Annotated in this window: 50 protein-coding genes, 5 tRNA genes and 1 pseudogene (1 of these 56 only partly in view); 36 read left to right on the top strand and 20 right to left on the bottom strand. The window is 71.1% G+C overall.

Features of this window, described 5'->3' with window-relative positions; translation table 11 throughout:
• Positions 1-425, bottom strand: the beginning of a protein-coding gene (locus tag R2S09_RS13670) for a CdaR family transcriptional regulator (protein ID WP_306188232.1). Its footprint begins 766 nt before the window's first position; the window shows 425 of its 1,191 coding nt (coding positions 1-425); it begins with the start codon at positions 423-425; its stop codon lies beyond the left edge, outside the window.
• A gap of 161 nt (positions 426-586) precedes the next feature.
• Between R2S09_RS13670 and R2S09_RS13675 the strand changes: the two genes are divergently transcribed.
• The 5 genes from R2S09_RS13675 to R2S09_RS13695 all read left to right on the top strand — a co-directional run bounded on the left by R2S09_RS13675 (position 587) and on the right by R2S09_RS13695 (position 6,120).
• Positions 587-1,513 (top strand): proline dehydrogenase family protein, encoded by a 927-nt coding sequence (locus R2S09_RS13675; RefSeq protein ID WP_316741200.1) that lies wholly within the window; start codon positions 587-589, stop codon positions 1,511-1,513.
• Between the two features lie 51 nt (positions 1,514-1,564).
• The gene (gene pruA / locus R2S09_RS13680) at positions 1,565-3,196 is read left to right on the top strand and encodes an L-glutamate gamma-semialdehyde dehydrogenase (RefSeq protein ID WP_316741201.1); all 1,632 of its coding nucleotides are present in this window, start codon (positions 1,565-1,567) and stop codon (positions 3,194-3,196) included.
• Between the two features lie 328 nt (positions 3,197-3,524).
• On the top strand, positions 3,525-3,656 hold the full coding sequence (locus R2S09_RS13685) for a hypothetical protein (RefSeq protein WP_107473529.1): 132 nt from the start codon (positions 3,525-3,527) through the stop codon (positions 3,654-3,656).
• A 76-nt stretch (positions 3,657-3,732) separates the two neighbouring features.
• Complete coding sequence (locus R2S09_RS13690) at positions 3,733-4,776, top strand: 3-isopropylmalate dehydrogenase (RefSeq protein ID WP_316741203.1); 1,044 nt, start codon at positions 3,733-3,735, stop codon at positions 4,774-4,776.
• Positions 4,777-5,031: 255 nt separating this feature from the next.
• Positions 5,032-6,120, top strand: a complete 1,089-nt coding sequence (locus R2S09_RS13695) for a branched-chain amino acid aminotransferase (protein WP_306188242.1) — start codon at positions 5,032-5,034, stop codon at positions 6,118-6,120.
• A gap of 14 nt (positions 6,121-6,134) precedes the next feature.
• Here the strand turns inward: R2S09_RS13695 and R2S09_RS13700 are convergent, their stop codons facing one another.
• On the bottom strand, positions 6,135-7,577 hold the full coding sequence (locus tag R2S09_RS13700) for a cytosine permease (protein WP_316741205.1): 1,443 nt from the start codon (positions 7,575-7,577) through the stop codon (positions 6,135-6,137).
• Between the two features lie 153 nt (positions 7,578-7,730).
• On the opposite strand from R2S09_RS13700, the gene ureA reads away from it, so the two are divergent.
• The 8 genes and pseudogenes from ureA to R2S09_RS13740 all read left to right on the top strand — a co-directional run bounded on the left by ureA (position 7,731) and on the right by R2S09_RS13740 (position 16,152).
• Positions 7,731-8,528, top strand: a complete 798-nt coding sequence (ureA, locus tag R2S09_RS13705) for an urease subunit gamma (protein WP_316741207.1) — start codon at positions 7,731-7,733, stop codon at positions 8,526-8,528.
• A complete protein-coding gene (locus R2S09_RS13710; protein WP_316741209.1) occupies positions 8,525-10,246 on the top strand; it encodes an urease subunit alpha in 1,722 nt (573 codons plus the stop codon). The genes ureA and R2S09_RS13710 overlap by 4 nt, the downstream gene beginning before the upstream one ends.
• A gap of 9 nt (positions 10,247-10,255) precedes the next feature.
• The gene (locus R2S09_RS13715) at positions 10,256-11,299 is read left to right on the top strand and encodes an agmatine deiminase family protein (protein WP_316741211.1); all 1,044 of its coding nucleotides are present in this window, start codon (positions 10,256-10,258) and stop codon (positions 11,297-11,299) included.
• A gap of 26 nt (positions 11,300-11,325) precedes the next feature.
• A complete protein-coding gene (locus R2S09_RS13720; RefSeq protein WP_316741213.1) occupies positions 11,326-11,835 on the top strand; it encodes a hypothetical protein in 510 nt (169 codons plus the stop codon).
• Positions 11,832-12,431 (top strand): TetR/AcrR family transcriptional regulator, encoded by a 600-nt coding sequence (locus R2S09_RS13725; RefSeq protein WP_306188252.1) that lies wholly within the window; start codon positions 11,832-11,834, stop codon positions 12,429-12,431. The genes R2S09_RS13720 and R2S09_RS13725 overlap by 4 nt, the downstream gene beginning before the upstream one ends.
• A 66-nt stretch (positions 12,432-12,497) precedes the next feature.
• Positions 12,498-13,826 (top strand): annotated as a pseudogene (locus tag R2S09_RS13730) (MFS transporter).
• A 282-nt stretch (positions 13,827-14,108) separates the two neighbouring features.
• Positions 14,109-15,713: a citramalate synthase gene (gene cimA / locus R2S09_RS13735; protein WP_316741216.1), complete on the top strand. Its 1,605-nt coding sequence runs from the start codon at positions 14,109-14,111 to the stop codon at positions 15,711-15,713.
• Positions 15,714-15,726: 13 nt separating this feature from the next.
• A complete protein-coding gene (locus R2S09_RS13740; RefSeq protein WP_306188256.1) occupies positions 15,727-16,152 on the top strand; it encodes a VOC family protein in 426 nt (141 codons plus the stop codon).
• Positions 16,153-16,232: 80 nt separating this feature from the next.
• On the opposite strand, the gene R2S09_RS13745 is transcribed toward R2S09_RS13740, so the two are convergent.
• Positions 16,233-16,838 carry a GPP34 family phosphoprotein gene (locus tag R2S09_RS13745; RefSeq protein ID WP_316741218.1) on the bottom strand — a complete coding sequence of 202 codons (606 nt, stop codon included), beginning with the start codon at positions 16,836-16,838 and terminating at the stop codon, positions 16,233-16,235.
• Between the two features lie 97 nt (positions 16,839-16,935).
• Positions 16,936-18,813, bottom strand: a complete 1,878-nt coding sequence (locus tag R2S09_RS13750) for a ricin-type beta-trefoil lectin domain protein (RefSeq protein WP_316741220.1) — start codon at positions 18,811-18,813, stop codon at positions 16,936-16,938.
• A gap of 242 nt (positions 18,814-19,055) precedes the next feature.
• Between R2S09_RS13750 and R2S09_RS13755 the strand changes: the two genes are divergently transcribed.
• Positions 19,056-22,094 carry a glycoside hydrolase family 3 N-terminal domain-containing protein gene (locus R2S09_RS13755; protein WP_316741221.1) on the top strand — a complete coding sequence of 1,013 codons (3,039 nt, stop codon included), beginning with the start codon at positions 19,056-19,058 and terminating at the stop codon, positions 22,092-22,094.
• Between the two features lie 181 nt (positions 22,095-22,275).
• Positions 22,276-23,646, top strand: a complete 1,371-nt coding sequence (locus tag R2S09_RS13760) for a hypothetical protein (protein WP_306188263.1) — start codon at positions 22,276-22,278, stop codon at positions 23,644-23,646.
• Positions 23,647-23,797: 151 nt separating this feature from the next.
• On the opposite strand, the gene R2S09_RS13765 is transcribed toward R2S09_RS13760, so the two are convergent.
• The gene (locus tag R2S09_RS13765) at positions 23,798-24,409 is read right to left on the bottom strand and encodes a YceI family protein (protein WP_306188266.1); all 612 of its coding nucleotides are present in this window, start codon (positions 24,407-24,409) and stop codon (positions 23,798-23,800) included.
• 533 nt (positions 24,410-24,942) lie between these two features.
• Between R2S09_RS13765 and R2S09_RS13770 the strand changes: the two genes are divergently transcribed.
• Both R2S09_RS13770 and R2S09_RS13775 read left to right on the top strand, forming a co-directional pair.
• Positions 24,943-26,538, top strand: a complete 1,596-nt coding sequence (locus R2S09_RS13770; RefSeq protein ID WP_306188268.1) for an acyl-CoA carboxylase subunit beta — start codon at positions 24,943-24,945, stop codon at positions 26,536-26,538.
• Between the two features lie 73 nt (positions 26,539-26,611).
• Positions 26,612-26,806 carry an acyl-CoA carboxylase subunit epsilon gene (locus tag R2S09_RS13775; RefSeq protein WP_030168449.1) on the top strand — a complete coding sequence of 65 codons (195 nt, stop codon included), beginning with the start codon at positions 26,612-26,614 and terminating at the stop codon, positions 26,804-26,806.
• A gap of 125 nt (positions 26,807-26,931) precedes the next feature.
• On the opposite strand, the gene R2S09_RS13780 is transcribed toward R2S09_RS13775, so the two are convergent.
• From R2S09_RS13780 to R2S09_RS13815, 8 genes are all read right to left on the bottom strand, one after another.
• Positions 26,932-27,522: an ATP/GTP-binding protein gene (locus R2S09_RS13780; RefSeq protein ID WP_189900483.1), complete on the bottom strand. Its 591-nt coding sequence runs from the start codon at positions 27,520-27,522 to the stop codon at positions 26,932-26,934.
• Positions 27,503-28,075 carry a DUF742 domain-containing protein gene (locus R2S09_RS13785; RefSeq protein WP_030168440.1) on the bottom strand — a complete coding sequence of 191 codons (573 nt, stop codon included), beginning with the start codon at positions 28,073-28,075 and terminating at the stop codon, positions 27,503-27,505. Before R2S09_RS13785 ends, R2S09_RS13780 begins: the two co-directional genes overlap by 20 nt.
• A gap of 97 nt (positions 28,076-28,172) precedes the next feature.
• Positions 28,173-28,586, bottom strand: a complete 414-nt coding sequence (locus tag R2S09_RS13790; protein WP_004983065.1) for a roadblock/LC7 domain-containing protein — start codon at positions 28,584-28,586, stop codon at positions 28,173-28,175.
• A gap of 10 nt (positions 28,587-28,596) precedes the next feature.
• Positions 28,597-31,845, bottom strand: coding sequence for a nitrate- and nitrite sensing domain-containing protein (locus R2S09_RS13795; protein WP_316741227.1), 3,249 nt, complete (start codon positions 31,843-31,845; stop codon positions 28,597-28,599).
• A gap of 441 nt (positions 31,846-32,286) precedes the next feature.
• Positions 32,287-32,862 carry an ATP/GTP-binding protein gene (locus R2S09_RS13800; protein WP_067301226.1) on the bottom strand — a complete coding sequence of 192 codons (576 nt, stop codon included), beginning with the start codon at positions 32,860-32,862 and terminating at the stop codon, positions 32,287-32,289.
• Positions 32,843-33,241, bottom strand: coding sequence for a DUF742 domain-containing protein (locus tag R2S09_RS13805; protein ID WP_030168425.1), 399 nt, complete (start codon positions 33,239-33,241; stop codon positions 32,843-32,845). The genes R2S09_RS13800 and R2S09_RS13805 overlap by 20 nt, the downstream gene beginning before the upstream one ends.
• Before the next feature lie 111 nt (positions 33,242-33,352).
• Complete coding sequence (locus tag R2S09_RS13810; protein ID WP_003973453.1) at positions 33,353-33,766, bottom strand: roadblock/LC7 domain-containing protein; 414 nt, start codon at positions 33,764-33,766, stop codon at positions 33,353-33,355.
• Positions 33,767-33,775: 9 nt separating this feature from the next.
• Entirely contained in the window at positions 33,776-37,750 is a 3,975-nt protein-coding gene (locus R2S09_RS13815; RefSeq protein WP_316741231.1) for a nitrate- and nitrite sensing domain-containing protein, read from the bottom strand.
• 600 nt (positions 37,751-38,350) lie between these two features.
• Here R2S09_RS13815 and R2S09_RS13820 point away from each other — a divergent pair.
• The 9 genes from R2S09_RS13820 (at position 38,351) to R2S09_RS13860 (ending at position 42,721) form a co-directional block, all read left to right on the top strand.
• A complete protein-coding gene (locus R2S09_RS13820; RefSeq protein WP_306188293.1) occupies positions 38,351-38,539 on the top strand; it encodes a hypothetical protein in 189 nt (62 codons plus the stop codon).
• A gap of 433 nt (positions 38,540-38,972) precedes the next feature.
• A complete protein-coding gene (locus tag R2S09_RS13825; RefSeq protein ID WP_306188294.1) occupies positions 38,973-39,758 on the top strand; it encodes a fumarylacetoacetate hydrolase family protein in 786 nt (261 codons plus the stop codon).
• On the top strand, positions 39,751-41,244 hold the full coding sequence (gltX, locus tag R2S09_RS13830; RefSeq protein ID WP_316741232.1) for a glutamate--tRNA ligase: 1,494 nt from the start codon (positions 39,751-39,753) through the stop codon (positions 41,242-41,244). Before R2S09_RS13825 ends, gltX begins: the two co-directional genes overlap by 8 nt.
• 144 nt (positions 41,245-41,388) lie before the next feature.
• The gene (locus tag R2S09_RS13835; protein WP_316741234.1) at positions 41,389-42,150 is read left to right on the top strand and encodes an HAD family hydrolase; all 762 of its coding nucleotides are present in this window, start codon (positions 41,389-41,391) and stop codon (positions 42,148-42,150) included.
• Between the two features lie 92 nt (positions 42,151-42,242).
• Positions 42,243-42,314: transfer RNA gene (locus R2S09_RS13840), tRNA-Gln, on the top strand.
• 38 nt (positions 42,315-42,352) lie between these two features.
• Positions 42,353-42,425: transfer RNA gene (locus R2S09_RS13845), tRNA-Glu, on the top strand.
• Positions 42,426-42,444: 19 nt separating this feature from the next.
• A tRNA-Glu gene (locus R2S09_RS13850) sits at positions 42,445-42,517 on the top strand.
• 34 nt (positions 42,518-42,551) lie between these two features.
• Positions 42,552-42,623: transfer RNA gene (locus R2S09_RS13855), tRNA-Gln, on the top strand.
• Positions 42,624-42,648: 25 nt separating this feature from the next.
• Positions 42,649-42,721: transfer RNA gene (locus R2S09_RS13860), tRNA-Glu, on the top strand.
• Positions 42,722-42,825: 104 nt separating this feature from the next.
• Here the strand turns inward: R2S09_RS13860 and R2S09_RS13865 are convergent.
• Entirely contained in the window at positions 42,826-43,476 is a 651-nt protein-coding gene (locus R2S09_RS13865; protein ID WP_316741235.1) for a MerR family transcriptional regulator, read from the bottom strand.
• A 137-nt stretch (positions 43,477-43,613) separates the two neighbouring features.
• Between R2S09_RS13865 and R2S09_RS13870 the strand changes: the two genes are divergently transcribed.
• Positions 43,614-44,099, top strand: a complete 486-nt coding sequence (locus R2S09_RS13870; RefSeq protein ID WP_306188301.1) for a DUF4188 domain-containing protein — start codon at positions 43,614-43,616, stop codon at positions 44,097-44,099.
• Positions 44,100-44,530: 431 nt separating this feature from the next.
• Here the strand turns inward: R2S09_RS13870 and ndgR are convergent, their stop codons facing one another.
• A complete protein-coding gene (gene ndgR, locus R2S09_RS13875) occupies positions 44,531-45,247 on the bottom strand; it encodes an IclR family transcriptional regulator NdgR (protein ID WP_306188303.1) in 717 nt (238 codons plus the stop codon).
• A 197-nt stretch (positions 45,248-45,444) separates the two neighbouring features.
• On the opposite strand from ndgR, the gene leuC reads away from it, so the two are divergent.
• From leuC to R2S09_RS13895, 4 genes are all read left to right on the top strand, one after another.
• On the top strand, positions 45,445-46,875 hold the full coding sequence (leuC, locus tag R2S09_RS13880; protein WP_306188305.1) for a 3-isopropylmalate dehydratase large subunit: 1,431 nt from the start codon (positions 45,445-45,447) through the stop codon (positions 46,873-46,875).
• Positions 46,876-46,881: 6 nt separating this feature from the next.
• On the top strand, positions 46,882-47,475 hold the full coding sequence (gene leuD / locus R2S09_RS13885; protein ID WP_306188306.1) for a 3-isopropylmalate dehydratase small subunit: 594 nt from the start codon (positions 46,882-46,884) through the stop codon (positions 47,473-47,475).
• Between the two features lie 251 nt (positions 47,476-47,726).
• Positions 47,727-47,957: a hypothetical protein gene (locus R2S09_RS13890; protein ID WP_030168396.1), complete on the top strand. Its 231-nt coding sequence runs from the start codon at positions 47,727-47,729 to the stop codon at positions 47,955-47,957.
• 138 nt (positions 47,958-48,095) lie between these two features.
• Positions 48,096-48,722, top strand: coding sequence for an HU family DNA-binding protein (locus tag R2S09_RS13895; protein WP_316741238.1), 627 nt, complete (start codon positions 48,096-48,098; stop codon positions 48,720-48,722).
• Positions 48,723-48,789: 67 nt separating this feature from the next.
• Here R2S09_RS13895 and R2S09_RS13900 read toward each other — a convergent pair whose 3' ends face one another.
• A complete protein-coding gene (locus R2S09_RS13900; protein WP_316741239.1) occupies positions 48,790-48,993 on the bottom strand; it encodes a hypothetical protein in 204 nt (67 codons plus the stop codon).
• Positions 48,994-49,278: 285 nt separating this feature from the next.
• Positions 49,279-49,917: a 2-phospho-L-lactate guanylyltransferase gene (gene cofC / locus R2S09_RS13905; RefSeq protein WP_306188311.1), complete on the bottom strand. Its 639-nt coding sequence runs from the start codon at positions 49,915-49,917 to the stop codon at positions 49,279-49,281.
• A 199-nt stretch (positions 49,918-50,116) separates the two neighbouring features.
• Here cofC and R2S09_RS13910 point away from each other — a divergent pair, with 199 nt between their 5' ends.
• From R2S09_RS13910 to R2S09_RS13920, 3 genes are read left to right on the top strand one after another with little or no spacing between them, the layout of a single operon-like run.
• Positions 50,117-51,010: a 1-acyl-sn-glycerol-3-phosphate acyltransferase gene (locus R2S09_RS13910; protein WP_306188313.1), complete on the top strand. Its 894-nt coding sequence runs from the start codon at positions 50,117-50,119 to the stop codon at positions 51,008-51,010.
• Positions 51,007-52,026 (top strand): NAD(P)H-dependent glycerol-3-phosphate dehydrogenase, encoded by a 1,020-nt coding sequence (locus tag R2S09_RS13915; protein ID WP_306188315.1) that lies wholly within the window; start codon positions 51,007-51,009, stop codon positions 52,024-52,026. Before R2S09_RS13910 ends, R2S09_RS13915 begins: the two co-directional genes overlap by 4 nt.
• Positions 52,027-52,085: 59 nt before the next feature.
• On the top strand, positions 52,086-53,243 hold the full coding sequence (locus tag R2S09_RS13920) for a D-alanine--D-alanine ligase family protein (protein WP_306188317.1): 1,158 nt from the start codon (positions 52,086-52,088) through the stop codon (positions 53,241-53,243).
• A 32-nt stretch (positions 53,244-53,275) separates the two neighbouring features.
• On the opposite strand, the gene R2S09_RS13925 is transcribed toward R2S09_RS13920, so the two are convergent.
• Together R2S09_RS13925 and R2S09_RS13930 are read right to left on the bottom strand one after the other, a co-directional pair.
• Positions 53,276-53,776 carry a DUF3515 domain-containing protein gene (locus R2S09_RS13925; protein WP_306188318.1) on the bottom strand — a complete coding sequence of 167 codons (501 nt, stop codon included), beginning with the start codon at positions 53,774-53,776 and terminating at the stop codon, positions 53,276-53,278.
• A 21-nt stretch (positions 53,777-53,797) separates the two neighbouring features.
• Complete coding sequence (locus R2S09_RS13930; RefSeq protein WP_030168388.1) at positions 53,798-54,031, bottom strand: Lrp/AsnC family transcriptional regulator; 234 nt, start codon at positions 54,029-54,031, stop codon at positions 53,798-53,800.
• 206 nt (positions 54,032-54,237) lie between these two features.
• Here R2S09_RS13930 and R2S09_RS13935 point away from each other — a divergent pair, with 206 nt between their 5' ends.
• Together R2S09_RS13935 and thiD are read left to right on the top strand one after the other, a co-directional pair.
• Positions 54,238-55,203 carry a thiamine-phosphate kinase gene (locus tag R2S09_RS13935; RefSeq protein ID WP_030168387.1) on the top strand — a complete coding sequence of 322 codons (966 nt, stop codon included), beginning with the start codon at positions 54,238-54,240 and terminating at the stop codon, positions 55,201-55,203.
• Positions 55,200-56,009 carry a bifunctional hydroxymethylpyrimidine kinase/phosphomethylpyrimidine kinase gene (thiD, locus tag R2S09_RS13940; protein WP_316741244.1) on the top strand — a complete coding sequence of 270 codons (810 nt, stop codon included), beginning with the start codon at positions 55,200-55,202 and terminating at the stop codon, positions 56,007-56,009. Before R2S09_RS13935 ends, thiD begins: the two co-directional genes overlap by 4 nt.
• A 572-nt stretch (positions 56,010-56,581) precedes the next feature.
• On the opposite strand, the gene rpmB is transcribed toward thiD, so the two are convergent.
• Positions 56,582-56,767, bottom strand: a complete 186-nt coding sequence (gene rpmB, locus R2S09_RS13945; RefSeq protein ID WP_003993230.1) for a 50S ribosomal protein L28 — start codon at positions 56,765-56,767, stop codon at positions 56,582-56,584.
• Between the last annotated feature and the right edge of the window lie 153 nt (positions 56,768-56,920).

Below are 56,920 nucleotides of genomic sequence, written 5' to 3' on the forward strand. Positions count from 1 at the left end.
ATCCGCGCGGTCACCCGCATCGCCGCCGACAGCTGCTGCTCGGTCGGCCCCGGATCGTGGTCCAGGAGCCAGACATAGCCGAGGACGACACCCCGATGGCGTACCGGAAGGCAGATCCGCCCCCGGTACACGCCCGCCTCGGGGGTCGGCGGGATCCTGACCGGGCCCGTGGCCCGGGTGATGCCGAAGCCCTCGAACCAGTGGCGGACCGCGGCCGTGGAGCGGCGCGTGAGGATCGAACGGGTGCGCACCGGGTCCAGGGCCGAGGGATCCAGGTCCTCCTCGCTGGCGTAGGCGCCGAAGGCGATCAGCACGAAGTCCCGGTTCTCCAGCGTGGCCGGCGCGCCGAGCAGCTCCGAGATCTCGTCGACCAGCTCCTGGTAGTCACCTTTGTAATCGGCCGTCACTCGGGCATTCTCCCTCATTTGCGCAGGGCCTTCATACATCTGTCTGAGATCGGGTCCACGGATGCGTGACAGCTGTCGATGGCAGACGATCGGAGGGATCCTTAACTTTCACGGTGGTTCTCCGTGCCGTCCCCGAATGGTCGGGTTTCGGCCTTCTTTGAGTGTGGTGGAGGTGCCCCGTGCTGGGTCCCGTGATTCTTGCCGCGTCGCGCAGCGACCGGATGCGACGCCTGATCTCGGCGGCCCCGGTGACCAAGCAGGTCGTCGACCGCTTCATCCCCGGCGAGACCGTGGACGACGTCGTTCCCATCATCGCGGAGCTGACCGGCCGGGGCCTGGAGCTGACCATGGACGTGGTCGGCGAGGACATCACCACTCCCGAGCAGGCCACCGCCGCCCGCGACGCCTACCTGCTGCTGATCGACCGCCTCAAGGACCTTCAGCTCGGCCCGAAGGTCGAGATGTCCGTGAAGCTGTCCATGTTCGGCCAAGCGCTGCCCGACGGCCACGAGCTGGCGCTCGCGAACGTCCGCCCGGTCGTCGAGGCCGCGGCCGCGGTCGGCACCACGGTCACCCTGGACGCGGAGGACCACACCACCCTCGACTCGATGTTCGCCATCCACGAGGAGCTGCGGAAGGACTTCCCGCAGACCGGCTGCGTCATCCAGGCCTACCTCTTCCGCACCGAGGCCGACGCGCGCCGCCTCGCCGCTTGCGGCAGCCGCGTACGGTTGGTGAAGGGCGCCTACAAGGAGCCCGCCGAGGTCGCGTACCAGAACAAGCACGAGATCGACAAGGCGTACGTCCGGATCCTGCGCACCCTCATGGAGGGCGACGGCTACCCGATGGTCGGGTCCCACGACCCGCGTCTGATCTCCATCGCGCAGGAACTGGCCCGCGGCGCCGGCCGCAAGCTCGACGAGTACGAGTTCCAGATGCTGTACGGCATCCGCGGCGACGAGCACCTGCGGCTGGCCGCCGAGGGCCACCGGATGCGCGTCTACACCGCCTACGGCACCGACTGGTACGGCTACTTCATGCGGCGCCTGGCCGAGAAGCCGGCGAACCTGCGCTTCTTCGTCCGTTCGATGGTCAGCAAGGGCTGAGCCCGCACCCCACGCCCGACCCACCGCTCAAGTCAAGGAGTTACGGAAACCATGGACGCTGTGACCCAGGTCCCCACGCCCGTCAACGAGCCGGTGCACGGCTACGCCCCCGGTTCGCCCGAACGCGCCCGGCTGGAGGCCAAGCTCAAGGAGCTGGCCGAGAACCCGGTCGACCTGCCCTGCACCATCGGCGGCGAGAAGCGCATGGGCGGCGGTGAGGCCTTCGAGGTCGTCCAGCCGCACAACCACAAGGCCGTCCTCGGCACCTACCGCAACGCCGGCAAGCAGGACGCCCAGGACGCCATCGACGCGGCCCTGGCCGCGGCCCCGGCCTGGCGCGCGATGTCCTTCGACGACCGCGCCGCGATCATCCTGCGCGCCGCCGAGCTGCTGGCCGGCCCGTGGCGCGAGACAATCGCCGCCTCCACCATGCTCGGCCAGTCCAAGACCGCCCAGCAGGCCGAGATCGACAGCCCCTGCGAGCTGGTCGACTTCTGGCGCTTCAACGTCCACTACGCCCGCCAGATCCTGGCCGAGCAGCCCCCGGCCAACTCCCCGGGCGTGTGGAACCGCATGGACCACCGCCCGCTGGAGGGCTTCGTCTACGCGATCACGCCGTTCAACTTCTCGGCGATCGCGGCCAACCTGCCGACCGCGCCCGCGCTGATGGGCAACGTGGTGATCTGGAAGCCGTCCCCGACCCAGACCCACGCGGCCGTCCTGCTCATGAAGCTGCTGGAGGAGGCGGGCCTGCCCAACGGCGTCATCAACCTCCTCACCGGTGACGGCATCGAGGTCTCCGAGGTCGCCCTGAACCACCGCGACCTGGCCGGCATCCACTTCACCGGTTCGACCAGGACCTTCCAGTACCTGTGGAAGACGGTCGGCAACAACATCGAGAAGTACCGCTCCTACCCGCGTCTGGTCGGCGAGACCGGCGGCAAGGACTTCCTGGTGGCCCACCCGAGCGCCGACCGCGCGGTGCTGAAGACCGCCCTGACCCGCGGTGCCTTCGAGTACCAGGGCCAGAAGTGCTCGGCCACCTCCCGGGCGTACATCCCGGCCTCCGTCTGGAACTCCGGCTTCAAGGAGGAGTTCGCCGCCGAGGTCGACTACCTGACCATGGGTGACGTCACCGACCTGGCCAACTTCATGGGCGCGGTCATCGACGAGCGCTCCTTCGCGAAGAACAAGGCCGCGATCGACCGTGCCAAGGCGGACCCGTCCTGCACGATCGTCGCGGGCGGCACCTACGACGACTCGGTCGGCTACTTCGTCCGCCCGACCGTCATCGAGTGCACCGACCCGGAGAACGAGGTCTTCACGACCGAGTACTTCGGCCCGATCCTCGCGGTGCACGTCTACGAGGACGACCGTTACGACGAGATGCTGACCCAGATGGAGTCGGTGTCGGACTACGCCCTCACGGGTTCGGTCATCGCGAACGACCGCGCCGCGGCGGCGTACACGATGGAGAAGCTGCGCTACGCGGCCGGCAACTTCTACATCAACGACAAGTCGACCGGCGCCGTGGTCGGCCAGCAGCCGTTCGGCGGCGGCCGCGCCTCCGGCACCAACGACAAGGCCGGCGCCCCGCAGAACCTGATGCGCTGGACCCTGACCCGCGCCATCAAGGAGACCCTGGTCCCGCCGACCGACTACACCTACCCGCACATGGGCTGACCCCCGCGCGGAACCCGCGAACCCCGCCCCCGGTCCGGAAGCACCCCTCCGGCCGGGGGCGGTGCCATGTCCGGCGAAAACCCCAGGTCAGAGTCGGGGGGCCGAGCGGCTGTCTCAGATAGTAGGAAGTCCGAGTAATTGTGGAGACAGCCGGGCCGTCCTCGCATAGCTTTGTAGAAGCCGAACGTCACCGCTCGATCCAGCGAATGGCGGTCGTGAGCCGGGCCCTGTGCAGGACACCCCTGCGGCGCCGCTCCCCGCCCACTCCGGCGTCTCGTAAATCCCTCCGCCTGCGCACTCCGCGCTTTCCCGAAGGAGTCGATTCACCATGGCCGAGACGACCGTCCGCCGCCGCGTCCGTCACGTCACCCGCATGAGCGAGTCCGACCGCAAGAACGCCGCCGCAGCCCTCCAGCGTGCCCTCGACCGCCGCGACAACGGGGGCGAGACCGGCCACTGAGCCGGCCCACCCCGGCCGCCGGTCCATATGGCGGACGTCGTGTGTCATCTCTCGGGACGAGGAGTAGGGTGCCGGCATGTCTCGCAGCATCGATCTCGCAGTGATTCCCGGTGACGGCATCGGCCAGGAAGTCGTGGCCGAGGGTCTGAAGGTCCTGACCGCCGTCCTCCCGCAGGATGTGAAGCTGGAGACCAGGGAGTACGACTTCGGCGCCCGGCGCTACCACGCCACCGGTGAGACCCTCACCGACGCCGACCTCGAGGCCCTGAAGGCGCACGACGCCATCCTGCTCGGCGCGATCGGCGACCCGTCGGTGCCGTCCGGCGTCCTGGAGCGCGGCTTCCTGCTCAAGCTCCGCTTCGCCTTCGACCACCACGTCAACCTGCGCCCGAGCAAACTCCTGCCGGGTGTCGCCACCCCGCTCGCCGGCGACCCGAAGATCGACTTCGTCGTCGTCCGCGAGGGCACCGAGGGCCCGTACACGGGCAACGGCGGCACCATCCGCAAGGGCACCGAGCACGAGGTCGCCACCGAGGTCTCCGTGAACACGGCCTTCGGTGTCGAGCGCGTGGTCCGCGACGCCTTCGCCCGCGCCGAGGCCCGCCCCCGCAAGAAGCTCACGCTGGTCCACAAGAACAACGTCCTGACCTTCGCGGGACACCTGTGGACCGACATCTTCAACAAGGTGGCCGAGGAGTACCCCGAGGTCACCACCGAGTACATCCACGTCGACGCGGCCACCATCTACCTGGTCACCCAGCCCGAGCGCTTCGACGTCATCGTCACCGACAACCTCTTCGGCGACATCATCACCGACCTCGCCGCGGCCGTCTCCGGCGGCATCGGCGTCGCGGCCTCCGGCAACATCAACCCGAGCCGCGAGTTCCCGTCCATGTTCGAGCCGGTCCACGGCTCGGCCCCGGACATCGCAGGCCAGGGCAAGGCCGACCCGACCGCCACGGTCCTCTCCGTCGCCCTGCTGCTGCGCCACCTCGGCTACGACGCGGAGGCGACCCGGATCGAGGACGCCGTCTCCGCCGACCTCGCGGAGCGCGGTGGGCTGCCCGCGCGCAGCACCTCCGAGATCGGTGACGCGCTCGCCGTACGAGTAGCCGGCTGACCCCGCCGCGCCACTCGAAGAACCTTCGAAGCCGTCGGGTCGCATCCGGGCCCGGCGGCTTCCCCATGCCCGCCGCCGGGTGCCACCATCGAATCCTGGGTCGTATTCACCCCGTTTCCTTCCATCGCAGCCCCCGCGCGATAATCGAACGCGGAGCCGCGAGATGAGGGAATGCTCGGACGTCCTAGCACCAGCCACTGGCCGTGCGGGCGTGAGCGCGGCCCGTCACTACAACCCGGTGAAGGACACTCACTCATGACGACGCCCACGATCGAGCTCAAGCCCTCGGCCAACCCGCTCTCCGACGCGGAGCGCGAGGCGATTCTGACCAACCCCGGGTTCGGCCGCCACTTCACCGACCACATGGTGACGATCAGGTGGACCGAGGGCCGGGGCTGGCACGACGGCCAGCTCGTTCCGTACGCGCCGATCCCCCTCGACCCCGCCACCCACGTCCTGCACTACGCGCAGGAGATCTTCGAGGGCCTGAAGGCCTACCGCCAGCCCGACGGCTCGGTCGCCACCTTCCGCCCGGAGAAGAACGCCCTGCGCTTCCAGGCGTCCTCCCGCCGCCTGGCCATGCCCGAGCTGCCCGTCGAGACGTTCATCGAGGCCTGTGACGCCCTGGTCCAGCAGGACAAGGCGTGGGTGCCGGCGCACGGCGGCGAGGAGTCCCTCTACCTGCGCCCGTTCATGATCTCCACCGAGGTCGGCCTCGGCGTCAAGCCCGCCAACGAGTACCTGTTCATCGTGATCGCCTCCCCGGCCGGCGCCTACTTCCCCGGCGGCGTGAAGCCCGTCTCCATCTGGGCCTCCGAGGACCGCGTCCGCGCCGTCCCCGGCGGCGTGGGCGACGCCAAGACCGGCGGCAACTACGCGGCCTCCCTGCTCGCCCAGGCCGAGGCCGCCGCCCAGGGCTGCGACCAGGTCTGCTACCTCGACGCCGTGGAGCACAAGTGGGTCGAGGAACTCGGCGGCATGAACCTGTACTTCGTCTACGGCGACAAGATCGTCACCCCGTCGCTCAGCGGCTCGATCCTGGAGGGCGTCACCCGCGACTCCCTGCTCGCCGTCGCCCGTGACCTCGGCTACGAGGCCGAGGAGGCCCGGGTCTCCGTCGACCAGTGGCAGCGCGACTCCGAGAACGGCACGCTGACCGAGGTCTTCGCCTGTGGCACGGCGGCCGTGATCACCCCGGTCGGCATGGTCAAGCGCGCGGGCGCCGAGTGGCAGCAGTCGGGCGGAGAGCCCGGCGAGGTCACGATGCGCCTCCGCCAGGCTCTCCTGGACATCCAGCGCGGCGTCACCGAGGACAAGCACGGCTGGATGCACAAGCTGGGCTGAGCCCACCTGCCGGGTCAGGCCTCCTGACGGACTGCCGGGGCCGCCGCGGACTCCCCGTCCGCGGCGGCCCCCTCGTGTTCCCGGCCGTGCGTCAGCAGCAGGTAGACCGCGCCGCCGACCGCACCCGAGAGCAGGAAGCTGCAGTCCACACCGCCGGTCAGGCGCAGCAGCGGACCCTGGTACGACGGCAGGGACACCGCCAGCAGACCGACCACGGCGCCCACCGCCCAGGAGAGGGTCGCCCGCACGTTCCAGCCGGCCCGGTACCAGTAGATGCCGCCCCGCGAGCGCCGGTTGAAGACCTGAAGGGCGTCGGCGTCGTAGACACTGCGGCAGCGGGCGAAGCCGATGAGCGTGACGACCGCCCACGGGGTGCCGATCGCGGTCAGCAGCAGCACGAAGGACGTCATCGCCGACTGCGCGTTCCAGGCGTAGTGGCCGACGAAGACACACAGCGTGGCGACGACGGCGACCGTGTAGGTGGCCCGGGCGCGTGAGGCGCGCGGCAGGATCGCGTCCAGGTCCAGGCCCATCGAGTACAGCATCAGACCCGCGTTGCCGACCGAGCCGGCGGAGGCGGACAGCAGCAGCGGCAGCAGGTACCAGGTGGGGGAGGCGTCGACCAGGGGACCGGCGTAGTCCAGGGCGGCGCGGGCGCCGTAGGCCGTGAAGGTGCCGAACAGTTGCGGGACGAGCAGGCCCAGGATCAGGCCGAGCCAGGTGGCGTGCAGCACCCGGCGGGAGGAGTGGCGGCGCGGGGAGATGTAGCGGGTGTAGTCGCCCAGCAGGGTGATGAAGGCGACCGGGCCGGACAGGCCCGCGGCCACCGTGGCGAGGAACCACGTCGGCCAGAACCCGCCCAGCAGATAGCCGCCCGTCTCCGGCAGCGCGGCGGTGGTGAAGTGCGGCGCGTAGGCGATCACGCCGAGGGCCAGCAGCGCCGTCATGCCGATCGCGAGGACACGGGACATGGCGAGCAGCACCCGGTAGCCGTAGACGGCGCCCGCGACGGTCGCCGCGGCGAGCAGCGTGTAGACGGCGGCGTACGACACCCCGCTCGGCGTCAGCCCGAACAGCCGGTGCAGGACGCTCACCATCACGTCGCCGCCGATCCACACCGTCAGCGCGGTGTAGCCGAGGGCGAGGAGCAGCCCGACCACCGAGCCGACCAGCCGGCCCCGCACACCGAACTGGGCGCCGGAGGACGTGGACAGGTTGGTGGCGGTGCGCAGGGAGACCAGGGCCAGCGGGGCCGTGAACAGCGTGCCGACCACGGTGCCCACCACGATCGAGCTGAGCGAGCCCCACCAGCCCAGCCCGAAGGACGGCGGCAGCCAGCCGAAGATGATCACACCGAGGCACAGATTGGACCCGAGCAGGATCGACACCAGATCGCGCGGACCGCTGGTCCGCTCCTCCTCGGGGATGGTGTCTACTCCGCGCTGTTCTATCGGCATGGCTTGCGTCTCCTTCGACTGCCGCCTGAGAGTTTGAGCGACGTTCAATGTGACGCGGACGTCAGTGTGTCGTCAACCATCAATCTTTCGCAGCGTTGAATTCGACCTTTAGAGTGTTGCTCTAATCCATGAAAGGCAAGGAGGTGCCGCCGCGTGAGACTGACCCCCACGGAGCGTGACCGGCTGCTGCTCTTCGGAGCCGCCGAGCTGGCCCGCGCCCGCAAGGCCCGCGGCCTGCGGCTCAACGTGCCGGAGGCCACCGCCCTGATCGCCGACACCGTCTGCGAGGCCGCCCGCGACGGCGCCCGGCTCGCCGAGGCGATCGAGCGCGCCCGTGCGGTGCTCGGCCCGGACGACGTCCTTCCGGGCGTCGCGGACGTGGTGACCGAGGTCCACGTCGAGGCCGTCTTCGACGACGGCTCACGGCTCGCCGTGGTCTCCGACCCGATCGCCGGCGGCTCGCTGGGGGACCAGGGCCCCGGGGCGCTGCTGCCCGGACCGCAGCACGCCGACCCCGAGCCGGCCCTGTGCCTCACGGTCACCAACACCGCGTCCGTTCCGGTGTCGGTCACCTCCCACTTCCACTTCTTCGAGGCCAACCCGCGCCTGGACTTCGACCGCGCGGCCGCATACGGGACGCGGCTGGCCGTGCCCGCCGGTTCCTCGGTCCGGTTCGGGCCGGGGGAGAGCGCCGAGGTCGGTCTCGTGCCGGTCGGCGGGGAGCGGATCGCCATCGGCTTCGCGGGACTCGTCGACGGCCCACTGGACGCGCCGGGGGCGAAGCAGGAGGCCCTGCGCCGGGCCGCGGCCTGCGGATACCTCGGCGTACCGGACAACACCGAGCCGGAGAACACCGTGCCGGAGAGCACGGAGCCGGAGAGCACGGAGCGGGAGAACACGGAGCGGGAGAACACGAAGACGGAGAACACCGAGCAGGAGGTCGAGCGATGAGCCGCCCCGGAGGCCACCCGGCCGAAGCCCGCCGGCTCACGGCGTACGAGTACGCCGCCACCCACGGCCCGCGCGCCGGCGACCGCATCCGCCTCGGCGACTCCGGGCTGGTCGTACGCGTGGAGTCCGACTCCCAGAAGTACGGCGACGAGTTCCTCGCCGGATTCGGCAAGACCGCCCGCGACGGCCTGCACCTGAAGGCGGCGGCCGTCCGCGAGACCTGCGACGTCGTCATCAGCAACGTCGTCGTGATCGACGCGGTGCAGGGCATCCGCAAGGTGTCCATCGGCATCCGCGAGGGGCGCGTCCGCGCCATCGGGCGGGCCGGCAACCCCGACACGCTCGACGGCGTGGACGTGGTCGTCGGCACGGGTACGTCCATCGTCTCGGGCGAGGGGCTCATCGCCACGGCCGGTGCCGTGGACACCCATGTCCACCTGCTGTCGCCGCGCATCATGGAGGCCTCGCTCGCCTCCGGCGTGACCACGATCATCGGCCAGGAGTTCGGGCCGGTGTGGGGCGTGGGCGTCAACTCGCCGTGGGCCCTGAAGCACGCGTTCGGCGCCTTCGACGCCTGGCCGGTCAACATCGGCTTCCTGGGCCGTGGTTCGTCCTCCCACGAGGCGCCGCTCATCGAGGCCCTGGCCGAGGGCGGGGCGAGCGGCTTCAAGGTGCACGAGGACATGGGCGCCCACACCCGTGCCCTGGACACCGCCCTGCGCGTCGCCGAGGAGCACGACGTCCAGGTGGCCCTGCACAGCGACGGCCTGAACGAGTGCCTGTCGGTCGAGGACACCCTGCGCGTCCTTCAGGGCCGTACGATCCACGCCTTCCACATCGAGGGCTGCGGCGGCGGACACGTCCCCAACGTGCTGAAGATGGCCGGGGTGCCGAACGTCATCGGCTCCTCCACCAACCCCACCCTGCCGTTCGGCCGGGACGCGGTCGCCGAGCACTACGGCATGATCGTCTCCGTCCACGACCTCAAGCCCGACCTGCCGGGCGACGCCGCCATGGCCCGCGACCGCATCCGGGCCGGCACCATGGGCGCCGAGGACGTGCTGCACGACCTGGGCGCCATCGGCATCACCTCCTCCGACGCCCAGGGCATGGGCCGGGCCGGGGAGACCGTGCGCCGCACCTTCGCGATGGCCGGCAAGATGAAGGCCGAGCTGGGCCCGGTGGACGGGGACGGCCCGGACGACGACAACGCGCGCGTGCTGCGCTACCTGGCCAAGCTGACCATCAACCCGGCCATCGCGCACGGCCTGGCCCACGAAGTCGGCTCCATCGAGGTCGGCAAGCTCGCCGACATCGTGCTGTGGCGCCCGGAGTACTTCGGCGCCAAGCCGCAGCTCGTCCTCAAGGCGGGCTTCCCGGCCTACGGCGTGGTCGGCGACCCGGGCGCGGCCACCGACACCTGCGAACCCCTGGTGCTCGGCCCGCAGTTCGGCGCGCACGGCGCCACCCCAGCCGAGATCTCGGTGGCGTTCGTCGCGCAGGCCGCCGTGGACCAGGGCCACGACACGATGCCCACCCGGCGCCGCCGGGTCGCCGTCCGCGGCACCCGCGGCATCGGCCCGGCCGACCTGCGCCTGAACTCCCGCACCGGAGCGGTCGACGTCGACCGGCGCACCGGCCTGGTCACCCTCGACGGCGACCCGCTGCGCTCCGAGCCCGCCGACTCCGTCTCCCTCAACCGCCTCTACTTCCTCTGAGGATCCCTGATGAACACCCCCGCCGCCGACGGCTTCCGCATGCCCGCCGAGTGGACGACGCACGAGCGCACCTGGATGGCGTGGCCGGGCCCCAACCCGACCTTCGACACCCCCGAGGACCTGGCCGCCTCCCGTGCCGCCTGGGCGTCGGTCGCCCGCGCCGTCCGCCGTTTCGAACCGGTCACCGTGGTGTGCGGCCCCGGCCAGTCGGCCGAGGCCCGTGCCCTGCTCGGCGAGGACGTCGAGACCGTCGAACGCGACCTCGACGACGCCTGGATGCGCGACATCGGCCCCACCTTCCTCACCAATGGGCAGGGCGGACTGGCCGCCGTCGACTGGACGTTCAACGGCTGGGGCGCACAGGACTGGGCCCGCTGGGAGCACGACGCGAAGATCGGCGCATACGTCTCGGACCTCGCGGGTGCGAAGAGCTACAGCAGCGCTCTTGTCAACGAGGGCGGCGCGATCCACGTCGACGGCGAGGGCACGGTCCTGCTCACCGAGACGGTCCAGCTCGGCCCCGAGCGCAACCCGCACTGGACGAAGGAGCAGGTCGAGGCGGAGATCCACGCCCACCTCGGCACCCGTAGGGCCATCTGGCTCCCGCGCGGCCTGACCGGCGACTACCCGCCCCACGGCTACGGCACCCTCGGCCACGTCGACATCGTCGCCGCCTTCGCCCGCCCCGGCGTCGTCGTCGCCCATCACCAGCCGGACCCGGCCCACCCCGACCACGAGGTGACCCGGGAGGTCATCGGCATCCTGAAATCGGCCACCGACGCCCGCGGCCGCCGCCTGGAGGTCGTCGAGGTGCCCGCCCCGACCGTCCTGGAGGCCGACGGCCACTGGGCCGACTACTCCTACATCAACCACTACCTGTGCAACGGCGGAGTCGTCCTGTGCGGCTTCGACGACCCGCGCGACGAGATCGCGGCCGGCATCTTCCGCCGCCTCTTCCCCGAGCGGACGGTGACCCTGGTGAACGCGCGTACGATCTTCGCGGGTGGAGGCGGTATCCACTGCGTCACCCAGCAGCAGCCGAAGGTCCGGTGAAGCGGGCGCTCAGGTAGAACATACGGGTGGATGTACTGCTCTGCGCCGCGTGCGGCCGCCCGCTGACCCGGCCCGTCCGGCTTCTGCCGGGTCTTCCCGCTCCCCCGGCCTGGGACGGGCTGCCCGGCCCTGACGGACTGCGGCGGGCCCCGGCGCGCATGCCGCGCGGGACCTACGCCGTCGACCCGCTGCCGTACGGGGCGCCCTTCGTGCCCGCCCCGGACGACGAGGAGTACGACGGAGTGGTGCCCGGCGGGAAGTGGATGTCCGACGAGCGCGGACTCCTCGTCTCCGCCGGGCCGCGCGGCACCCGTGTGCTGCACCCGCTCGACGTCGCCGGACTCGACGCCCATCCCGACTGGCACCGGCACATCGGCTGCTGCGGCCCCTGCGGCGAGTACGGTGCCAACCGGCTGTGCCCGTGCGGCGCCGAGGTGGCGATCATGGCCGGCGACTGCACGACCGACTACGAGATCCGCTTCGTCCCGGAGAGCGTCCGGGTGACTACCGCGCCGGCCGCGGAGGGCACCGCATGACCCGCCGCCACACCCCCGCCCCGCCCCGCGAGGACGTCCTCGCCGCCGCGATGGACATGATCGCGAAGCGCGGTCTGGAGAAGCTCACCATGGCGGGGCTCGGCCGGGAGGTCGGCATGAGCAGCGGCCATCTGCTGTACTACTTCCACTCCAAGGACGAGCTGCTGCTGCGGACACTGGAGTGGAGCGAGGGAAGACTGGGCGCCGAGCGCGGCCGGCTGCTGGCCCGCCCCGGGACCGCGCGGGAACGTCTGTCCGCGTACGTCGACCTGTACGTCCCCGACGGCCACCGTGATCCGCACTGGACCCTGTGGATGGAGGTGTGGAACCGCTCGCAGAACGCGGACGACGACGCACGCGCCCGGCAGGCGGCCATCGAGGGGGCATGGCACCGCGACCTGGTCGCGCTGATCGCCGAGGGCGTCTCGCGCGGTGAGTTCCGCCCGGTCGACGCGGACCGCTTCGCGGCGCGGTTGCGGGCACTGCTGGACGGATTCTCCATCCACGTCGCCATCGGGTTGCGGGGCACCGACCGTGACCAAGTTCTCGCGCATGTACGGGAGTTCATCGAGGAAGGACTCGCCGCGACCTCCTAGGGGGTGTCTCGGGGCGGGCGCCGGCAAAAGGAATCCTTTCCTCCGCGGCCGGGCATGTACCGCCGCATGGGACGAGAGCACAGGAAGAAGATCTGGATCGGTTCGGCCGGCAACATGGTGGAGTGGTACGACTGGTTCGTCTACGCCAGTTTCGCCACCTACTTCGCCGGGGCGTTCTTCCCGCATGGGAACCCCACCGCCCAGATGATGAACACCGCCGGCATCTTCGCCGTCGGCTTCTTCATGCGGCCGGTGGGCGGCTGGCTGCTCGGCCGGGTGGGTGACCTCCCCCACGCCTGAACGGCGCGGGGGGACCCCCATGGCCGCAAGGCGGCGCTGACGCTGACCGTCACCCCATGTCGGCGTCCGCCGTCCTGATCGCGGCGGCGCCGACGTACGCGGTCGCCGGATACGGGGGCGCGCTGGTGCTGCTCCTCGCCCGGCTGCTCCAAGGGCTGTCGGTGGGCGGTGAGTACGCGGCCAGCGCTACCTATCTCACCGAGGCCTCCGACCCCGCCGGCGCGGCTTCGCCTCCAGCTTCCAGTACGTGTCCATGACCGCCGGCCAGATCGTCGGCCTCGGCCTGCAGATCGTGCTCCAGCGCACCATGTCCGACACCGCCCTGCACAGCTACGGCTGGCGCATCCCCTTCGTCGTCGGCGCGCTCGGCGCGGCCGTCGTCTTCTACCTGCGGCGCAGCATGCTGGAGAGCGAGGTGTACGAGGCGGACGCCACCGGGAGCGAGGAGCGCGGCACCCTGCGCGCGCTGTGGGCGCACAAGCGCGAGGCGCTGCTGGTGATGGCCCTGACCTGGGCGGCACGGTGGCCTACTACACGTACACCACCTATCCGACGAAGTACCTGTCCGACTCCGCCGGCCTGCCCAAGCGGACCGCGACCCTGGTCTCCTTCACCGCGCTGATCGTCTTCGCCTGCCTCCAGCCACTGGCCGGCCGGCTGTCCGACCGGATCGGCCGCCGTCCGCTGCTGATCACCTTCGCGCTCAGCTCGACCTTCCTGACCGTGCCGATCATGACACTGCTGGGGCACGCGGGCAGCTTCCGGCCCGCGCTCGGGCTGTCCCTGCTGGCGCTGGTCGTGGTCACCGACTGCACCTCGATCAACGCCTGCGTGAAGGCCGAACTGTTCCCCACCGGCGTGCGCGCCCTCGGCGTGGCCCTGTCCTACGCCGTCGCCAACGCCCTGTTCGGCGGCACGGCGGAGTACGTCGCCCTGTGGTTCAAGAACGCCGGCGCGGAGTCCGGATTCTTCTGGTACGTGGCGGCCTGCGCGGCCGTCTCCCTCGTGGTGTACGTCACCATGCGGGAGACGAAGGACCTGGATCCGACCCGGGTGAAGACCGCACCGGAGTCCAGGCTCACGCCCGCATCCTGAGACGGCGGTGAGTGCGGGGGCGCAACTGTGCCAAACTGCCCCCGTGCTCTCGTTCGCCATGATTATTGGCAGCAGGCGCGCCGGTCCGCAGTGACCGCCACGTACGACCAGGTACGGGCGGCCACCGTCGTCCTCGACCCGCGCGCAGACCTCTCGCACCCGCGAGGGGTTTTTCGTTTTCTGGCCCACCTTCAGCCGGGAGCGAAGCGCGAGGGGGTATTGGGGGGATGGTGGAGCCGGTCATTCCGGTACGACCGAGATCCCACACAGGAGCCTTGAGACATGTCCGAAACCAGCCGGCTGGACGATTCGTTCCACGTCTTCGACACCACCCTGCGCGACGGCGCCCAGCGCGAGGGCATCAACCTGACCGTCGCGGACAAGCTGGCCATCGCCCGGCACCTGGACGACTTCGGCGTGGGCTTCATCGAGGGCGGCTGGCCCGGCGCGAACCCGCGGGACACCGAGTTCTTCGCCCGCGCCCGGCAGGAGATCGACTTCCGCCACGCCCGGCTGGTCGCCTTCGGCGCCACCCGGCGGGCGGGCGCCAAGGCGGCGGACGACCCCCAGGTCAAGGCGCTCCTGGACTCGGGCGCCGAGGTGATCACCCTCGTGGCGAAGTCGCACGACCGGCATGTGGAGCTGGCGCTGCGCACCACTCTGGAGGAGAACCTGGAGATGGTCCGCGACACCGTCTCCCACCTGCGCGCCCAGGGCCGTCGTGTCTTCGTCGACTGCGAGCACTTCTTCGACGGCTACCGCGCCGACCCCGAGTACGCCAAGTCGGTGGTCCGGGCCGCCTCCGAGGCGGGTGCCGACGTGGTGATCCTGTGCGACACCAACGGCGGCATGCTGCCCGCCCAGATCCACGCCGTCGTCTCCACCGTCCTCGCCGACACCGGCGCCCGCCTCGGCATCCACGCCCAGGACGACACCGGCTGCGCCGTCGCCAACACCCTGGCCGCCGTAGACGCCGGCGCCACCCATGTGCAGTGCACGGCCAACGGCTACGGCGAGCGGGTCGGCAACGCCAACCTGTTCCCGGTCGTCGCCGCCCTGGAACTGAAGTACGGCAAGAAGGTGCTGCCCGAGGGGCGGCTGCGCGAGATGACCCGGATCTCGCACGCGATCGCCGAGGTCGTCAACCTGACCCCCTCCACCCATCAGCCCTACGTCGGCCTGTCCGCCTTCGCCCACAAGGCCGGCCTGCACGCCTCCGCGATCAAGGTCGACCCGGACCTGTACCAGCACATCGACCCCGAGCAGGTCGGCAACACCATGCGCATGCTGGTCTCCGACATGGCCGGCCGCGCCTCGATCGAGCTCAAGGGCAAGGAGCTCGGCATCGACCTCGGCGGCGACCGCGAACTGGTCGGCCGCGTCGTCGAACGCGTGAAGGAACGCGAGCTCAAGGGCTACACCTACGAGGCGGCCGACGCGAGCTTCGAACTGCTGCTCCGCGCGGAGGCCGAGGGCAGGCCCCTGAAGTACTTCGACGTGGAGTCCTGGCGGGCCATCGTCGAGGACCGCCCCGACGGCACCCACGCCAACGAGGCCACAGTCAAACTGTGGGCCGAGAGCGAGCGCATCGTCGCCACCGCCGAGGGCAACGGCCCGGTCAACGCCCTCGACCGCGCCCTGCGCGTCGCCCTGGAGAAGATCTACCCCCAGCTGGGCGCCCTCGAGCTGGTCGACTACAAGGTCCGCATCCTGGAGGGCAGGCACGGCACCTCCTCCACCACCCGCGTCCTCATCTCCACCTCCGACGGCAAGGGCGAGTGGTCCACCGTGGGCGTCGCCGACAACGTCATCGCCGCCTCCTGGCAGGCCCTGGAGGACGCGTACACCTACGGGCTGCTCCGGGCGGGCGTCGAGCCGGCGCAGTAGCCACAGTGGAGGCATGACCACCGACACCACCGGCCCGCTGTCCCGGGCCCGCGTCGCGGCCCGGCTGCCCGCACAGGACCTGGACCGGGCCCGGCGCTTCTACGCCGAGAAGCTGGGACTCGAACCCGAGGACGAGCGCCCCGGCGGGCTGCTGTACCGGTGCTCGGGCGTGGACTTCGTCGTGTTCCGCTCGGCGGGGGCCTCGCCCGGCACCTTCACCCAGATGGCCTTCGAGGTGGACGACATCGAGGTGGTCGTGGCGGAGCTGCGGCGGCGCGGAGTGGTCTTCGAGGAGGTCGGCACGCCCGGCCTGCGCACCCGGGACGGCATCGCCGACATCGAGGGCAACTACCCGAGCAAGGGCGCCCGCGGCGAGCGGGGTGCCTGGTTCCGGGACAGCGAGGGCAACCTGCTGGGCGTCGGCGAGCCGGTCCCGTAGCCCGTCCGGGTGGTCAGGGCGAACGGATGGTCACGGCCACCGGGCGGTCAGGACCACAAGGCCGTCGGGCCGCCGGGTGGTCAGGGTGCGCGCCAGATGTTGTCGAAGGCCGCGTCCTCGATGCGCCGCCGCTGCCGTACGGCCTCCAGCTCCTGCACCGCGTCGTGGACGGCGGCCAGCACGGTCAGCGCGGCCTCGTCGTCCGGCTCGGCGGCCTCGTCGTCCGCCTCGGCCGGGATGCCCAGCGCGGCGGCCAGCCCGGCGAGGACGGGCTCGCGGCCGGCCCAGCGGTCGGCCGCCGCGCGCCGCGCCGGGGAGTCGACCGGCACCGGCCGGTCGGACCCCCTGGGCATCCACCGGTGGCGCCTGCCGGCCACCTGCCCCGCCGCCTCCATCGCGTCGACGTACGCCGAGGCCAGGCCGCGCCCCCGGCGCCACAGCCAGTCCTCGACGGTCTCGTACGGCGCCTCGCGGACGAGCGCCGCCCCCGCCTCGTCCAGCAGACGGTCATCCGTGCCCGGCACCAGTCCGGGCAGGATGCGCTCACCGTCCAGGGAGACGGACCCGGCCGAGAGCAGGTCGACCAGTTCGGCCCCGGCGAGGGCCAGCGACAGGTCGCCCTGCTCCACGGGGTGCGTGCCCGGAACGTCCAGGATGACGAAGAACAGGTCACGCGGTGTGCTCATGCCGGACTCCAGGTCGGGGCGGTGACGGCGGCGGGGCGTTCCCGGCCGGTCGGTCAGGCCGGCCGGCCGGCCGGGCAAAGCCCTGCTTGACGATACGTCACCTCAGCTGCCACTTCTGGTTCGCCGCCCCCGTGCACGACCAGATCTGCGCCCGCGCGCCGTTGGCCGAGGAGTTGTCGGTGACGTCCAGGCACTTGTCCGCGGCCAGGTTCACCACATCACCGGTCGACGCGTTGTACGACCACTGCTGGGCCCCGGTGCCGTTGCAGGCGTACAGCTGTACCTTCGCGCCGTCGGCCGTCGAGCCGGACGCCACGTCCAGGCACTTGCCGAGCGCCTGGACCGACCCGTCCGTCCGCACCGTCCACTGCTGGGCGGCCGTGCCGTTGCAGTCGTAGAGCTGCACGGGCGTGCCGTTCGCCGACGAGGCACCGGCCACGTCCAGGCACTTGCCCGCCAGTCCCACGAACGCCCCCGACCGGCTGCCGCCGCCCGACTGCGTCCCCGACCAGGTGAAGGTCGCCGAGGTCTTGCCCGGCAGCGAGTAAGTGGCGTGCTGCGACCCCCAGTCGATGGTGACCGTCTTCGCGTTCGACGCGTCGTTGTAGGCGATCAGCGCCTTGCTGCCGTCCGGGTTGCGCCAGGCCACGTTCGGCACGGAGGACGAGGCGGTCGACGCGATCCGCTGCGCGCCCGGCCGGACGAACTTCGTCAGATGCCCCATGTCGTAGTACTCGACGGTGTAGTCCACCTGCCCGGACTGCGCGTCCCCGTTGTGCACCGTGATCAGCCCGCTGCACGTCCCGCACCCGCCGTTGTGCGGCCCGCGGTCCTGGTCCACCGCCAGCGACCACTTCGTCACCGACTTCGCCCAGTTGCGCGTGTAGTCGACGATGTTGAGCATGTCCTCGCGCTGCTGGTTCGCGATCCAGGTGCCGCCCGAGTGCTCGGTGCCGAAGGCGTCCAGCTGCGGGTACCGGTCGTGGACCGTGGTCTGCTTCGTGACGTCACCGCCGTAGCCGTGCCAGGCGATCCCGCCGAAGTTCGGATGCGAGCGGACCGCCGCGTCGTCCACCGTCTGGGCGGCGTAGGAGTCGTAGGTGTCCCAGTTCCAGTCGTGCGCGAGGACCTTCGTGGTCAGCCCGGCCGCCTGGAGCCTGGGCAGCAGCTCGCTCTTGGTGAAGTACGCCAGGCCGGAGGCGTTCCAGCTCATCGAGGGATAGCCCGAGCAGCACGTCGGCTCGTTCTGCGCGGTCACGTAGGACACGGGGATGCCCTGGTCGCGGTACGCCTGGAGGTACTTCACGAAGTACGCGGCGTAGGCTCCGTAGTCCTCCGCCTTCAGCCAGCCCCCGTTGAGCGAGCCGCTGTCCTTCATCCAGGCCGGTGCGGTCCACGGCGAGGCCATCACGGTCAGGGACGGGTTGAGCTGGAGCGCCTGCCTGGTGAGCGGGAGGACGTCCGCGAGGTCGTGCGCGATGGAGAACTTCGCCAGGGACGGGTCGCTCTGCCCGGCCGGCACGTCGTCGTAGGTGTACCCGTAGCGCGCCAGGTCCGAGGCGCCCATCGGATTGCGCAGGAACGACAGTCCGATGCCGTCCACCGGCGAGAACAGCTTGCGCATGGTCGCGTCCCGCGTCGCCGGGGACAGCGCGCCGCCGCTGTTCATCAGCCACGCCGCGGTGTCCGTGAAGGACGCGCCGCCGCCGGTGAAGGTCTGGTAGCGGGTGTTCTCGTCGACCGTGATGTTCTCGCCGTCGCCGCCGGTGCCGGACTGGAAGGCGAACGGTGTCTGCTGCTGGAGCCCGCGGACCACATGCCGCCCGCCGGAGTCGTCGGTGGTGGTCAGCCAGACGGTGACCTGCTCGCCGGCCGCGTGCGCGGTCGGGGCGGTCACGGCGGTCAGCCCGGCGGTGGCCAGCAGGCCCGCGAGGAGCAGCCGGGCCGTGCGCAGAGGTCTTCTCGGTCTTCTCATGGATGCGCCGCCCTTCTGGGTGGGGGATGGGAGGCGTGACGAGCCGTGAGTAAATGACGACATCTCAGGGCCGTCAAGAGGTTGCGCGTTCAGAAGCCGAAGGAACAACGCGCCTACTTCGGCCGTGGGTTGCCGCTGTACCAGTGGTTGCGTGAAGTCTTGACGGCTCGAGCGCCGCCCTTGTTAACTCACGCCGTGATCTAAGTCATGAGCGAGTCCCCGAGTCGCGGGAAGGTCCGTCCATGCGAAGAACCGCCCTGCTCGCCTCCGCCACCCTGCTCACCGCGCTGATCCCGCTGGCGTCCGCGCACGCCGCCCCGGATCCCGCGCCCGACCCGGCCCCGGTGCCCGTCGACCGTTTCGAGGGCGAGGTGCCCTTCGCGAACCAGCCGGCCGAGGGCATCTTCACCTGGGGTGGCGACAGCGACGACCCGCCCACCCTCCGGCTCGCCGCCCGCCCCGACGCCCCCGAGGGCGCCAAGGTGCTCTCCGGCACCTACGACATCAGCGGCTACGGCGGCTTCACCCACGACTTCGCCGCCGACCGGCCTGCCCACGACTGGTCCGCCCACCAGGGCATCCGCTTCTGGTGGGACGGCCGGGACAACGGCAGGAAGATCGCCTTCGAGATCAAGGACGGCGGCGCGAACGGTGAGGCCTCCGAGCTGTGGACGACCTCCTTCACCGACGACTTCAGCGGCTGGAAACAGGTGGAGCTGCCCTTCACCGACTTCACCTATCGCACGGACTACCAGCCCGTCGGAGGCATCGACCACGTCCTCGGCCTGACCCGGATGTGGGGGTACGCGCTCACGCTCCCGGCCGGCACCGAGGGCGACTTCGCCATGGACGACGTGGAGCTGTACGGCAAGGCCGACCAGTCGCTGCGCGCCTCCGTCACCACCGACGCGCCGGTGTACCCGGTCCACGAGGGCGGCACGGTCACCGTGAGGATCACCCTCGCCACCACGGGCTCCGCCCCGGTCGACGAGCCCGTCACCGTCGAGTACCGCACGACGGCCACCGGCTCCGCCCAGCCCGGCAAGGACTACACCCCCGTCTCCGGCACCCTCACCTTCCCCGCGGGCACCGCCTCCGGGACCTCCCGGACCGTCACGGTCCCCACCTTGAAGGACGGGTCGGCCGAGCCGGCCGAGACCGTCCCGCTCCAGCTCACCGTCACCGGCGCCAAGGCCCCGGCCGAGACCCCGCAGATCGTCGTCGACGCCCACGGACTGCCGTACCTCGACAGCCGGCTGCCGGTGCAGAAGCGGGTCGCGGACCTGGTCTCCCGGATGTCCCCGGAGGAGAAGGCCGGGCAGATGACCCAGGCCGAGCGCGGCGCGATGTCCGCACCGGGCGACATCGCCGTCTACGGCCTCGGCTCACTGCTTTCCGGCGGCGGCTCGACCCCCACGCCCAACACCCCCGAGGCCTGGGCGAAGATGATCGACGCGTTCCAGCTCCGCGCGCAGGCCACCCGCTTCCAGATCCCGCTGATCTACGGCGTGGACGCGGTGCACGGTCACAACAACCTGGCCGGCGCCACGATCATGCCGCACAACATCGGCATCGGCGCCACCCGCGACCCGAAGCTCGCGGAGAAGACGGGCGCGGTGACGGCGAGCGAGGTGCGCGCCACCGGAGTCCCCTGGGACTTCGCACCCTGCCTGTGCGTCTCCCGCGACGAACGCTGGGGTCGCTCCTACGAGTCCTTCGGCGAGGACCCGGCACTGGTGACCTCCATGGAGACCGTCATCCAGGGCCTCCAGGGACGGGCGGACGGACGTGACCTGAGCCGCGCCGACAAGGTGCTGGCCACCGCCAAGCACTTCGTCGGCGACGGCGGCACCGAGTACGGCTCCTCGACCACCGGCACGTACACCATCGACCAGGGCGTCACCAAGGTCACCCGGCAGCAGCTGGAGGCCGTCCACCTGGCGCCGTACCAGACCGCCGTCGACCGGGGCATCGGCACCGTCATGCCGTCCTACTCCTCGCTCGACATCGCCGGCGACGGACAGGGTCCGGTGAAGATGCACGCCCGTGGCGACATGATCAACGGCGTGCTCAAGGACCGGATGGGCTTCGACGGCTTCGTCATCAGCGACTGGAACGCCATCGACCAGCTCCCCGGCGACTACGCCTCCCACGTCCGCACCTCGGTCGACGCGGGCGTGGACATGATGATGGTGCCGTACTCCTACAAGGACTTCAGCACCACACTGGCCGACGAGGTGAAGGCGGGCCGGATCAGCGTCAAGCGCATCGACGACGCGGTGTCGCGGATCCTGACCGAGAAGTTCCGGCTGGGCCTGTTCGAACACCCCTACGCCGACACCAGCGGCGCCGCGCGGATCGGCTCCGCCGCGCACCGGGCCGTCGCCCGTCAGGCCGCCGCCGAGTCCCAGGTGCTGCTGAAGAACACCGGCGGCGTGCTCCCGCTGAGGAAGAGCCAGAAGGTCTACGTCGCCGGATCCAACGCCGACGACCTCGGCAACCAGACCGGCGGCTGGACCCTGACCTGGCAGGGCGAGTCCGGGACGCACACCCAGGGCACGACCATCCTCGAGGGCATGAGGAACGCCGGGGGAGACGTCACCTACTCCAAGGACGCCTCCGCGCCCACGGACGGCTACGACGTGGGGGTGGTCGTCGTCGGCGAGACCCCGTACGCCGAGGGCGTCGGCGATGTCGGCAACGGCCACGGGCTCCGGTTGTCGGCCGCCGACCAGGCCGCCGTGGACAAGGTGTGCGCGGCGATGAAGTGCGCGGTGCTGATCGTCTCCGGCCGGCCGCAGCTGATCGGCGACCGGCTCGGGAAGATCGACGCCCTCGTCGCCTCCTGGCTGCCGGGCACCGAGGGCGCCGGTGTCGCCGACGTGCTCTACGGCAGGCGGCCCTTCACCGGGCAGCTCCCCGTGACCTGGCCGAAGTCGGAACAGCAACTGCCGATCAACGTGGGCGACGCCTCCTACGACCCGCAGTTCCCCTACGGCTGGGGCCTGACCACCCTCACCAAAGTGCCCTCGGGCGGCACGGCGGCGCTGAGGGCGCTGGGCCTGGCGGCGACCGTGGCCGAGAGGGCGCACGCGGCCCGGGCCGGCCGCGCCCTCGTCACCCAGGCCCGGCTGATCGTCCAGCAGAAGGTGACCGAGGAGGGCGGCAGCGGCATGAGCGCGGGGGTCGCCAAACCCTTCGCCGACGCCGACCACCTGCTGCTCACCGGCAGGTACGGGGCGGCCGTGGAACGGCTGACGGCGGCGTACCGGGCGGCGTGAGCGGGACCGCCTGACCGGAACGACCGAGCAAGAGGGGGGCGCCTCGCCAGGAACACCGGCGAGGCGCCCCCCTCGTGTGCACCCCCATGAAGCGCATGCGAAGCCGTACGGAGCCCAGCCGAAGCCCAGCCGAAGTCAATATGAAATGACCGAATTATTGCCTTTCGGGTAGCTTCGAACCATGAAGGCCGTCGCTCTGACCCGAGCCCCCGCCCAACTGCTGGTCGCGCTCGCGGTGGCCGTCATGGCCGTCCTGTCGACCGGTGCCCCGCCCTCGGCCGCGGCCACCGGCGTCTCGGCGGTCGCGCAGGCGCTGCGCGAGAATCCCGTCTACGTCGATCCGGCGGCCTCCGCGCAGCTGCCGAAGGCCGACGCCGACACGCTGGCCCGGCAGATCAAGGACGCGGACAAGCCGCTCTTCATCGCCGTGCTGCCGGCCGACTTCCCGACGCAGAACCTCTTCATCGATCTGCGCACCGCCACCGGCGTCACCGGCGCCTACGCCATCCGCCTGGGCGACCGCTTCGACGCCCGCGCCGACGCCTCGGTGCTGTCGGGCACCGCCGTGCGGAACCTCGTCACCAGCGTCCAGGGCGAGAACGCCAGGACCCAGCTCACCGACTTCACCGACCGCGCCCTTGCGAACATGGGCGGCTCCGCCCCGTCCACCTGGGGCACCTCCGGCCATGGCCGCGGGGTGTCGAGCACCGCACTGATCACCGCCGCCGCCGTCCTGGTGGCGGGCGGCGTGGGCGCGTACGCCCTGGTCCGGCGCAACAGCCGGCGCCGGGCGGAGGAGCGGCGGGCCGCCCTGGACCGGCTGCGGGTCGTCGTGGACGAGGACATCACCGCCTTCGGCGAGGAGCTGGACCGCCTCGACTTCCATCCGGCGGAGCCCGGCGCGGACGACGCCATGCGCGCCGACTACGAACGGGCCCTGAACGCCTACGAACAGGCGAAGCAGCGCATGACCGAGGCCCGCGCACCCGAGGACGTGCGGACCGTCACCGAGGCCCTGGAGGACGGCCGCTTCTCGCTCGCCCAGCTCGCCGCCCGCCGCGAGGGCCGCCCCCTGCCCGAACGCCGCCCGCCCTGCTTCTTCGACCCGCGCCACGGACCCTCGGTCACCGACGCCACCTGGTCTCCCCCCGGCGGCGCGGCCCGCGAGGTGCCGGTCTGTGCCGCCGACCAGGTCCGCCTGGCCGAGGGCCGCGACCCGCGGATCCGCGAGGTCGACACCGACTGGGGCCGCCGCCCCTACTGGGACGCGGGCCCGGCCTACGGTCCCTGGGCGGGCGGCTACTTCGGCGGCGGCATCCTCCCCGGCCTCCTGGTCGGCACCCTACTCGGCAGCATGATGGCCGGCCCGGCCTACGGCGCCGACTACGGCACGGGCTACGGCGACTTCGGCGCGCACGACGGTTTCGGCGGCTACGACGGCGGTGATGTGTCCGGAGCCGACTTCGACCCCGGGGACTTCGGCGGCGGCTTCGGCGGGGGCGACTTCGGTGGGGGCGGCGGGGGAGGAGGGGACTTCGGGGGCGGGTTCTGAGCGTGCGGTGCGGGTCCGTACGGCAGCGCACATGACCGGCCGGGCGTCCATGTGACGCGAAGGCGCCCGCCCTCCGGTACGGGGGAGTGGAGGGCGGGCGCGTTCCGGGGGCTCGGCCCGCGGCGCGGGCCGCGGGCCGAGCCGCTCATGCTCAGGCCTGCCGGATCGCCGAGATGTCGAAGTTCAGCTTGATCTTGTCGGAGACCAGCACGCCACCCGTCTCCAGCGCGGCGTTCCAGGTCAGGCCCCACTCGGAGCGCAGGATCTCGGCCTTGCCCTCGAAGCCGACGCGCTCGTTGCCGAAGGGGTCCTTGGCGGCGCCGTTGAACTCCAGGTTGATGGTGAGCGGCCTGGTCACGCCGAGGATGGTGAGGTCGCCGGTGATGCGGTAGTCGTCGCCGCCCACGGCTTCCGCCTTGGTGGAGCGGAACGTCATCGTCGGGAACTCGTCGGTCTTGAAGAAGTCCGAGCTCTTCAGGTGGCCGTCGCGGTCCGCCGAACCCGTGTCGATGCTGTCCATCGTGACGTCGATCGAGGCCGTGGACGCGGCGGGGTCGGTGCCGTCCAGGTGCAGGGAACCGGTGAAGTCGGCGAACGTGCCCTTGACGTTCGTGACCATGGCGTGCCGTGCGACGAAGCCCAGCCTGGAGTGCGCCGGGTCGATCGTGTACTCGCCGGTCAGTGCGGCGAGGTCCGGGTTCACGGCGGCGGTGACGGTGGCGGTGCTCTCGGCGGTGTTGTTCTTGCGGCCGAAGATGCCCATGGGGTGCTCCTTGGGGACGGGATCACTCGGCGCGGAGGTGGGGCGCCGATGATGTTGAATGTTCAACCAGGTCAACAGTGACGACCGTAGACCTATTCCGTTCGAGTTTCAACATTATGCGTCCGGGTGTCGTGGAAACGCTGCGATCACCGCCTGCGGCCCATGAAGATCAAGAGGCAACCTCGCCACCGCGCAGGGCGCCCGGACCCTCAAGCGGGCCGGCGGCTGCCGTGCGGCACCATGGACGCAGCCCGCACCAGTGGTCGGCCGGTTCTCGTGACGAGGTGTCACCGACGCCATCGGCTCCCCCCGTCTGGGCCTGCCTGTCACTCCAGGGATGGCATGCGCCACACACGAATGTGAGGTGGCTCTCGCGTCCTGACTTTGTGTGACCTCTACAACGCCGGAGCCCTCTGAGCAGTCGGAAAGGCTGCAAGCCCCTTGGGTTCTGTTCAGGGGTACCAGGAAAACGAGCCGGAGACTGTACGGAGTCGACGGCTCGCTTTCCCAGGTGTCCTTCGTAAGGTCACTACATGACCGTTTTGGAAGAGACGACGGGTGAGCCGACCGGCGAGCCGACGGACGCGCGCGGGCGGGTCGCCGAACTGCACGGGATCCGTGCGCAGGCGGTGGCGGGTCCCAGCGAGAAGGCGACCGCGGCGCAGCACGCCAAGGGCAAGCTGACCGCACGGGAGCGGATCGAGCTGCTCCTGGACGCCGGGTCCTTCCAGGAGGTCGAGCAGCTGCGCCGGCACCGGGCGACCGGTTTCGGCCTGGAGGCGAAGAAGCCGTACACCGACGGTGTGATCACCGGCTGGGGCACGGTGGAGGGCCGCACGGTCTTCGTCTACGCCCATGACTTCCGGATCTTCGGCGGCGCGCTGGGCGAGGCCCATGCCACGAAGATCCACAAGATCATGGACATGGCCATCGCGGCCGGTGCCCCGCTGGTGTCGCTGAACGACGGCGCGGGCGCCCGGATCCAGGAGGGCGTCTCGGCGCTCGCCGGCTACGGCGGCATCTTCCAGCGCAACACCAAGGCCTCCGGGGTGATCCCGCAGATCTCGGTGATGCTGGGCCCGTGCGCGGGCGGCGCCGCCTACAGCCCCGCCCTGACCGACTTCGTGTTCATGGTGCGGGACACCTCGCAGATGTTCATCACCGGCCCGGACGTGGTCAAGGCCGTCACCGGTGAGGAGATCACCCAGAACGGCCTGGGCGGCGCGGACGTGCACGCCGAGACCTCCGGTGTGTGCCACTTCGCCTACGACGACGAGGAGACCTGCATCGCCGAGGTCCGCTACCTCCTCTCGCTGCTGCCGCAGAACAACCGCGAGACCCCGCCCCGGGTGGACACCGGCGACCCGGCCGACCGCCGCAGCGACGTTCTCCTGGACCTGGTTCCGGCGGACGGCAACCGGCCCTACGACATGGCCAAGGTCATCGAGGAGATCGTCGACGACGGCGAGTACCTGGAGGTCCACGAGCGCTGGGCGCGCAACATTCTCTGCGCGCTGGCCCGCCTGGACGGCCAGGTCGTCGGCATCATCGCCAACCAGCCGCAGGTGCTGGCGGGCGTGCTGGACATCGAGGCGAGCGAAAAAGCTGCGCGGTTTGTCCAGATGTGTGACGCTTTCAATATCCCGATCGTCACCTTCCTGGACGTCCCGGGGTTCCTCCCCGGTGTCGACCAGGAGCACGGCGGGATCATCCGGCACGGCGCGAAGCTGCTGTACGCCTACTGCAACGCCACCGTGCCGCGGATCTCGCTGATCCTGCGCAAGGCGTACGGAGGTGCCTACATCGTGATGGACTCCCAGTCGATCGGCGCCGACCTCACCTACGCCTGGCCGACCAACGAGATCGCCGTGATGGGCGCCGAGGGCGCGGCCAACGTCATCTTCCGCCGCCAGATCGCCCAGGCCGAGGACCCCGAGGCCATGCGGCAGAAGATGGTCAAGGAGTACAAGGCCGAGCTGATGCACCCCTACTACGCGGCCGAACGCGGCCTCGTGGACGACGTCATCGACCCCGCCGACACCCGCCAGACCCTCATCCGGTCCCTGGCCATGCTCCACACCAAGCACGCCGACCTGCCCTCCCGCAAGCACGGCAACCCCCCGCAGTGAGCGCAGCGACCCCGTAACCCAGTGGACGCGCCGCGGCAACCCCGCGGAACCCTCAGCCACGGAGACTGATCCCATGGACACGCCTGACATCCGCGTCGAGAAGGGCCACGCCGAGCCCGAGGAGGTGGCCGCCATCACGGCCGTCCTCCTCGCCCGTGCCGCGGCCCGCCCCGCCGACACGACCCCGTCCCACCGCGGCCGCGCCAAGGCCGGCTGGCGCCGTCTGGAGCGCGAGAAGGGCTTCCGCGCCCCGCACAGCTGGCACTGAGCCGTACGACTCCGAAAGGGGCTCGCCCGTCAGGGTGGGCCCCTTTCGCATGCGCCCAGGGGGAAAACGGCAAGGGGCCCTCTCCCGGTCGGGAGAGGGCCCCTGCACGGGCCGTGTGCGGAGCGCTACCGCAGCCGCGCCATCAGCGCGTGCTCCACGAGGGTGATCAGCGTGGACTTGGCGTCCGCGCGGTGCCGGGCGTCGGTGGTGATGATCGGGGTGTCGGGTCCGATCTGGAGCGCCTCGCGGACCTCGTCCGGGTTGTACGGCTGCTGGCCGTCGAAGCCGTTGAGGGCGATGACGAACGGCAGTCCGCTGTTCTCGAAGTAGTCGACGGCGGGGAAGCAGTCGGCGAGCCTCCGCGTGTCGACGAGGACCACGGCGCCGATGGCGCCGCGGACCAGGTCGTCCCACATGAACCAGAAGCGGTCCTGGCCGGGCGTGCCGAACAGGTACAGGATCAGGTCCTGGTCCAGGGTGATACGGCCGAAGTCCATGGCCACCGTGGTGGTGGTCTTGTCGCCCGTGTGGGTGAGGTCGTCGATGCCCGCCGACGCGGATGTCATGACGGCCTCTGTGCGCAGCGGGTTGATCTCCGAGACGGCGCCGACGAACGTGGTCTTGCCCACGCCGAAGCCGCCCGCCACCACGATCTTCGCGGAGGTGGTGGAACGACTGGGAGAAACCGGCCCTCCGCTAGAGCTTGCGAAGTCCACTGAGCACCCTTTCGAGCAGTGTCACGTCTGGCTGGCCGCCGGCGTTCTCGTCGCCGCCGGGCTGATGGATGGCGACCAGGCCCGCCTCCGCCAAGTCGGCGACGAGGATCCTGGCCACGCCGAGAGGAATCGTCAGCAGGGCCGAGATCTCGGCCACCGACTTGATCTCGCGGCACAGATGGCAGATCCGCTGATGCTCGGGCAACTGGCCCTGCATCTGGTGCGGCTGCGCCGTGGTGTGCACCAGCGCCTCGATGGCGAGCTGGTACCGCGGCCTGGTGCGGCCGCCCGTCATGGCGTACGGGCGGACCAGGGGGTTGTTCGTCGCGCCCGCGGGCGCGGGCTCAGGGGTGCGTCGCTGCGGCTGCACCGGCTGGATGCGCGGCGCCGGCGGCTGGTCGTACGGCGACGGGCCGGGGCCCTGTGGCGCGTACGGCTGCCGGTGGTGGGGGACGGAGGGGAAGGCGTAAGGGTTCGACGAGCCGTCGCCGTGGCCCTGCGCAGGGCCGTACGACCAGTTGCCCGAAGACGAACCGCCTGGGGGTGTTGCCACTCTTACTCCTCCTCCGACTGCGCCGGGCGCCCAACCGTGTGGAAGCCGCGTCCCGAAACCTTACGGCCCCGGGACACCAAAACGCACGGTCTGTCTGTTAGTTGAGAAGGCTCCCCTGGAGTTCCGCACGGAGGTCCGGGGTCAGAACCGTGCCCGCGCGGTCCACCAGAAGGGCCATCTCGTACCCAATGAGACCGATGTCCGCCTCCGGGTGTGCGAGAACCGCGAGAGAGGATCCGTCGGAGATGGACATGATGAAGAGGAATCCCCGCTCCATCTCCACAACCGTCTGGTTCACGCTGCCGCCCTCGAAGATGCGCGAGGCACCGGCGGTCAGTGAGGTCAGACCGGAGGCGACGGCCGCGAGCTGGTCGGCGCGGTCGCGGGGGAAGCCTTCGGACATCGCCAGAAGGAGTCCGTCGGCGGAGACCACCACGGTGTGGGACACCCCAGGGGTGTTGTCCACGAAGTTGGTGATCAACCAGTTCAGGTTCTGTGCCGCCTGGCTCATCGGGCTCACACTAACGCTCCTGGTTGTAGGTGCTGTCAGGACCACTGTGTTCAATCCTCGTGGCCTGGCCGTTCTTTTCACTTCCTGCGCTGCGTCCCCGCTGGACGCCCCGGCGCAGGTTGCTCAACCTGCCCCTGACGTCCTCGGGGGCGCGGGAGACCTGTGGGCCGCCCTGCGGAGTCGATTCCGCCGCACCCTCGACCAGGTTGGCCTTGGGCACTCGCCGCGGCAGGCCGGAGGAGGTCACTCCGCCCGCCTTGGGCTTCCGGAGCTGCGCGGCCTGCGACCACCGCTCGTCGTTGGCCGAACGCCAGCCGCTGTCGCCGTTGCTCTGCGGAGCGGGGGCCGGCGCCTGCCGCTGCACGGGCTGCGCGCCGTTCGAACCGCTCGCGGTCGAACCACGGCGGGGCAACCCGGCGTCGGTCAGCTCGTGGGCGGCGGAGGAGGCCGTTCCCGGACGGTCGAAGCCTACGCGGTCACCGTCGTTCCCGTCAGCGGCCTGCGCTGATTCCGTTTCCGGAGCGTACTGGTCCGCGTAGCCGCCGAGGAAGCCGTCCGCCTGCTGCCAGTCGTCCTGGTAGGGCTGCTCCTGGTAGCCGGCGTACGGCTCCGCCTGGCCGGTCCGGGCGGAGGCGTGCTCGTCCTGCGCCGGCTCGGGGTAGGAGGCGGCGTCCGGGTAACCACCGTTCGCCGCGTAGGCGCCGTTCTGCGGCAGGCCCGCGTCCGGCGCGTAGTACGCCTGCTCGTACGACTGCTGTCCCTGCTGGTCGTACGCCGTCCGCTGCTGCTCGTCGTACGCCTGCCGGTCGTAGCCGCCGCCCTGCTCGGGGTACGCCGCCTGGCCGGTGTCGTAGCCGGGCTGCTGACCGGTGGGCTCTTCGGTGTACGCGGGCGTCTCGGGCGCCTGCGGTGCGACCGCCTCGCCGTGCGACTGCGCGTCCAGGGCGGCCCGGCGCTCCTCGCGCTTGAGGGAGCGGCCGACGGGGTCCAGCTCGCGGATGTCGTCGGGGACGTCGGCGTAGCGGCTGTCGTCGAAGCCGAGCTCGGCGGCCGTGCGCATGCGCGGCAGCTGGCCGAAGTCCTCGCCCGGGAACTGCTGCTCCGGGATGATCTGCGAGACGGTGAACTCGTCGCGCTCCAGCGTCTGCTCGCCGCCACCGCCGTGGGTGATCGCGTCCGGCAGCATGACCAGCGAGGTGGTGCCGGCCTGCTCTCCGGAGGGGCGCAGCTGGACGCGGATGCCGTGCCGGTCGGCGAGGCGTCCGACCACGAACAGGCCCATGCGCTGGGAGATCGCCACGTCCACGGTGGGCGGGTTGGCCAGCTTGTGGTTGATGTCCGCGAAGTCCTCGGCGGTCAGGCCGATGCCCTTGTCGTGGATCTCGATCATGACCCGGCCGTCGGGCAGCCGGGTCGCCGTGACGCGGACCTTGGTCTGCGGGGAGGAGAACGTGGTGGCGTTCTCCAGCAGCTCGGCCAGCAGGTGCACGAGGTCGGTGACCGCGCGGCCGTGGATCTCGGCCTCCGGGACGCCGGACAGCTCGATGCGCTCGTACTGCTCCACCTCGGAGGAGGCGGCGCGCAGCACGTCGACCAGCGGGACCGGCTGGTCCCAGCGGCGGCCGGGCTCCTCGCCGGCGAGGACCAGGAGGTTCTCGCCGTTGCGGCGCATACGGGTCGCCAGGTGGTCCAGGCGGAAGAGGTTCTCCAGCTGGTCGGGGTCGGCCTCGTTGTTCTCCAGGTCGGTGATCAGGGTCAGCTGGCCCTCGATCAGCGACTGGTTGCGGCGCGAGAGGTTGGTGAAGATCGCGTTGATGTTGCCCCGCAGCAGGGCCTGTTCGGCGGCGAGCCGGACGGCCTCGCGGTGGACCTGGTCGAAGGCGCGGGCGACCTCGCCGATCTCGTCGGTGGACGTGATCGGGATCGGCGCGACCCGGGTGTCGACCCGGCCGGGGTCGGTGCGCGAGAGCTGGTCGACCAGCATCGGCAGGCGCTGCTCGGCGATGCCGAACGCGGCGTTGCGCAGCTGGCGCATGGAGCGGCTCATCTGGCGGGCCACCAGACCGGCCAGGATGAACGCGGCGAGCAGGGCGACCAGGACGACCGCGCCGGTGATGAACGTCGACTGCTTGGCGTCGTCGGCGATGCCGGCCGCCTCGTTCACCGCGGTGTCGGCCATGTCCGACTCGATCTTGCGGTAGGCGTCGAACTTGAGGGTGTTGACCGCCCACCAGTTCTGCGCGGTGACGCCCTTCTCGGCGAGTCCGGCGCGCTCGGCGGGGTCGGTGGACTTCAGCGAGGCGAGGGTCGCCACCATGTCGGCCGGGTTGGACGGCGGAGCGACGTAGTTCGGGTCCTTGGCCTTGGCCTGCCGGATCATCTCGGTGGCCTTGGTCTGGATCTCCTGCTGCAGCGCCTGGAGCTTGTCCGCGTCGGCCTGCGTGCCGCCGCCGAGGTACTCCTCGGCGGCGATGCCCTCCAGGTAGGCGTAGGAGGACAGGGCCACCCGCTGGCTGGCCAGGCTGCCCGTGCCCGGACCCGGCTTGACCAGCATGTGCATGCCGATCGAGCGCTCCAGGGACAGGGCCGCCTTGGTGAGGGAGATGGCGTAGACGGTACGGCCGTAGGAGGTGATGTTGCCGGTGCCCAGGCCGAGCTCGTTGGCGAACTCCATCAGCGGGTGGGCGATCTTGACGTAGCCCTCCTCGGTCTGCACGCCGGTCAGCTTGGAGCTGTACGCGGCGGCGCGCAGCGTCTGGAGTTCGGGTTCCGTCTCGCGGAACAGCTTCAGCCGGCGCTCCAGACCGGCCTTGTGCGGCATGTCCTTGGCGGCCTGGTCGAAGCCCTGGGCGGCCTGGTCGGTCAGCTGCCGGGCCTGGGCGACCGTCGAGTTGCCCGGGCCCTTGCCCTGGAGGAGGGGAGCGGCGGAGATGTCTCGCTCGTTGTACAGGGCGTCGGCGTAGGTCAGGGAGGCGCGCACCAGGTGCGCGGTCTTCTCGGCGTCCTGGGCGTCCTGCCAGGTGTCGATCGAGCTCTTGACCTGGAAGCCGCCCATGACGAGGCCGACCAGCACGGGTATGAGCAGGATCGCGTTCAGCCGGGTGGGCACCCGCCAGTTGCGGGGGGAGAGACGGCCTCCGCTGGGGGAGGGGGTGGCCGCCGACTCCGAACCGGGCACGTGTGCGGGCGCCGCACCGCGCGGCGGCGGGGTGAAGTTGCCCCGGGCCGACGGCTCGGAGCCGTTCTTGCTTCGCCTCACTCGACCAACAACCTCTCGGCGGTCGGCACCTACGTCGTGCCGCACGTTCTCAGAGCCCTGTCCGCCGCGGACGGCTCTCTACTGGTGAGTACGTCCTTGACCATGGGGCAGTTCAGGCATTCCAGCACGCCGACGTGCGCTCTTCCAAACAGTTGGGACCGCAGGTCCCGCGTGATGTAAGCCCCAGATAAAACGGTCATAAAGAGCGAGCCGCGCCAAAAGGCGGGGTGATTGTGCGCGCAGTGAGACCGGATGTGCGCGACGCGTGGCCGTACCACCCGATTCCTCTGCCGAAACGTTATGAACACCGGGGCCGACCGTGTCAAAGGACACAGCCGGCCCCGGTGCGTCTACGCCGATCGCTACGGCAACTGCCGTGCGCACCCGCGCACTTGCCCAGGTGCTCGGCGGTTCGAGTGCCGTGCGGAACGAGGAGCGGAGTTACCGCAGGCGGGCCATCAGCGCGTGTTCCACCAGCGTGATCAGGGCGGACTTGGCGTCCGCGCGATGCCGGGCGTCGGTGGTGATGATCGGCGCGTCGGGTCCGATCTGGAGCGCCTCGCGGACCTCGTCCGGGGTGTACGGCTGCTGGCCGTCGAAGCCGTTGAGGGCGATGACGAACGGCAGCCCGCTGTTCTCGAAGTAGTCCACCGCCGGGAAGCAGTCGGCCAGCCGCCGGGTGTCCACGAGGACCACCGCGCCGATGGCGCCGCGGACCAGGTCGTCCCACATGAACCAGAAGCGGTCCTGGCCGGGCGTGCCGAACAGGTACAGGATCAGATCCTGGTCCAGGGTGATACGGCCGAAGTCCATGGCCACCGTGGTGGTGGTCTTGTCCCCGGTGTGGGTCAGGTCGTCGATGCCCGCCGAAGCGGACGTCATGACGGCCTCCGTGCGCAGCGGGTTGATCTCCGAGACGGCGCCGACGAACGTGGTCTTGCCCACGCCGAAGCCGCCCGCCACCACGATCTTCGCCGAGGTGGTCGCCCGGCCCGCGTCAGAGCTTGCGAAGTCCACTGAGCACCCTTTCGAGCAGCGTCACATCCGGAGCGCCACCGTTGTTCTCGTCGCCGCCCGGCTGGTGGATCGCCACCAGACCGGCCTCGGCCAGGTCCGCGACCAGGATCCGCGCCACGCCCAGCGGCATGGTGAGCAGCGCCGACACCTCGGCGACCGACTTCACCTCGCGGCACAGGTGGCAGATCCGCTGGTGCTCCGGGAGCAGTCCCATCAGCGCTGCCGGGTCGGCCGTGGTGCTGATCAGCGCTTCGATGGCGAGCTGGTAGCGCGGCCGGGTCCGGCCGCCGGTCATCGCGTAAGGACGGACCAGCGGCTGGTCGCCCTCGTCCCCGTACGGCTCGGCGTACGGATCATGATGGGCGGTGGGCGGGGTCATGAATCCTCCGGGCGGGACAGCAAGTCGGTCGGGCAAGCCGTCTGACGGGGCCGGTGGGGGGATTGTGGCGGCCGGACGGTGATTTGGTGAGACGGGTGGTACCGGGGCCGGTCAGTGGAGCAGACTGCCCTGTAGTTCGGCGCGCAGGTCGGGTGTGAGCACCGCGCCCGCGCGGTCGACCAGGAGCGCCATCTCGTAGCCGACGAGGCCGATGTCGCACTCCGGGTGGGCCAGCACGGCCAGGGACGACCCGTCCGAGACGGACATGAGGAACAGAAAGCCGCGCTCCATCTCCACGACCGTCTGCGCCACGTTGCCGCCCTCGAAGATCCGGGAGGCCCCGGCGGTCAGCGAGGTCAGGCCGGACGCGACCGCCGCGAGCTGGTCCGCGCGGTCACGCGGGAAGCCTTCGGACATCGCCAGAAGGAGTCCGTCCGCGGACACCACGACGGTGTGGGACACCCCGGGGGTGTTGTCCACGAAGTTGGTGATCAACCAGTTGAGGTTCTGTGCCGCCTGGCTCATCTGGCTCAACTAACGCTCCTGCTGGTGAGTGGGGCTCGGGAAGCTGCCCGTCTGACCGGTACCGGCCTGACGTCCCTGCGCGATGCCCCGACGGAGATTGGTCAGCCGGCCGCGTACGTCGTCAGGCGCACGCGAGACCTGCGGACCGCTCTGGTGCTGTTGCTGCTGAGCCGTGCCCGGGACGAGGTTCGCCCGGGGCACCCGGCGCGGCAGGCCGGAGGTGGTGACGCCGCCCGCGGCCGGCTGCCTTACGCGCTCCGCCTGACGGACGAGTTCGTCGTTGGGCGAGGTGCGCCAGGCGGAGGCTGCGGGACGCTGGGGGCCCGTGGGGGCCTGCTGCTGCGGGGCGGCCGGAGCCGGCCGGCCGGCCGGCCGCCGTTCACCGCGGAACCAGTTGGTCTCCAGGGTGTCGTACAGCGGGGTGCGGCCGTCGCCCGGGCCCGTGGCCGGCGGCAGTGCCCACCCGTCACCCGGCCCACGTCCCTCGTCGGGCCGCTGCGCGGCGCTCCTGTTGTCGGGCTCCTGACGGGCCGGACGCTGCTGCTGCGGGGGCTGCTGCTGCGGGGCCGGCCGGCGCGGGGCGCCGAAGTCGGCCGGGCCGCCCTGCGGCCGCTCGAACTGGCCGGTGGACGAGGGGTCCTGACGACCGGGCAGGGCGTACTGGCCGGTGTCGCCGCCGTTGTAGCCGGGCTGCGGGTACTGGCCGGTGGAGCCGTTGTCGTAGACCTGCGGCGCGGCGTACTGGCCGGTGGAGCCGTTGTCGTAGGTCTGCGGGGCCGCGTACTGGCCGGTGGAGCCGTTGTCGTAGGTCTGCGGGGCCATGTACTGGCCCGTGTCCGAGGGGTTGTTCTGCGGGGCGTGCGGCGCGGAGGGACCGAAGATGTCCGAGCGCACGAACGAACCCGTGTTCTGCCCGGCGCCCGTGCCGGGAGCGGGGAACTGGCCGGTGTTCTGGCCGCCGTTCACACCCGTGCGCGGGGCGTCGAAGTCGGGGCGGGGGAACGACGAGGTGTCCGCCGGGCCGGCCGGCCCCTGCCGGTCGTCGAACGCGGGAACCACGGGTATCTCGGCCGTGGAGCCCGGACCCTGGTGGTCCTCGATGCGCGGCATGCGGGACGTCTGCGCCTGCTCCGCCTCGTCGTGGCCGCGCGGCGCGTCCAGGGCGGCCTGCCCCGTCGCGTCGTCGTTGCCCCAGCTCGGCGTCCGCGGCTGCGGGTTCCCGCCGGGCAGCTCCGCGCGCGGACCACCGCGCGAGGGAAGCTGCTGCTGCCCGCCCTGCTCGGCGCCGGCCGCACGCTGCGGGGCCGCGCCACCGGGTGCGTTCCCGCCGAAGGCGTCCTGGAGGCCACCACCGAAGGTGTCCTGGCGGCCTCCCGCGCCGAAGGCGTCCTGCCGGGCGCCCCCGCCGAAGGTGTCCTGGCGGCCTCCGTCGGCGTAGCCCGGACGGCCGTCCGCGGGCCGGCCGTCGCCGAAGCCCTGCGGCGCACGGCCGCCGAAGCCGCCGCCCGCGCCCGCCGGAGCGGGACGGCCCTGCTGCGGCTGCGCCGGACCCTGCGGTCCGCGCGGCGCGCCCGGGCCGGCCGGCGCACCGGGTCCGCCCTGCCGGCCGCCCGTGCCGGGCAGCGCGGCCCGGGGGCCCTGACCGGCGCCGACCTGGCCGCGCGGAGCGGTCCCGGCGCCGAGCCGGCCGGCACCGCCGGCGCCCAGCGCACCGCCGCCCGCCTGGCCGTTCTGGCGTCGTGCCGCGGCCGCGCCGGCGGCGGCAGCGGCGGCCGCCGGGCCGCCCGCGGCCGGACCGCCGGGCTTGCCGGGACCGGGCTTCTTGCCGCCCTGGGCGACGTCCACCGGCAGCATGACGAGGGCCGTCGTACCGCCGGAGTCCGACGGACGCAGCTGGATGCGGATGCCGTGCCGCTGCGACAGACGACCGACCACGAACAGGCCCATGCGGCGGGAGACGGAGACGTCCACGGTGGGCGGCGAGGCGAGCCGCTCGTTGATCGCCGCCAGGTCCTCGGGGGAGAGGCCGATACCGGTGTCGTGGATCTCGATGAGCACCCGGCCGTCGGGCAGCGCGTGACCGGTGACCTTGACCTTCGTCTGCGGCGAGGAGAACGAGGTCGCGTTCTCCAGCAGCTCGGCCAGCAGGTGCACGAGGTCGTTGACGACGCGGCCGGCGACCTCGGTGGTCGGCACGGCGGCCAGCTCGATGCGCTCGTACTGCTCCACCTCGGACGCGGCGGCGCGGAGCACGTCGACCAGCGGGACCGGGCGGGTCCAGCGCCGGCCGGGCTCCTCACCCGCGAGGACGAGGAGGTTCTCACCGTTACGGCGCATACGCGTGGCGAGGTGGTCCAGCTTGAACAGCGAGGACAGCTGGTCCGGGTCGGCCTCGCGGGACTCCAGTTCGGAGATCAGCGACAGCTGGCGCTGGATCAGACCCTGGGAGCGGCGCGAGAGGTTGGTGAACATCGCGTTGACGTTGCCCCGCAGCAGGGCCTGCTCGGCGGCGAGGCGGACCGCCTCGCGGTGCACCTCGTCGAAGGCCGCGGCCACTTGGCCGATCTCGTCCCGGGAGTGCACACCGACCGACTCCACGGACGTGTCCACGTCCTGCGGGTCGGACTCCGACAGCTGCTTGACCAGCTCGGGCAGGCGGTCCTGGGCGACCTTGGTGGCGGTCTCCTGCAGGCGGCGCAGCGAACGGATCATGGAGCGGGCCACGACGAAGGCGCCGACCAGCGACACACCGAGGACCAGGAGGATCAGCGCACCGGAGATGATGGCGTCCTGCTCGGTGGCGCTGCGCAGCTCGCGGGCCTTCTGCTCCATGTTCTCGAGCAGCGTGTGCTCGATCTTCTTCATCTGCTCGATCTTGGTCGAGCTGTCGTCGACCCAGTCGCGGTAGGAGCGCTTGTCCTGCTGCTCCAGACCGGTGTCGCTGTCCAGGGCACGCTTGGCGTAGGTGTCCGCGGCCTTGATCGTCGGGTTGCCCTCTTCGATGGGCCGCAGGAGGTCCTCGACACCGCTGCCGTAGATGTTGCGGAAGCTGTTGAGCTCCGAGGTCTGGCCCTCCAGCGCCGACTGCGCGTACAGACGGTCGTTCTCGGAGAGGTGGCCCTCGCTGCTGTTGTTCGCGGGCAGCGCGGCCGCGATGACGGCGCGCTGGACGGAGGCGTACTCCTTGGCGGAGGAGAACGCGGACAGCGCGCGGGTGCGCTGGATCATCTCCGGGTTGCTGGTCGCCTCCGCCATGTCCTGCGACAGGCCGAGCAGCTCGGTGATGAGCCGGTGGTACGCCTCGACGGTCCGGGCCGAGTTGCCCTCGTTCTCGTAGGCGGTCTTGCGGATCTTGCCGAGGCCGTTGAGCTCGCTGGCGAGACCGACGATGGTGTCGCGGACACCCTGGAGGTTGCCGTCCTTGCTGGCGGCGTCGATCTCCTCGGAGGCGTCGAGGAAGTTGGCCTTGGCACGGTCGGTCTTGTCCCGGAAGCCCTTGACGGCGATGGCGCTCGCGCTGGACGGGTGGGACAGCGGGCCGGCCGACTGGTCGCGCTCGTCCTCGAGAGCCATGGCCAGCTCGGTGGCCTGCTTGGTCATGTCCGTCAGCAGCTTCATGTTGTCCAGCTGCTGGATGTCGTCCATGTTCTGGCTGATGCGCAGCGCACCCAGCGAGGTGGCCGCGACCACGGGCAGCGCCAGCAGCGAGACCAGGCGGGTGGAGATGCGCCAGTTGCGCATCGCGATCCGCGAGCCGGTGCCGACGGGGCCCGGGCTCCTGGCCGGCTTCACCGTCGGGGCGGGGCTCGCCGACGCCGCCGGGCCGGCCGCGGCGAGCCCGGGGCGCTCGCCGCCGTCACCGGACGGAGCCGGGCCCGGGTTCTGGGCGTGCTGGGGCGAGGAACTGCCCTTCATGGGGCCAGTCCCGTCGTGCGACTCCGGCTCCGCCGAAGCGCTGCCATCCCTCTTGAAACGTCCCTGCACTAGCGTCGCAACCTCTGGACCAGGCGCCCCTCCGCGCGAGCGGAAGGACGGTGTCGGCGTCGTGGGGAACGCCCTGAAAACGTTCCCCGGGTGGTCGTGAGTGACCGGCGCTGGTTCCCCCTTCTCGCCGCCACTCGGCGCTGCGTTGCGCCCCCTGCGCGCCGGCTCGATCCTGCGGCGGTCCGTGGCATTCCAGCACAGTGCAGGATCTCCAACAAGGCATGTGGGTCAGGCTGTGACCTCCGTGACACCGCGTGAGGGGTGCGTCACTGGAAGTGGAAAGTGATCTCCTGCATTCCGGACATATCCCTACGAGCCGACGAGCCGCCTCAGGTGTCCCAGTCGCCATGATCGGGAGCGGAATGATGGCTTCAGGGGGTCAATGTCCGTTTCGCTGAGTTGCGGTGCGGCTGGAAATTGTCCGGATTGTCAATGCGGCAGTGAGCAAACTCACATGGGGAACACGGGGTCTTCACGTCTGCGGCGGGAATTGCATGTTTAGCCTGACGCTTTACAGAAATGGCAAAACCGACAACGCGCCCAGGCGAGGGGCTCGCACGGCCCTCCAGGCGCCCGCAGACGACAAGGTCTCTTACAACCGTGAAGACGACGATGATGTTCCGCACCATAGCCAACCCCCGGCGCACGACCCTGGCGCACCTCGAGGACGCCGAAGTCCTGCACACGCCGGACCTGCCGGAGCATTCCGTCTCCCTCCCCACCCAGACCGCCAACCCCAGGCGCACCGTCCTCATGGAGGCCCCGGTCGCGGCCTCCGTCACGGAGTAGTACGCGCACCGCGCACGGGTTGCTCACCGCGGCCGGCCAGGCCGTACGGAGAGTTGTACGGAGACCGGGGGCGCCCCACGACCAGGGGCGCCCCTCCTTCGTGTCCGGGGCCCGCGCCCCACGGCAATGCGCGAGCTGCGCGGAGCCCAGGGGGAGCCTCGCGGGCCGGGCCGGGCTGGCGGGGTCCGGCACGCACTCCCCCACTGCCTCAACGGCGTGGGGGACCCCCAGCGGCGTTGTCGTCTGTCTCCGACTCCCCCACGGTCGAACGAGCTCGCGCGGGGGCACCCCGATCGCGTCGACTCCCTCCTCCGCCTTGCAGCTGTACGCACCGGACCCCGCTCCCTGATCCGGCCTGACCCGCGGGCACCCCCTGCCGCGTTAGCCTGGAGCGTCAGACTCCTCCCAGCTCAGTCAAGGGGCCAAGCAACCCGTGCGCATCGCCAGGTTCTCCATCGACGGGAACGTCGCCTTCGGCGCGGTCGAGGGCGACCAGCCGGACGAGCTCGTCCTCGACATCATCAAGGGCATCCCCTTCGCGGACTTCGAGCTCTCCGGCACCAAGGTGCCGCTGAGCAAGGTACGGCTGCTGCCGCCCGTGCTCCCCAACAAGGTGGTGGCCTTCGGCCGCAACTACGCCGAGCACGCACGCGAACTCGGCAACGAGGTGCCGGACGCCCCGTTCGCCTTCTTCAAGCCGTCCACCTCGGTGATCGGCTCCGGCGACCCGATCCAGTACCCCTCCTTCTCCGAGGAACTGCACCACGAGGCCGAGCTGGCCGTGGTGATCGGCCGCCTGTGCCGCGAGGTCCCGCGCGACCGCGTCCAGGACGTGATCTTCGGGTACACCTGCGCCAACGACGTCACCGCCCGCGACGTCCAGCGGCGCGAGAAGCAGTGGGCGCGGGCCAAGGGCTTCGACAGCTCCTGCCCGCTGGGCCCCTGGGTGGAGACGGACATCGACCTGGCCGCCGCGTCCGACCTGACCGTCCAGCTCACCGTCAACGGCGAGCAGCGGCAGCTGGGCCGCACCAGCGAGATGATCCACCCCATCGAGGAGCTGATCGTCAACATCTCCGAGGCCATGACGCTGCTCCCCGGCGACGTGATCCTCACGGGCACCCCGGCAGGGGTCGGCCCCCTGAACGTCGGCGACGAGGTCGCCGTCACCATCGAAGGCATCGGCACTCTCACCAACAAGGTTGTCAAGCGTGGCTAGCGCACCCGGCACTCCCGTACGCGTCCGTTTCTGCCCCTCGCCCACCGGTAACCCCCACGTGGGCCTGGTCCGCACCGCCCTGTTCAACTGGGCGTTCGCCCGGCACCACCAGGGCAGCGGCGCTCAATTCGTGTTCCGCATCGAGGACACCGACGCGGCCCGCGACTCCGAGGAGTCGTACAGCCAGCTCCTCGACGCGATGCGCTGGCTGGGCTTCGACTGGGACGAGGGCCCCGAGGTCGGCGGCCCGCACGCGCCGTACCGCCAGTCGCAGCGCATGGACATCTACAAGGACGTCGCCCAGAAGCTGCTCGACGCCGGCCACGCCTACCACTGCTACTGCTCGCAGGAGGAACTGGACAGCCGCCGCGAGGCCGCCCGCGCCGCCGGCAAGCCGTCCGGCTACGACGGACATTGCCGCGACCTGAGTGCCGAGCAGGTCGAGGAGTACCGGGCACAGGGCCGTACGCCCATCGTCCGCTTCCGCATGCCCGACGAGACCATCACCTTCACCGACCTGGTCCGCGGCGAGCTGACGTTCACCCCGGAGAACGTGCCGGACTACGGCATCGTCCGTGCCAACGGCGCCCCGCTGTACACGCTGGTCAACCCGGTCGACGACGCGCTGATGGAGATCACCCACGTCCTGCGCGGCGAGGACCTGCTCTCGTCCACCCCGCGCCAGATCGCCCTGTACAAGGCGCTGATCGAGCTGGGCATCGCGAAGCGGATCCCCGAGTTCGGGCACCTGCCGTACGTGATGGGCGAGGGCAACAAGAAGCTCTCCAAGCGCGACCCGCAGTCCTCGCTGAACCTCTACCGCGAGCGCGGCTTCCTGCCCGAGGGCCTGCTCAACTACCTCTCCCTGCTCGGCTGGTCGCTCTCGGCCGACCAGGACATCTTCTCCGTCGAGGAGATGGTCGCGGCCTTCGAGATCTCGGACGTGAACCCCAACCCGGCGCGCTTCGACCTGAAGAAGTGCGAGGCGATCAACGCCGACCACATCCGCATGCTCGACGTGAAGGACTTCACGGAGCGCTGCCGTCCCTGGCTGCAGGCCCCGTTCGCCCCCTGGGCCCCGGAGGACTTCGACGAGGCCAAGTGGCAGGCGATCGCCCCGCACGCGCAGACCCGTCTGAAGGTGCTGTCGGAGATCACGGACAACGTCGACTTCCTGTTCCTGCCGGAGCCGGCCGAGGACGAGGCGAGCTGGACGAAGGCGATGAAGGAGGGCAGCGACGCCCTTCTGCGGACGGCCCGCGAGAAGCTGGAGTCGGCGGACTGGACCTCCCCTGACGCCCTGAAGGAGGCCGTTCTGGCCGCCGGCGAGGCCCACGGCCTCAAGCTCGGCAAGGCCCAGGCCCCGGTCCGCGTCGCCGTCACCGGCCGCACGGTGGGCCTGCCCCTGTTCGAGTCCCTGGAGGTCCTGGGCAAGGACAGGACCCTGACCCGCATCGACGCGGCCCTGGCGAAGCTCGCCGCGTAGCCGGCCGTGCGAGAGGGGCGGCGACCGGAACTCCGGCTGCCGCCCCTTGGCGCTGCTCAGGGGGAGTGCGTGCCGCTCAGGGGGACTGCGTGCCGGCCAGGGAGTGCGGGACGCCGTCACCCCGCCGGCGGTACCGTCGGTTCCATGACGATCCGGGCCGTCCTGTGGGACGTCGACGACACGCTGTTCGACTACACCGCGGCCGACCGGGCCGGTATGCGGGCGCATCTGGTGGCCGAGCGGCTGCTGGACGGGTACGGGCCGGTGGAGGAGGCCCTGGCGCACTGGCGGCGGATCACCGATGCCCAGTGGGCGCGGTTCTCCGCCGGCGAGGTGTCCTTCGAGGGGCAGCGGCGGGACCGGGTGCGGGTCTTCCTGGGCCGGCCGGAGCTGACCGACGCCGAGGCCGACGCCTGGTTCGAGCGCTATCTGGGGCACTACGAGACCGCCTGGGCCCTCTTCCCGGACGTGCTGCCCGCCCTGGACGCCCTCGCCGCCGGCTACCGGCACGCCGTGCTGTCCAACTCCAGCCTGCCCGTCCAGGAGCGCAAGCTGCGCGTCCTCGGCGTGCGCGACCGTTTCGAGGCGGTGCTGTGCGCCGCGGAGCTGGGGGTGTCCAAGCCGGAGGCCGGGGCGTTCCACGCGGCCTGCGAGGCCCTGGCACTCGCCCCGCACCAGGTCGCGTACGTCGGCGACCACCCGGAGATCGACGCGCGGGGCGCGGCCGAGGCCGGTCTGCTGTCGGTCTGGATCGACCGCGACGGTGTACGCGACGGCGGCCCCGGCAAGTCCGGTGGCCCCGGGGGCGCGGGGGGCGCCGTCCCGCGCCGGATCGCCTCCCCCGCCGAACTCCCGGGGGTGCTCGGCGCCGATACCCGTTTTGGAGCCCCGTCCACCTTCAGGTAATGTTCTTCCTGCGCCGCGGGGAGCGGGCCGGAAGGCCGGAACCCAACGGCGCACCAGCTAGAACAAGAACCCCTCCGGGGCTTGCGTTCCAGTGGCCTATGGTGTAATTGGCAGCACGACTGATTCTGGTTCAGTTAGTCTTGGTTCGAGTCCAGGTAGGCCAGCTCGCAGAGCTCATCTGCACCGCGGATCTCATCCGCAAGCCCCCGTTGTGTAGCGGCCTAGCACGCTGCCCTCTCAAGGCAGTAGCGCCGGTTCGAATCCGGTCGGGGGTACGGATCCTTCGGGATCAGGGCCCCCGTTGTGTAGCGGCCTAGCACGCCGCCCTCTCAAGGCGGTAGCGCCGGTTCGAATCCGGTCGGGGGTACTGAAGGTGACGACCTCAATGGTCTAAACCATCTTGGTCTATGGTGTAATTGGCAGCACGACTGATTCTGGTTCAGTTAGTCTTGGTTCGAGTCCAGGTAGACCAGCTGATCTGCGGAAACGCAAGATCGCGCCCCCGTTGTGTAGCGGCCTAGCACGCCGCCCTCTCAAGGCGGTAGCGCCGGTTCGAATCCGGTCGGGGGTACGCAGTCGGAAGGGCCCTCCCTCGGGAGGGCCCTTCGGCGTGTCGGGGGCGCCCATGTCCAGGTGCGACCGCCGGCGCCACCCTTCCGGCGGAAGCCCTCCGGCTCACTTTCCGCCGAACCGCCGCCGCGACTCCTCGGCCTCGGCCAGCCGGCGCAGGCTGAGCAGTACCGGCTCGTACAACACGGTCAGCGCCACCGCGGCCTCCACCTGCTCGTCCGGCGTCCCGTACCGCTCGACCAGGTCCAGGTCGGTCACCGAGATCCGCTCCATCGCGCGGGCGTACGGCTCCAAGTCGGCGGTGGCGCATGGGTAGCCGAGCCGGGCGAGCGCGGCGATCGCGGTCACCAGCATTCCGTACGCCGGTGCGGTCGGCGTCTCGCCGGACGGGCCGCCGTAGCACCAGCCGAGCCGGTCCATGAGCTCGGCGGCGGTACGCCGGGCGGTGTCGGTGGCCGGGTCGCCCTCGTCGGGCGCCGGGCCGTGCGGCAGGGCCCATACCGCCGTGCCCAGCCGTCTGTTCCGGTCCAGCTCCTCGTCCTGGAGGGCGGCGAGCACCTCGCGTGCCGAGTTCACCGGGATCCGCCCCACCTGGATCAGTGCCCGCACCAGCCGCAGCCGCCGCAGATGTCCCTCGTCGTACTCGGCCTGGGTGGCCGTGATCCGGCGGCCGGGGTGCAGCAGTCCCTCGCGCAGGTAGTACTTGATCGTTGCCGTGGAGACCCCGCTGCGTGTGCTCAGCTCCGCCAGTCGCATCCCGGTGCCGTGCCCTTTCCTCTTGTGCCCTCTTGCGTCCGCGCTTGGGTAGTGTCACTATCCAAGCATGGATAGTGGTGCTATCCAATAAGTTGCCGAAGCCGCCGACGCAATCGGCGTGAGGGATGGGGGACGTCATGGGTGCGAGGCTGATCGAAGGGCGCATGACCGCCGCGGGTGAGGGCGAGGTGGTGGTCTTCCTGATCGGCATGCGGATCAACAGCTTTGCCGCGGTGCGGAGTTGGTGGCCGGTGGCCAGGGCGATGGGACCGATGATCGCGGAGCTCGCCCGCGGCAAGGACAGCGGGCTGCTGGGCTGCAAGGCCCTGCTCGGCGGGCCACGCGAGGCGTACCTCGTCCAGTACTGGGAGTCGAAGGAGAAGCTCCTCGCCTACGCCGTCGCCCCGGACCACCGTCACCACCCGGCCTGGGCCGCCTTCAACCGGCGGCTGCGGGAGGGCAAGGGCAAGGTCGGCTTCTGGCACGAGACGTACGTCGTCCCGGCGGGCTCCCATGAGTCGATCTACATGAACATGCCGGAGTACGGCCTGGGCAGGGCCACCGGAGTCGTCCCGGTGGGCCGCCGCGGAGACCGGGCGGCGGACCGCCTCCGAGCCTCTTGAACGACATCCGGCCGGGCTGAACGGACACGGCCGGGGGATCACCTGTGGGGGCGGACGGGCGCCGGCCGGCTGTCCGGCCCCGTTCCTCGGCCGTGTTCTTCGCTCGCCTTCCTCGGCCGTGGGCGCGTCGACGAGGAGCGGCCCGGGCCCCGCGGGCGAACGCGCCCCGGTCGCGCGGTGCCGGATCCGGTCGTGGGCTGTGGCCCTGAAGCGGGCCGTAGGGGACGCGGGCCTGAGTGCAGGTGGGGTACCGCCCGCGGGGCGGAGGTGTCCGCTCTTCCGGGCTCGGCGGGCGCCCGTGACGGAGCGCCGCTCCCTTCCGTTAGCGTGGGTCGCGGTGCGCCTGGTCGGCGGTCGTCCGTCGCCACCGCCCGGCAGGGCCCGCCGCGGCGTTGAGGCCGGCCCTGTACTGGCGGGTGCGGTCGGTGCGGTCAGCCGGAGCGGCGGAGGGCCTCGGAGAGGCGGGCGGCGGCGTCGATGACCGCCTGGGCGTGCATGCGGCCCGGGTGGCGCGTGAGGCGCTCGATGGGGCCGGAGACGGACACCGCGGCCACCACCCGGTTCGACGGGCCGCGCACCGGCGCGGAGACGGAGGCGACGCCCGGCTCGCGCTCGCCGATCGACTGGGCCCAGCCCCGGCGCCGTACGCCCGACAGGGCCGTCGCCGTGAAGCGGGCGCCCTGGAGGCCGCGGTGCAGCCGCTCCGGCTCCTCCCAGGCCATCAGTACCTGTGCCGAGGAGCCCGCCTTCATCGTCAGCGTCGAACCGACCGGGACCGTGTCCCGAAGGCCGGACAGGCGCTCCGCGGCGGCGACGCAGATGCGCATGTCGCCCTGGCGGCGGTAGAGCTGCGCGCTCTCGCCCGTGATGTCCCGGAGATGGGTGAGCACCGGGCCCGCGGTGGCGAGGAGACGATCCTCACCCGCGGCCGCGGCCAGTTCCGCCAGGCGGGGGCCGAGAATGAACCGACCCTGCATGTCGCGCGCCACCATGCGGTGGTGTTCCAGGGCCACGGCCAGCCGGTGGGCCGTGGGTCGTGCCAGTCCGGTCGCCGCGACCAGACCCGCGAGGGTGGCCGGACCGGACTCCAGGGCGCTCAGGACAAGGGCTGCCTTGTCCAGAACGCCGACGCCGCTGCTGTTGTCCATGAAACGATACTTGCGTCTCACTCTGTGAAACGCAAGTTCAATTTTCCGTGGAACACGCCACTCTGGATGTCACGAAGGCACAGCGGCCCGCGGATCAACGGGCCTGGTGGCGGTTGCCCGGACGCAGGGGCGCGGGCGACGCCTCCTCAAGATCTCTAGTTGGGTCGGTGGACACCTGCCGGCCGGAGGGAACAGCGATGGGTAGGACACTCGCGGAGAAGGTCTGGGACGACCACGTCGTCCGGCGCGCCGAGGGCGAGCCCGACCTCCTCTTCATCGATCTGCACCTGCTGCACGAGGTGACCAGCCCCCAGGCCTTCGACGGCCTCCGCAAGAGCGGGCGCGGCGTGCGCCGCCTCGACCTGACCATCGCCACCGAGGACCACAACACCCCGACCCTGGACATCGACAAGCCGATCGCGGACCCGGTCTCCCGCGCCCAGCTGGAGACGCTGCGCAAGAACTGCGCCGACTTCGGCGTCCGGCTGCACCCGCTGGGCGACGTCGAGCAGGGCGTCGTCCACGTCGTGGGCCCTCAGCTGGGCCTCACCCAGCCCGGCACGACCGTGGTCTGCGGTGACTCGCACACCTCCACGCACGGCGCCTTCGGCGCGCTGGCGTTCGGCATCGGCACCTCCCAGGTCGAGCACGTGCTGGCCACCCAGACGCTGCCGATGGCCCGCCCGAAGACCATGGCGATCACCGTCGACGGCGAACTGCCCGAGGGGGTCACGGCCAAGGACCTGATCCTGGCGATCATCGCCAGGATCGGCACGGGCGGCGGCCAGGGCTACGTCCTGGAGTACCGCGGCTCCGCCATCGAGAAGCTCTCGATGGAGGCCCGCATGACCATCTGCAACATGTCGATCGAGGCCGGCGCCCGGGCGGGCATGATCGCCCCCGACGAGACCACGTTCGCGTACCTCAAGGGCCGCCCGCACGCCCCCGAGGGCGCCGACTGGGACGCCGCGGTCGCGTACTGGAGGACGCTGAAGACCGACGACGACGCCGAGTTCGACGCCGAGGTCGTCATCGACGCCGCCGCACTGTCCCCGTTCGTCACCTGGGGCACCAACCCCGGCCAGGGTGCGCCGCTTTCGGCGTCCGTCCCCGACCCCGCTTCGTACGAAGACGCTTCGGAGCGCCTGGCCGCCGAAAAGGCCCTGGAGTACATGGGGTTGGAGGCCGGACAGCCGCTGCGCTCCGTCGAGGTGGACACCGTCTTCGTAGGCTCCTGCACCAACGGGCGCATCGAGGACCTGCGCGCCGCCGCCGCGATCCTGAAGGACCGCAAAGTCGCCGACGGCGTACGGATGCTGGTCGTCCCGGGCTCCGCGCGCGTGGGCCTGCAGGCCGTCTCCGAGGGCCTGGACGTGGTCTTCAAGGAGGCCGGCGCCGAATGGCGGCACGCCGGGTGCTCGATGTGCCTGGGCATGAACCCCGACCAGCTGGCCCCGGGCGAGCGCTCCGCCTCCACCTCCAACCGCAACTTCGAGGGCCGGCAGGGCAAGGGCGGCCGTACGCACCTGGTGTCGCCGCAGGTCGCGGCCGCCACCGCCGTCCTGGGCCACCTGGCCTCCCCGGCCGACCTGTCCGACGCCGCAACCCGTACGCCCGCTGGAGTCTGATCAATCATGGAAGCCTTCACCACCCACACCGGCCGGGCCGTCCCGCTGCGCCGCTCCAACGTCGACACCGACCAGATCATCCCCGCCCACTGGCTCAAGAAGGTCACCCGCGACGGGTTCGAGGACGGGCTGTTCGAGGCCTGGCGCAAGGACCCCGAGTTCGTGCTCAACCGCCCGGAGCGGCAGGGCGCCTCGGTCCTGGTCGCCGGCCCCGACTTCGGCACCGGCTCCTCCCGTGAGCACGCCGTCTGGGCGCTGCAGAACTACGGCTTCAAGACCGTGATCTCCTCCCGCTTCGCCGACATCTTCCGGGGCAACTCGCTGAAGAACGGCCTGCTCACGGTGGTCCTGGAGCAGAAGATCGTGGACGCGCTGTGGGAGCTCACGGAGCGGGACCCGCAGGCCGAGATCACCGTCGACCTCGTCGAGCGCGAGGTGCGCGCAGAGGGCGTCACCGCCTCCTTCGAGCTGGACGAGAACTCCCGCTGGCGGCTGCTGAACGGCCTGGACGACATCTCGATCACCCTGAAGAACGAGGACGCCATCGCCGCCTACGAGGCGAAGCGCCCGTCCTTCAAGCCGCGCACGCTGCTGGTCTGATCAACGGCGGGTTTCGGCCACCACGAAACGCCCCTGTACCCCCGATCGCCACGATCGGGGGTACAGCCGTTTTTCGGGCCCGCGCCCCCGGCGCGCCGCCGTGCGGCAGGCCAACTTCCCACGTTAGGAGGGTTTTTGCCGGGGTACGCGAGAGCCGAGGCCCCGGCCGGAGGAGGCGCCCGGAAGACCGTCCGAGGCGGTAGTTGTCCCCTGCGCAGGCGACAACTCGCCCCAGATGGCACAATCTGTGCATGGACAACGACGGCCAACTCGAGCTCTATACGGCGGTCGCGGCCCAACTCAAGGAAGCGCACGCAAGAGTGCGCGCACTGCAAGTCCCGGAGGGCGTACGGATGGCGCTGACCCGGAAGCTGCTGGTCATTACGGCCGCGGCCAAGCACGATCTCGCCGCTGCGACAAGGCGACTGGAGCGGTTCACGGCGGACCTCGACGAGGGTCGAATCCCCGAAGAGGAAGCCTGATCAACTTCGAGGCCGACCGAGTCCGCTGCGGCACAAGGGTGATTAGCCCGTTTCGTGTTTGATTTGCGGTATATATCTGCCTAACGTGCGAAAAAGCTTGAACACTTTCGTTCTGGCAAGGTCTCCGAAGGGGAAGACGTGAACAAGGCGCAGCTCGTAGAAGCGATTGCCGACAAGATGGGCGGCCGGCAGCAGGCCGCCGACGCCGTCGACGCGGTACTGGACGCCATCGTCCGCGCGGTCGTCGGGGGAGACCGGGTCTCGGTCACCGGCTTCGGGTCCTTCGAGAAGGTGGACCGTCCGGCGCGCTACGCCCGCAACCCGCAGACGGGTGAGCGGGTGCGGGTCAAGAAGACCTCCGTTCCCCGCTTCCGGGCCGGCCAGGGCTTCAAGGACCTGGTGAGCGGCTCGAAGAAGCTCCCGAAGCACGACATCGCGGTGAAGAAGGCGCCCAAGGGCAGCCTGACCGGGCCGACCGCCACCATCGCCAAGGCGGCCGGCAAGAAGGCCGCCACGAAGAAGACGACGGGTGCGGCCAAGAAGGCCGCCGCGAAGAAGGCGGCGGCCAAGAAGGCCCCTGCGAAGAAGACGACCGCGGCGGCCAAGAAGACCACTGCGGCCAAGAAGACCACGGCCGCGGCCGCGGCGAAGAAGACCACGGCCAAGAAGGCCCCGGCGAAGAAGGCGACGGCGAAGAAGGCCCCGGCCAAGAAGTCGACCGCTCGCAAGACCACCGCCAAGAAGACCACCGCCCGCAGCAAGTAGGCGCGAGCAGGTACCCACGCGCCGGGCCGGACTCCCGAGGGAGCCCGGCCCGCGGCGTTTTCGGGTCTCAGAAGGTCTGCAGCGTCACCAGCGTGATCCGCAGGGCGGCCCCCTCGCCCTCCGTCTCGATCCGCACCCGCTGCCCCGGGCGCAGCAGTCGCAGGCCGCCCGCGTCGAACGCCGAGGCGTCGAAGGGCACCGGGGTGCCGTCGTCCAGAAGCACCTGCCCGCTGCGGCTGTAAGGGTCGTACGTGTATGCGGTCGCCTGCATGGCGGCCAGCGTAGTGCCCGCGGCGGCTGTCCGCCGTCGCCGTGGTGCTGTCGGACGTCGGCGAGGTGCGGGTGCGTCATGGCTGGTCGCGCGGTTCCCCGCGCCCGGCGCCCGCGGCACCCCCCAGGGGGTGTCTCGCCGGTCATGCCGGGCTCGCGGCGACTGGTGCCGCACCTCGCCGCGTTGTCGTCGGTCGCCGATGCTCCGCATCGACTCCCTCCTCCGCCTTGCGACGTACGGCACCAGTCGCCGCTCCCTGATCCAGCCTGATCGACGAGACACCCCCTAGGACCCGGGAATCAGCAACCCCGCCGACACCGCCGCCGTGTGCGGGCCCACCCCGAGGGCCAGGGCCGCCCGCAGGTCCGCGCCGGTGTCCACGTCCTGGCGTACGGAACCGACCCCGTCGAGCCTCAGTTCCACCGCGCCGGAGGCCCGGTGACGGGCGCGGGAATCCGTCCCGAAACACGGAAGCAATTCATGCTCCGGGGCCGCACCGAGAAGCGTCGTTCCGATGTCCGCGGCGTCCGCGAGAAATGCGCGCGGGAATTTCGCGGCCGTATTCAGAACCCGGGCCAATTCCAGCGGCCGGAGCGCCGGAAGATCGGCGTTCAGAGCCGCCAGGGGACTTTCGGGGCGCGATGCCCGTACGGCCGCCGCCCCGTGCGTGAGGGCGGCGTTCAGGCCGGCGCGCGGCGCGTCCGGGACGATCCGCGCGCCCAGTGCGGCCAGCTCCCGCCCGGCCACGGCGTCGTTCGTGACGACCGCCACATCCGCGACCGCTGGACAGGCCAGCGCCGCCGCCACGGTGTCCTGCGCGAAGGCGAGGGCGAGGCCCGGGCGGACCCCGTCGTCAGCGGTGTCCGAGAGCCTGCTCTTGGCCCGCGTCAGGGGCTTCAGGGGGATGACCAAGGTCCACTGCACGGGCGTTCGCCCCTCTCTCGTCCCGGACATTCTCCCCGGCCCGTCTGGCGCTCGCGGACTCGGCCCGGGGGCGCCGAACCCCCTGCAAGAGCGGGCGCGGGCGACGGTCGGGCGTACGGTGTTCTCGACAGACCGGCGGCATGGGGCGACACTTGTGCGGCCCCCGGCCCCGGGGGCAGTCCTAGAGGAAGGTGTCCGCGTGCCCCGCCGCAGAATCGGCTTCTGGTACCGCTTCGCAGCGGTGATCTGCAAACCACCGCTGCTGGTTCTGATCAAGCGGGACTGGCGCGGAATCGAGAACATTCCGGCCGACGGCGGATTCATCACCGTGGTGAACCACAATTCCCACATCGACCCCTTCGCCTACGCCCACTTCCAGTACAACACCGGGCGGGTGCCGCGATTCCTGGCGAAGAGCGGCCTTTTCAAGAAGGGACTCGTGGGTGCCGCGATGCGCGGCACCGGGCAGATCCCCGTCTACCGCGAGAGCACGGACGCGTTGAGTGCCTTCCGCGCCGCCATCGACGCCGTGGAGCGCGGCGAGTGCGTCGCCTTCTACCCCGAGGGCACCCTCACCCGCGACCCGGACGGCTGGCCGATGACCGGCAAGACGGGCGCCGCGCGGGTCGCCCTCCAGACCAAGTGCCCGGTGATTCCTGTCGCCCAGTGGGGCGCCAACGAACTCCTGCCGCCCTACGCCAAGAAGCCGAACCTCCTGCCGCGCAAGACGCACCACGTGCTCGCCGGCCCGCCCGTGGACCTGTCGCCCTTCTACGACAAGGAGATGACCCCGGAGCTGCTGAAGGAGGCCACCGAGGCCATCATGGCGGCCATCACGCGCCAGCTGGAGCACATCCGCGGCGAGAAGGCCCCCGCCGTGCCCTACGACCCGCGCCGGGAGCGGATCGAGCAGCGCCGCAGGACCCAGGAGCAGAACCAGGCCCAGGCGCAGGCCCGGTCCCGGACGCAGGGCAGGTCCGCGACGTCCGGCCGGCCCGGGCCGGCGGACCGGGAAGCGGCACCGGAGGCGGCGCGCGAAACGGCACCGGAGGCAGCGCGGGAAGCCGTCCAGGAAGAGGGGCAGGGCACGTGAGCGAGCCGGTCAGGCCGGTCAAGGCGGCCGTCTTCGGCACCGGATCGTGGGGCACCGCCTTCGGGATGGTCCTCGCCGACGCCGGCTGCGACGTCACCCTGTGGGCCCGCCGCGCCGAACTCGCCGAGGCCGTCAACTCCACCCGGACCAACCCGGACTACCTGCCCGGCATGGAACTCCCGGAGAACCTGCGGGCCACCGCGGACGCCGCCGAGGCCGCCCGCGACGCCGACTTCACCGTGCTGGCCGTCCCCTCGCAGACCCTGCGCGGCAACCTGGCCCAGTGGCGGCCGCTGCTCGCGCCGGACACGGTCCTCATCTCGCTGATGAAGGGTGTCGAACTCGGTTCGGCGATGCGCATGAGCGAGGTGATCGAGGACGTCGCCAAGGTTCACGCCGACCGCATCGCCGTGGTCACCGGGCCCAACCTGGCCCGCGAGATCGCTGCCCGCATGCCGGCCGCCGCCGTGGTGGCCTGCACCGACGAGGCCGTCGCCCAGCGGCTCCAGGCCGCCTGCCACACCCCGTACTTCCGCCCGTACACCAACACCGACGTAGTCGGCTGCGAACTGGGCGGCGCCGTCAAGAACGTGATCGGGCTGGCCGTCGGCATCGCGGACGGCATGGGTCTCGGCGACAACGCCAAGGGCTCGCTCATCACCCGCGGGCTGGCCGAGACCACCCGGCTGGGGATGGCCCTGGGCGCCGACCCGCTGACCTTCTCCGGACTCGCCGGCCTCGGCGACCTGGTGGCCACCTGCTCCTCGCCGCTGTCGCGCAACCACACCTTCGGCACCAACCTCGGCAGGGGCATGACCCTCCAGGAGACCATCGCGGTCACCAAGCAGACCGCCGAGGGCGTCAAGTCGTGCGAGTCCGTGCTGGATCTGGCGCGCCGGCACGGCGTCGACATGCCCATCACCGAGACGGTCGTCGGCATCGTGCACGAGGGCAAGCCCCCGGTGGTGGCCCTCAAGGAGCTGATGTCGCGCAGTGCGAAGCCCGAGCGACGCTGAGCGACCCCGGGCCGCCAACGCTGCCCTGCGGCCCTACCAACGGGTACTCTCATCGCGATATGAGCACCGAGAACCTCCCCCAGAGCCCTGAGCAGCCGTCCCGCAAGCCTCGCGTGGCCGTCGTGTTCGGCGGGCGCAGCTCCGAACACGGGATCTCCGTGGTCACCGCCGGCGCGGTGCTGAGCGCCATCGACCGCTCCAAGTACGAGGTCCTGCCGATCGGCATCACGACGGACGGCCGCTGGGCCCTGACCGCCGACGAGCCGGAACGCATGGCGATCACCGACCGCCGTACGCCGAGCGTCGAGGAACTCGCCGAGTCCGCCGAGGGCGGCGTGGTGCTCCCCGTCGACCCGGCCAACCGCGAAGTCGTCTACAGCGAGCCCGGTTCGGTGCCCAAGGCGCTCGGCGAGGTCGACGTGGTCTTCCCGGTGCTGCACGGCCCCTACGGCGAGGACGGCACCCTCCAGGGCCTGCTGGAGCTGTCCGGGGTGCCCTACGTGGGCTCGGGCGTGCTCGCCTCGGCCGTCGGCCAGGACAAGGAGTACATGAAGCGGGTGTTCACCTCCTTCGGGCTCAAGGTCGGCCCGTACGTGGTGATCCGGCCGCGCGAGTGGGAGCGGGACGCCTCCGCCGCCCGCAAGAAGATCGTCGACTTCGCCGGCGAGCACGGCTGGCCGCTGTTCGTGAAGCCCGCGCGCGCGGGCTCGTCCATCGGCATCACCAAGGTCGAGGACCTCTCGGGCCTGGACGAGGCGATCGAGGAGGCCCAGCGGCACGACCCGAAGGTGCTCGTGGAGGCCGCCGTGCGCGGCCGGGAGATCGAGTGCGGGGTGCTGGAGTTCGAGGACGGCCCGCGCGCCTCCGTACCGGCCGAGATCCCGCCGCCCGATGCGCACGCGTACTACGACTTCGAGGCGAAGTACATCGACTCCACGCCCGGCATCGTGCCCGCCCCGCTGACCGAGGAGGAGACCGCCGAGGTGCGGCGGCTGGCGGTGGAGGCGTTCGAGGCGGCCTCCTGCGAGGGTCTGGTCCGCGCGGACTTCTTCCTCGCCGAGGACGGCGAGTTCGTGATCAACGAGATCAACACCATGCCCGGCTTCACGCCCATCTCGATGTACCCGCAGATGTGGCAGGCCACCGGCGTCTCCTACCCGGAGCTGGTGGACCGTCTGGTCCAGGCGGCGCTGCGGCGCCCGACGGGCCTGCGCTGACCCGTCCGTTCCGGTCGGCGGCCGGCCGGTGCTCAGTCGGCGATCCCCTCGGGGATCGCCTTCTTGACGGCCGGGGCCAGCTCGACCAGGACGGAGGAGCTGTCCCGCCCCTTCTCCACGTCCACCTCGACATACGCCCTGCGGTTGGCGCTGGTGAAGCGGTAGGCGCCGTCGTCCTGCTTCTCCATCAGCCAGTCGACGCCGTTCACCCCGCCGGTCACCGCGTCGGGGTCCCTGCCCTCGGCGACCTCGGGGTCGATCATCTTCGGCGGCCGCGGGACACCGCAGCGCAGTATGATCGCCGGGCTTCCCCAGCCCGCGGTCAGCGCGGAGGCGGGCCGCGGGTCCTCGCGGCTCAGTCCGTCCACCTTCCGCGGCAGGGCCTTGTCCAGGTTCCGGCACAGCTCGGTGACCGGTGTGTCCGGGCTGGGAACCGCCGCGGTGGCAGCGTCGTCTGCTGAGGAGCAGCCCGCGGCGGTGATCAGCACGGCGAGGACGGGCAGGCCGAGAAGCCGGTGACGGAAAGAGCTCACCGGCCCAAGGGTAGACGGGGGCTACAGATGGACGACCGGGCAGGTCAGTGTGCGCGTGATGCCCTCCACCTGCTGGACCTTGGCGACCACCATCCGGCCGAGGTCGTCCACGGTGTCGGCCTGGGCGCGCACGATGACGTCGTACGGTCCGGTCACGTCCTCGGCCTGGATCACACCAGGCAGTTTGCTGATCGTCTCGGCGACGGTCGACGCCTTGCCGACCTCCGTCTGGATCAGGATGTACGCCTGTACCACGGAACCTCCAGGGCGGCCACGAGGATCATGTGGGGAAAAGGAACGCCACGGTATCGCGTCGCCGTACGCCACGGGGAGACCCACGGAGCACGTGGCCCGCGCGCCGGGGTGCAGGTAGGACAGAAGTTGACGGTCATCTCGACCGTAACGAGGACCGCGTGAACGCGCGACCGGGAACGGACAGGGACAGAAGGGGCGAAAGGGCTATGAAGGGCACTGTTGGTGAGCTCGGGGAGTTCGGGCTCATCAGGGAGCTCACCTCCCGTCTCACCACCACCCCGGCGGTCCGGGTCGGCCCCGGCGACGACGCCGCGGTGGTCGCCGCCCCGGACCGCCGGGTCGTGGCGAGCACCGACATACTCGTGGAGGGGCGGCACTTCCGCCGGGACTGGTCCACGGCGTACGACGTGGGCCGCAAGGCGGCCGCCCAGAACCTCGCGGACATCGCCGCCATGGGCGCCGTACCGACCGCCCTGCTGCTCGGCCTGGTCGTCCCCGCCGAACTCCCGGTCACCTGGCCGACCGAGCTGATGGACGGGCTGCGGGACGAGTGCCAGGTCGCGGGCGCCTCCGTGGTCGGCGGCGACGTGGTGCGCGGCGACACCATCATGGTGTCGATCACCGCCCTCGGTGATCTGCGCAACCACGAACCGGTGACACGCGCGGGCGCCCAGCCCGGCGACCTCGTCGCCGTCACCGGCTGGCTGGGCTGGTCCGCCGCCGGGTACGCGGTGCTCTCCCGCGGCTTCCGCTCCCCGCGCGCCTTCGTCGAGGCCCACCGCCGCCCCGAACCGCCGTACCACGCGGGCCCCGCCGCCGCCGGGCTCGGCGCGACCGCGATGTGTGACGTCAGCGACGGTCTGATCGCCGACCTCGGGCACATCGCGGAGGCCAGCAAGGTGCGCATCGACATCCGCTCCGGCGCCATCGACATCCCTTCTCAGATGAACGACATCGGGCAGGCCGTCGGTGTCGACCCGCTTCAGTGGGTGCTGACCGGTGGGGAGGACCACGCGATCGTGGCGACGTTCCCGCCGGACGTGAAGCTGCCGGCCCGCTGGAAGGTGATCGGCGAAGTGCTCAACCCCTCGGCCCTGCCCCAGGTCACGGTCGACGGCGCGCCGTGGACCCGGAAGGGCGGCTGGGACCACTTCGGGGACATCGAGTCATGAGCGCCGCGCCCCCTCGTGTCCTCACCGTCGCCGGGTCCGACTCCGGCGGCGGCGCCGGCATCCAGGCCGACCTGAAGACGATGCTCGCCCTCGGCACGCACGGCATGAGCGTGATCACCGCGGTGACCGCGCAGAACTCCCTCGGCGTCCAGGGCGCCTGGGAACTGCCCGCGGAGGCGGTCCGGGCCCAGTACCGCAGCGTCGTCGACGACATCGGCGTCCAGGCCGTCAAGACCGGGATGCTGGCCTCGGCGGAACTGGTCGAGGCGGTCGCCGAGTTGCTTGCCGGGGCGGACGCGCCCACGGTCGTCGACCCGGTCGGCGTCTCCAAGCACGGCGACCCGCTGCTGGCCGCCTCCGCCCTGGAGTCCGTACGGACGAAGCTGCTGCCGGTGGCGACCGTCGCCACGCCCAATCTCGACGAGGTCGCCCAACTGACCGGCGTGCGGGTCACGTCCGAGGAGGGGCTGCGCGAGGCCGCGGCGGCCGTCCTGGAGTACGGGCCGGCCTGGGTGCTGATCAAGGGCGGGCACCTGGCCGGAGACGCCCTGGACCTGCTCACGGACGGCACCGAGGAGCACTGGCTGCGCGCCCCGAGGTACGACAACCGGCACACGCACGGCACGGGCTGCACCCTCGCCTCCGCGATCGCCGCCCAGCTGGCGAAGGGACAGCCCGTGCCCGAGGCGGTCAGGTCCGCCAAGGAGTACGTCACCGGGGCGATCGCGGCCGGCTTCGCCCTCGGCACCGGCATCGGCCCCGTGGACCACGGCTGGACCTTCCGGGAGCCTCACGCGGCCGGGTAGTCGCGCAGTTCGATCGCGGTGGCCGCCTGGCTCCGTGAGCCGCTCGAAGAAGCCGGACGGCAGCCGCAGCGGGCCCTGGTACGACTCCGGAACGGCGTCCACGCGTGCGCGCAGCTCCTCCCCGGCAGAAGGTCCCCGTCGTCCCCGGACAGCGGGCCGACGGCGCACAGGACGCACTCCTCCAGCAGACCGGGCGGGGGCGCCTCGCCCACGGCGGCCGGCAGGGAGGCAGCCGACCGGGTCGGCCTCGATGACCGTCCGCGGGCCGAGGCGCCTGCGCAGGCGGGAGATCTGCGACTGGAGGGCGCCCCCCGGGGCCCCCGCGGGCGGCTCGGCGCCGTACAGGCCGGCGATGAGGCGCTCCGGGGGACCGTCCGGCCGACGTCGAGGAGCAGGAGGGCGAGCAGGGCGCGGGGACGCGGGCCGCCCAGGCCGTGACGGTGGAGCGCGGCCCTCTGAGACGGAAACGGAGGGCAGTCCTCCGACAGACACGGCAAAAAGCCGGCCCACCGAGATGGACCGGCTTAGTGCAGCGAACCAGCAGTGGCCGCGCGCTTAGCTGTTGCTGTGCGTCAGCGCGAGACCTTGCCGGCCTTGATGCACGAGGTGCAGGCGTTCACGCGCTTCGGCGTCCCGCCGACCACGGTACGCACACGCTGGATGTTCGGGTTCCAGCGGCGGGACGTACGGCGGTGCGAGTGCGAGATGTTGTTGCCGAAGCCCGGCCCCTTGCCGCAGACGTCGCAGTTGGCAGCCACGGGTCACTCCAAAGACTTCAGATGCACTTACGGTTGATCCCGGCATGCCGGAATCCAGATCGCAGGCTCAGGGAGCACTCCGAAATCCGAGTGGCGTTGCCAGGGGGAGAGCCCGATCAGGATCGGGCAACCGGAGCAGCATACAACGTCTGC

Origin of the sequence: Streptomyces sp. MK7, from assembly GCF_032658145.1 — a bacterium.
Lineage (GTDB): Bacteria > Actinomycetota > Actinomycetes > Streptomycetales > Streptomycetaceae > Streptomyces > Streptomyces spiralis.

What these genes read in the sequence shown, in the direction of transcription:
- pruA (WP_316741201.1), top strand. Translation starts at nt 1,565, where the DNA reads ATGGACGCTGTGACCCAGGTCCCCACGCCCGTCAACGAGCCGGTGCAC.
- R2S09_RS13685 (WP_107473529.1), top strand. Translation starts at nt 3,525, where the DNA reads ATGGCCGAGACGACCGTCCGCCGCCGCGTCCGTCACGTCACCCGCATG.
- R2S09_RS13690 (WP_316741203.1), top strand. Translation starts at nt 3,733, where the DNA reads ATGTCTCGCAGCATCGATCTCGCAGTGATTCCCGGTGACGGCATCGGC.
- R2S09_RS13695 (WP_306188242.1), top strand. Translation starts at nt 5,032, where the DNA reads ATGACGACGCCCACGATCGAGCTCAAGCCCTCGGCCAACCCGCTCTCC.
- R2S09_RS13700 (WP_316741205.1), bottom strand. Translation starts at nt 7,577, where the DNA reads ATGCCGATAGAACAGCGCGGAGTAGACACCATCCCCGAGGAGGAGCGG.
- R2S09_RS13710 (WP_316741209.1), top strand. Translation starts at nt 8,525, where the DNA reads ATGAGCCGCCCCGGAGGCCACCCGGCCGAAGCCCGCCGGCTCACGGCG.
- R2S09_RS13715 (WP_316741211.1), top strand. Translation starts at nt 10,256, where the DNA reads ATGAACACCCCCGCCGCCGACGGCTTCCGCATGCCCGCCGAGTGGACG.
- R2S09_RS13725 (WP_306188252.1), top strand. Translation starts at nt 11,832, where the DNA reads ATGACCCGCCGCCACACCCCCGCCCCGCCCCGCGAGGACGTCCTCGCC.
- cimA (WP_316741216.1), top strand. Translation starts at nt 14,109, where the DNA reads ATGTCCGAAACCAGCCGGCTGGACGATTCGTTCCACGTCTTCGACACC.
- R2S09_RS13740 (WP_306188256.1), top strand. Translation starts at nt 15,727, where the DNA reads ATGACCACCGACACCACCGGCCCGCTGTCCCGGGCCCGCGTCGCGGCC.
- R2S09_RS13745 (WP_316741218.1), bottom strand. Translation starts at nt 16,838, where the DNA reads ATGAGCACACCGCGTGACCTGTTCTTCGTCATCCTGGACGTTCCGGGC.
- R2S09_RS13750 (WP_316741220.1), bottom strand. Translation starts at nt 18,813, where the DNA reads ATGAGAAGACCGAGAAGACCTCTGCGCACGGCCCGGCTGCTCCTCGCG.
- R2S09_RS13755 (WP_316741221.1), top strand. Translation starts at nt 19,056, where the DNA reads ATGCGAAGAACCGCCCTGCTCGCCTCCGCCACCCTGCTCACCGCGCTG.
- R2S09_RS13760 (WP_306188263.1), top strand. Translation starts at nt 22,276, where the DNA reads ATGAAGGCCGTCGCTCTGACCCGAGCCCCCGCCCAACTGCTGGTCGCG.
- R2S09_RS13765 (WP_306188266.1), bottom strand. Translation starts at nt 24,409, where the DNA reads ATGGGCATCTTCGGCCGCAAGAACAACACCGCCGAGAGCACCGCCACC.
- R2S09_RS13770 (WP_306188268.1), top strand. Translation starts at nt 24,943, where the DNA reads ATGACCGTTTTGGAAGAGACGACGGGTGAGCCGACCGGCGAGCCGACG.
- R2S09_RS13775 (WP_030168449.1), top strand. Translation starts at nt 26,612, where the DNA reads ATGGACACGCCTGACATCCGCGTCGAGAAGGGCCACGCCGAGCCCGAG.
- R2S09_RS13790 (WP_004983065.1), bottom strand. Translation starts at nt 28,586, where the DNA reads ATGAGCCAGGCGGCACAGAACCTGAACTGGTTGATCACCAACTTCGTG.
- R2S09_RS13805 (WP_030168425.1), bottom strand. Translation starts at nt 33,241, where the DNA reads ATGACCCCGCCCACCGCCCATCATGATCCGTACGCCGAGCCGTACGGG.
- R2S09_RS13810 (WP_003973453.1), bottom strand. Translation starts at nt 33,766, where the DNA reads ATGAGCCAGGCGGCACAGAACCTCAACTGGTTGATCACCAACTTCGTG.
- R2S09_RS13835 (WP_316741234.1), top strand. Translation starts at nt 41,389, where the DNA reads ATGACGATCCGGGCCGTCCTGTGGGACGTCGACGACACGCTGTTCGAC.
- R2S09_RS13865 (WP_316741235.1), bottom strand. Translation starts at nt 43,476, where the DNA reads ATGCGACTGGCGGAGCTGAGCACACGCAGCGGGGTCTCCACGGCAACG.
- R2S09_RS13870 (WP_306188301.1), top strand. Translation starts at nt 43,614, where the DNA reads ATGGGTGCGAGGCTGATCGAAGGGCGCATGACCGCCGCGGGTGAGGGC.
- ndgR (WP_306188303.1), bottom strand. Translation starts at nt 45,247, where the DNA reads ATGGACAACAGCAGCGGCGTCGGCGTTCTGGACAAGGCAGCCCTTGTC.
- leuC (WP_306188305.1), top strand. Translation starts at nt 45,445, where the DNA reads ATGGGTAGGACACTCGCGGAGAAGGTCTGGGACGACCACGTCGTCCGG.
- leuD (WP_306188306.1), top strand. Translation starts at nt 46,882, where the DNA reads ATGGAAGCCTTCACCACCCACACCGGCCGGGCCGTCCCGCTGCGCCGC.
- R2S09_RS13890 (WP_030168396.1), top strand. Translation starts at nt 47,727, where the DNA reads ATGGACAACGACGGCCAACTCGAGCTCTATACGGCGGTCGCGGCCCAA.
- R2S09_RS13900 (WP_316741239.1), bottom strand. Translation starts at nt 48,993, where the DNA reads ATGCAGGCGACCGCATACACGTACGACCCTTACAGCCGCAGCGGGCAG.
- R2S09_RS13920 (WP_306188317.1), top strand. Translation starts at nt 52,086, where the DNA reads ATGAGCACCGAGAACCTCCCCCAGAGCCCTGAGCAGCCGTCCCGCAAG.
- R2S09_RS13935 (WP_030168387.1), top strand. Translation starts at nt 54,238, where the DNA reads ATGAAGGGCACTGTTGGTGAGCTCGGGGAGTTCGGGCTCATCAGGGAG.
- thiD (WP_316741244.1), top strand. Translation starts at nt 55,200, where the DNA reads ATGAGCGCCGCGCCCCCTCGTGTCCTCACCGTCGCCGGGTCCGACTCC.